The organism is Methylomonas albis (assembly GCF_014850955.1).
In the GTDB taxonomy this organism is placed as follows: domain Bacteria; phylum Pseudomonadota; class Gammaproteobacteria; order Methylococcales; family Methylomonadaceae; genus Methylomonas; species Methylomonas albis.
Genome location: NZ_JACXSS010000001.1, coordinates 3,915,168 through 3,972,838, shown reverse-complemented (window position 1 = coordinate 3,972,838; position 57,671 = coordinate 3,915,168). Strand labels below are relative to the sequence as shown.

General features: G+C 46.8%; 50 protein-coding genes and 1 pseudogene (2 of these 51 cut by a window edge). 30 read left to right on the top strand and 21 right to left on the bottom strand.

All coding sequences use genetic code 11. From position 1 onward, the window contains the following. The 14 genes from EBA_RS18260 to EBA_RS18195 form a co-directional block, all read left to right on the top strand. A protein-coding gene (locus EBA_RS18260) for a TIGR03087 family PEP-CTERM/XrtA system glycosyltransferase (protein ID WP_192376031.1) crosses the window boundary here: on the top strand, positions 1–958 show its 3' portion. Its footprint begins 248 nt before the window's first position; only the last 958 of its 1,206 coding nucleotides appear in the window; its start codon lies off the left edge, out of view; it ends in the stop codon at positions 956–958. Continuing rightward, entirely contained in the window at positions 959–2,095 is a 1,137-nt protein-coding gene (locus EBA_RS18255; RefSeq protein ID WP_192376030.1) for a TIGR03088 family PEP-CTERM/XrtA system glycosyltransferase, read from the top strand. It begins immediately after the preceding gene. Positions 2,096–2,115: 20 nt separating this feature from the next. Further along, entirely contained in the window at positions 2,116–4,005 is a 1,890-nt protein-coding gene (locus EBA_RS18250; RefSeq protein ID WP_192376029.1) for an XrtA/PEP-CTERM system amidotransferase, read from the top strand. Between the two features lie 100 nt (positions 4,006–4,105). Further along, positions 4,106–4,717, top strand: coding sequence for a hypothetical protein (locus EBA_RS18245; protein WP_192376028.1), 612 nt, complete (start codon positions 4,106–4,108; stop codon positions 4,715–4,717). Between the two features lie 20 nt (positions 4,718–4,737). Continuing rightward, positions 4,738–5,004, top strand: coding sequence for a hypothetical protein (locus EBA_RS18240; RefSeq protein ID WP_192376027.1), 267 nt, complete (start codon positions 4,738–4,740; stop codon positions 5,002–5,004). Between the two features lie 7 nt (positions 5,005–5,011). Further along, positions 5,012–5,926 (top strand): HprK-related kinase A, encoded by a 915-nt coding sequence (locus EBA_RS18235; protein ID WP_192376026.1) that lies wholly within the window; start codon positions 5,012–5,014, stop codon positions 5,924–5,926. Beyond that, positions 5,916–7,001 carry a nucleotidyltransferase domain-containing protein gene (locus EBA_RS18230; RefSeq protein ID WP_192376025.1) on the top strand — a complete coding sequence of 362 codons (1,086 nt, stop codon included), beginning with the start codon at positions 5,916–5,918 and terminating at the stop codon, positions 6,999–7,001. The genes EBA_RS18235 and EBA_RS18230 overlap by 11 nt, the downstream gene beginning before the upstream one ends. Before the next feature lie 64 nt (positions 7,002–7,065). Continuing rightward, a complete protein-coding gene (locus tag EBA_RS18225; protein ID WP_192376024.1) occupies positions 7,066–8,283 on the top strand; it encodes a TIGR04063 family PEP-CTERM/XrtA system glycosyltransferase in 1,218 nt (405 codons plus the stop codon). 79 nt (positions 8,284–8,362) lie between these two features. Then, positions 8,363–9,478: a glycosyltransferase gene (locus tag EBA_RS18220; RefSeq protein WP_225616364.1), complete on the top strand. Its 1,116-nt coding sequence runs from the start codon at positions 8,363–8,365 to the stop codon at positions 9,476–9,478. Next, complete coding sequence (locus EBA_RS18215; protein ID WP_192376022.1) at positions 9,475–10,824, top strand: phenylacetate--CoA ligase family protein; 1,350 nt, start codon at positions 9,475–9,477, stop codon at positions 10,822–10,824. The genes EBA_RS18220 and EBA_RS18215 overlap by 4 nt, the downstream gene beginning before the upstream one ends. 10 nt (positions 10,825–10,834) lie before the next feature. Beyond that, on the top strand, positions 10,835–12,619 hold the full coding sequence (locus EBA_RS18210) for an asparagine synthetase B family protein (RefSeq protein WP_225616363.1): 1,785 nt from the start codon (positions 10,835–10,837) through the stop codon (positions 12,617–12,619). A 270-nt stretch (positions 12,620–12,889) separates the two neighbouring features. After that, a complete protein-coding gene (locus EBA_RS18205; protein WP_192376021.1) occupies positions 12,890–13,381 on the top strand; it encodes a pilin in 492 nt (163 codons plus the stop codon). Positions 13,382–13,461: 80 nt separating this feature from the next. After that, positions 13,462–15,504, top strand: a complete 2,043-nt coding sequence (locus EBA_RS18200; RefSeq protein WP_192376020.1) for a tetratricopeptide repeat protein — start codon at positions 13,462–13,464, stop codon at positions 15,502–15,504. A 130-nt stretch (positions 15,505–15,634) separates the two neighbouring features. Beyond that, complete coding sequence (locus EBA_RS18195) at positions 15,635–19,072, top strand: AAA family ATPase (RefSeq protein WP_192376019.1); 3,438 nt, start codon at positions 15,635–15,637, stop codon at positions 19,070–19,072. 44 nt (positions 19,073–19,116) lie between these two features. On the opposite strand, the gene EBA_RS18190 is transcribed toward EBA_RS18195, so the two are convergent. From EBA_RS18190 to EBA_RS18175, 4 genes are all read right to left on the bottom strand, one after another. Continuing rightward, the gene (locus tag EBA_RS18190; RefSeq protein WP_192376018.1) at positions 19,117–19,494 is read right to left on the bottom strand and encodes an exosortase system-associated protein, TIGR04073 family; all 378 of its coding nucleotides are present in this window, start codon (positions 19,492–19,494) and stop codon (positions 19,117–19,119) included. A 103-nt stretch (positions 19,495–19,597) separates the two neighbouring features. Continuing rightward, on the bottom strand, positions 19,598–21,874 hold the full coding sequence (locus tag EBA_RS18185) for a Tex family protein (RefSeq protein ID WP_192376017.1): 2,277 nt from the start codon (positions 21,872–21,874) through the stop codon (positions 19,598–19,600). Positions 21,875–22,025: 151 nt separating this feature from the next. Then, entirely contained in the window at positions 22,026–22,223 is a 198-nt protein-coding gene (locus EBA_RS18180) for a hypothetical protein (protein ID WP_192376016.1), read from the bottom strand. Between the two features lie 122 nt (positions 22,224–22,345). Further along, the gene (locus EBA_RS18175; RefSeq protein WP_192376015.1) at positions 22,346–22,627 is read right to left on the bottom strand and encodes a hypothetical protein; all 282 of its coding nucleotides are present in this window, start codon (positions 22,625–22,627) and stop codon (positions 22,346–22,348) included. Between the two features lie 116 nt (positions 22,628–22,743). Here EBA_RS18175 and EBA_RS18170 point away from each other — a divergent pair, with 116 nt between their 5' ends. Together EBA_RS18170 and EBA_RS18165 are read left to right on the top strand one after the other, a co-directional pair. Then, a complete protein-coding gene (locus tag EBA_RS18170) occupies positions 22,744–23,106 on the top strand; it encodes a SirB2 family protein (protein WP_192376014.1) in 363 nt (120 codons plus the stop codon). Between the two features lie 189 nt (positions 23,107–23,295). Next, positions 23,296–23,700: a septal ring lytic transglycosylase RlpA family protein gene (locus EBA_RS18165; protein ID WP_192376013.1), complete on the top strand. Its 405-nt coding sequence runs from the start codon at positions 23,296–23,298 to the stop codon at positions 23,698–23,700. A gap of 75 nt (positions 23,701–23,775) precedes the next feature. On the opposite strand, the gene purD is transcribed toward EBA_RS18165, so the two are convergent. From purD to dusB, 4 genes are read right to left on the bottom strand one after another with little or no spacing between them, the layout of a single operon-like run. Beyond that, positions 23,776–25,062, bottom strand: coding sequence for a phosphoribosylamine--glycine ligase (gene purD, locus EBA_RS18160; RefSeq protein WP_192376012.1), 1,287 nt, complete (start codon positions 25,060–25,062; stop codon positions 23,776–23,778). Between the two features lie 16 nt (positions 25,063–25,078). After that, on the bottom strand, positions 25,079–26,659 hold the full coding sequence (purH, locus tag EBA_RS18155) for a bifunctional phosphoribosylaminoimidazolecarboxamide formyltransferase/IMP cyclohydrolase (RefSeq protein ID WP_192376011.1): 1,581 nt from the start codon (positions 26,657–26,659) through the stop codon (positions 25,079–25,081). Positions 26,660–26,696: 37 nt separating this feature from the next. After that, positions 26,697–26,960: a helix-turn-helix domain-containing protein gene (locus EBA_RS18150; protein ID WP_192376010.1), complete on the bottom strand. Its 264-nt coding sequence runs from the start codon at positions 26,958–26,960 to the stop codon at positions 26,697–26,699. Further along, positions 26,961–27,938 (bottom strand): tRNA dihydrouridine synthase DusB, encoded by a 978-nt coding sequence (dusB, locus tag EBA_RS18145; RefSeq protein ID WP_192376009.1) that lies wholly within the window; start codon positions 27,936–27,938, stop codon positions 26,961–26,963. Between the two features lie 240 nt (positions 27,939–28,178). Here dusB and cysC point away from each other — a divergent pair, with 240 nt between their 5' ends. From cysC to EBA_RS18110, 7 genes are all read left to right on the top strand, one after another. Then, positions 28,179–28,802: an adenylyl-sulfate kinase gene (gene cysC / locus EBA_RS18140; RefSeq protein ID WP_192376008.1), complete on the top strand. Its 624-nt coding sequence runs from the start codon at positions 28,179–28,181 to the stop codon at positions 28,800–28,802. 1 nt (position 28,803) lies between these two features. Beyond that, positions 28,804–29,757: a DHH family phosphoesterase gene (locus tag EBA_RS18135; protein WP_192376007.1), complete on the top strand. Its 954-nt coding sequence runs from the start codon at positions 28,804–28,806 to the stop codon at positions 29,755–29,757. 16 nt (positions 29,758–29,773) lie between these two features. After that, complete coding sequence (locus tag EBA_RS18130; protein WP_192376006.1) at positions 29,774–31,753, top strand: VanZ family protein; 1,980 nt, start codon at positions 29,774–29,776, stop codon at positions 31,751–31,753. Further along, complete coding sequence (locus EBA_RS18125; protein ID WP_192376005.1) at positions 31,753–32,139, top strand: hypothetical protein; 387 nt, start codon at positions 31,753–31,755, stop codon at positions 32,137–32,139. Before EBA_RS18130 ends, EBA_RS18125 begins: the two co-directional genes overlap by 1 nt. A gap of 170 nt (positions 32,140–32,309) precedes the next feature. Then, positions 32,310–33,158: a hypothetical protein gene (locus EBA_RS18120; protein ID WP_192376004.1), complete on the top strand. Its 849-nt coding sequence runs from the start codon at positions 32,310–32,312 to the stop codon at positions 33,156–33,158. Between the two features lie 461 nt (positions 33,159–33,619). Then, on the top strand, positions 33,620–34,369 hold the full coding sequence (gene istB, locus EBA_RS18115; RefSeq protein WP_192376003.1) for an IS21-like element helper ATPase IstB: 750 nt from the start codon (positions 33,620–33,622) through the stop codon (positions 34,367–34,369). Positions 34,370–34,896: 527 nt separating this feature from the next. After that, positions 34,897–35,634, top strand: coding sequence for a PEP-CTERM/exosortase system-associated acyltransferase (locus EBA_RS18110; RefSeq protein ID WP_192376002.1), 738 nt, complete (start codon positions 34,897–34,899; stop codon positions 35,632–35,634). 126 nt (positions 35,635–35,760) lie between these two features. On the opposite strand, the gene EBA_RS18105 is transcribed toward EBA_RS18110, so the two are convergent. The 3 genes and pseudogenes from EBA_RS18105 to EBA_RS18095 form a co-directional block, all read right to left on the bottom strand. Continuing rightward, a complete protein-coding gene (locus EBA_RS18105) occupies positions 35,761–36,495 on the bottom strand; it encodes a PEP-CTERM/exosortase system-associated acyltransferase (RefSeq protein WP_192376001.1) in 735 nt (244 codons plus the stop codon). 171 nt (positions 36,496–36,666) lie between these two features. Next, a pseudogene (locus EBA_RS18100) lies at positions 36,667–36,954 on the bottom strand (transposase); the annotation flags it as partial. 24 nt (positions 36,955–36,978) lie between these two features. Next, positions 36,979–38,007 (bottom strand): hypothetical protein, encoded by a 1,029-nt coding sequence (locus EBA_RS18095; RefSeq protein ID WP_192376000.1) that lies wholly within the window; start codon positions 38,005–38,007, stop codon positions 36,979–36,981. 83 nt (positions 38,008–38,090) lie between these two features. Here EBA_RS18095 and EBA_RS18090 point away from each other — a divergent pair, with 83 nt between their 5' ends. After that, positions 38,091–39,137, top strand: coding sequence for a methyltransferase (locus EBA_RS18090; protein WP_192375999.1), 1,047 nt, complete (start codon positions 38,091–38,093; stop codon positions 39,135–39,137). A gap of 30 nt (positions 39,138–39,167) precedes the next feature. Next, positions 39,168–40,019 carry a ThiF family adenylyltransferase gene (locus tag EBA_RS18085; RefSeq protein WP_192375998.1) on the top strand — a complete coding sequence of 284 codons (852 nt, stop codon included), beginning with the start codon at positions 39,168–39,170 and terminating at the stop codon, positions 40,017–40,019. An 83-nt stretch (positions 40,020–40,102) separates the two neighbouring features. On the opposite strand, the gene EBA_RS18080 is transcribed toward EBA_RS18085, so the two are convergent. The 8 genes from EBA_RS18080 to EBA_RS18045 all read right to left on the bottom strand — a co-directional run bounded on the left by EBA_RS18080 (position 40,103) and on the right by EBA_RS18045 (position 49,391). Beyond that, on the bottom strand, positions 40,103–40,948 hold the full coding sequence (locus EBA_RS18080) for a PEP-CTERM sorting domain-containing protein (RefSeq protein ID WP_192375997.1): 846 nt from the start codon (positions 40,946–40,948) through the stop codon (positions 40,103–40,105). Between the two features lie 366 nt (positions 40,949–41,314). Then, on the bottom strand, positions 41,315–42,436 hold the full coding sequence (locus tag EBA_RS18075) for an SDR family oxidoreductase (RefSeq protein WP_192375996.1): 1,122 nt from the start codon (positions 42,434–42,436) through the stop codon (positions 41,315–41,317). 33 nt (positions 42,437–42,469) lie between these two features. Then, complete coding sequence (locus tag EBA_RS18070) at positions 42,470–44,257, bottom strand: AMP-dependent synthetase/ligase (RefSeq protein WP_192375995.1); 1,788 nt, start codon at positions 44,255–44,257, stop codon at positions 42,470–42,472. Positions 44,258–44,273: 16 nt separating this feature from the next. After that, positions 44,274–45,341, bottom strand: a complete 1,068-nt coding sequence (locus EBA_RS18065) for an adenine nucleotide alpha hydrolase family protein (protein ID WP_192375994.1) — start codon at positions 45,339–45,341, stop codon at positions 44,274–44,276. Positions 45,342–45,513: 172 nt separating this feature from the next. Then, complete coding sequence (locus EBA_RS18060) at positions 45,514–46,902, bottom strand: TIGR03013 family XrtA/PEP-CTERM system glycosyltransferase (RefSeq protein ID WP_192375993.1); 1,389 nt, start codon at positions 46,900–46,902, stop codon at positions 45,514–45,516. A gap of 31 nt (positions 46,903–46,933) precedes the next feature. Then, positions 46,934–47,710, bottom strand: coding sequence for a S1 family peptidase (locus tag EBA_RS18055; RefSeq protein ID WP_192375992.1), 777 nt, complete (start codon positions 47,708–47,710; stop codon positions 46,934–46,936). Between the two features lie 325 nt (positions 47,711–48,035). Further along, on the bottom strand, positions 48,036–48,761 hold the full coding sequence (locus tag EBA_RS18050; RefSeq protein ID WP_192375991.1) for a UDP-2,3-diacylglucosamine diphosphatase: 726 nt from the start codon (positions 48,759–48,761) through the stop codon (positions 48,036–48,038). 48 nt (positions 48,762–48,809) lie between these two features. Continuing rightward, entirely contained in the window at positions 48,810–49,391 is a 582-nt protein-coding gene (locus tag EBA_RS18045) for a peptidylprolyl isomerase (protein WP_192375990.1), read from the bottom strand. A gap of 114 nt (positions 49,392–49,505) precedes the next feature. Between EBA_RS18045 and cysS the strand changes: the two genes are divergently transcribed. Continuing rightward, a complete protein-coding gene (gene cysS / locus EBA_RS18040) occupies positions 49,506–50,879 on the top strand; it encodes a cysteine--tRNA ligase (RefSeq protein WP_192375989.1) in 1,374 nt (457 codons plus the stop codon). 10 nt (positions 50,880–50,889) lie between these two features. Continuing rightward, positions 50,890–51,519 carry a methenyltetrahydrofolate cyclohydrolase gene (gene fchA / locus EBA_RS18035; protein WP_192375988.1) on the top strand — a complete coding sequence of 210 codons (630 nt, stop codon included), beginning with the start codon at positions 50,890–50,892 and terminating at the stop codon, positions 51,517–51,519. Positions 51,520–51,610: 91 nt separating this feature from the next. Here fchA and nifA read toward each other — a convergent pair whose 3' ends face one another. Then, positions 51,611–53,137 (bottom strand): nif-specific transcriptional activator NifA, encoded by a 1,527-nt coding sequence (gene nifA, locus EBA_RS18030; RefSeq protein ID WP_192375987.1) that lies wholly within the window; start codon positions 53,135–53,137, stop codon positions 51,611–51,613. Beyond that, on the bottom strand, positions 53,130–54,767 hold the full coding sequence (gene nifL / locus EBA_RS18025) for a nitrogen fixation negative regulator NifL (RefSeq protein WP_192375986.1): 1,638 nt from the start codon (positions 54,765–54,767) through the stop codon (positions 53,130–53,132). Before nifL ends, nifA begins: the two co-directional genes overlap by 8 nt. Positions 54,768–55,042: 275 nt before the next feature. On the opposite strand from nifL, the gene rsxA reads away from it, so the two are divergent. The 3 genes in view from rsxA to rsxC are tightly spaced (at most 13 nt apart) and all read left to right on the top strand, a layout consistent with a single transcriptional unit that may run on beyond the window. Next, complete coding sequence (gene rsxA, locus EBA_RS18020; protein ID WP_026147191.1) at positions 55,043–55,624, top strand: electron transport complex subunit RsxA; 582 nt, start codon at positions 55,043–55,045, stop codon at positions 55,622–55,624. 10 nt (positions 55,625–55,634) lie between these two features. Continuing rightward, on the top strand, positions 55,635–56,168 hold the full coding sequence (gene rsxB, locus EBA_RS18015; RefSeq protein ID WP_192375985.1) for an electron transport complex subunit RsxB: 534 nt from the start codon (positions 55,635–55,637) through the stop codon (positions 56,166–56,168). 13 nt (positions 56,169–56,181) lie between these two features. Continuing rightward, a protein-coding gene (gene rsxC / locus EBA_RS18010; RefSeq protein WP_192375984.1) for an electron transport complex subunit RsxC crosses the window boundary here: on the top strand, positions 56,182–57,671 show its 5' portion. Its footprint extends 13 nt past the window's final position; only the first 1,490 of its 1,503 coding nucleotides appear in the window; the start codon lies at positions 56,182–56,184; its stop codon lies beyond the right edge, outside the window.

Genomic DNA, 57,671 nt, shown 5'->3' with positions numbered 1-57,671 from the left:
CGGTGAAGCGTTGAGTTTGCCTTATTATCGCAATCAGCAGCTACAAGAATGGGTAGATAAAACCATTCGCGAGCAGAGTATAGAGCGGGTAATGATTTTTTCATCACCCATGGCGCAATATGTTGACAAATATACCAATTTGCATCGGTTGGCCGACTTTGTCGATGTCGATTCCGACAAATGGCGGCAATATGCGCTCAGTAAGCATTGGCCCGCAAGCTGGATTTATCGGCGAGAAGCCGAAAAACTGTTGGCCTACGAGCAACGCATCGCCGCATTGGCCGATGCGACGATATTTGTCTCCGAACAGGAGGCTGGGTTGTTTAAAGCGTTGGCGCCGGAATCCGCCGCAAAAATTAGTTTTGTAAACAACGGAGTGGATACCGATAGGTTCGATCCGGAATTACTATGGGAGACGCCGTTTCCGGCGGTGCGGCAGGCTATTGTGTTCACCGGTGCGATGGATTATTGGGCTAATGTTGATGCGGTTAAATGGTTTGCCGAGCAGGTATTTCCGATTATTAGAAGCGCTCTACCGGACGTGCATTTTTACATAGTTGGTTCCAAGCCTGCCAGAGAGGTGCTGCAACTGGCGGAAAACGATCCTGGTGTTATGGTTACAGGGCGAGTTGAGGATGTCAGGCCGTATGTTGCTCATGCCGACGTTGTCGTTGCACCCTTGCGGATTGCCAGAGGTATTCAAAACAAGGTGTTGGAAGCGATGGCGATGGCGAAGCCAATAGTGGCTACCACAGCGGCTATGGAAGGCATACCGGGTGGAGCGGATTTACAAGTGGCGATAGCCGACTCAGCCGAAGACTTTGCCAGCCTGGTTTTAAGGTTTTTGGAGCAGCGGATCGAATTGGTTGGGGCCAATCGCCGCTATGTGGAAAGCGATTTCAGTTGGGAGCAAAACGGCCAGCACTTGTGCCGATTGTTGGCGGGTGAGTCTGCATAAATGTCCAGTTCTTTGTCGCCGTTAATCGTGCATATCATTTATCGGCTGGGCGTTGGCGGCCTGGAGAACGGTCTGGTTAATATCATTAATAATTTACCGGAAGACAGCTATCGGCACGCCATTATCTGTTTGGCAGATAGTACGGATTTCAGCCAACGTATTAAACGGCAAGATGTGATTGTCCATCAGTTACATAAGCCGCCAGGTCAGGATTGGGCGTCGTTCTATAGCGTCTATCGGTTGTTGAAACAATGGCAGCCGGCTATTGTACATACCCGTAATTTAGCGGCTATCGAATATCAGATTTGCGCGTTGTTAGCTGGTGTGCCTTACCGGGTACATAGCGAACATGGTTGGGATGTCTTCGATCCGGACGGTAGTAATATTAAGTACCAATGGCTACGGCGAATTTTGGGATTAATCATTCACCGCGTTATCCCACTGTCGCAGCATTTGCAGGATTATTTGCTGACGCGCGTCGGTATTCCCGCAAAAAAAATTACCCGGATTTGTAACGGTGTTGACACCAAAATCTTTTATCCTCGCATGGGGAAACGGCGGGTGCCGGAAGCCTGCTTGCTGGATTTAGATCAAAAGCTGGTGATCGGCACGGTAGGGAGGATGCACGGTGTTAAAGATCAGCTGACGCTGGTGCTGGCGTTTATTGATGCTTGCGAAAAGTCGCCGGAATTTGCCAAAATTGCCCGCTTGTTTTTGATAGGTGATGGGCCTTTGCGCGCTGAAGCGATTGAATTGTTGAATACCGCCAGCCTGATCGATAAAGTCTGGTTACCCGGCGAACGTAACGACATCCCTGAAATTCTACGTAGCCTGGATATTTTCGTATTGCCGTCAAAGGCGGAAGGTATTTCCAATACTATATTGGAAGCGATGGCTAGCGGTTTACCGGTTATTGCTACCCGCGTCGGCGGCAACCCCGAGTTGGTGCTGGATGCTCAGACAGGTTGTTTGGTAGAAAAAGAGGACGTCGAAGGACTGTCATGTGCCATGCAGGATTTGGTGGTGGATGACGACAAGCGGAGGCGATTAGGCGAAGCTTCAGTTCGACGGATTCAGACGGAATTTTCAATCGATAGCATGGTGGATCGCTATCGGCAAGTTTATGACAAGCAGTAAATGATCCAGAGAGAACTCATATGTGCGGCATAGTCGGTATTTTCGATATTACAGGTGCTAGTGAAATAGACCGCAATTTGTTGTCGCGGATGAACGAGTCCCAGTTTCACCGGGGGCCTGATGAAGGTGGTTTGCATACCGAGCCTGGTTTGGGCTTTGGCCATCGCCGTCTATCTATTATCGACTTGTCCAGCGGCCAGCAACCGATGCATAGCCAAGATGGCAATGTAGTGTTGACTTATAACGGCGAGGTTTATAATTTTCCGGAATTGCGTGCAGAGTTGGAAGCATTGGGATATAGCTTCAGGACCCATTGCGATACCGAAGTGATTCTTTATGCTTGGCAGGCTTGGGGTGAGTCTAGCGTCGAACGTTTGCGTGGCATGTTTGCGTTTGCAATTTGGGATAGATCCAGTCAGACCTTGTTTTTGGCGCGTGACCGTTTAGGTGTGAAGCCGTTGTTTTATGCCGAGCTCAGCAATGGTCAATTCATTTTCGGTTCCGAACTGAAAGCCTTGAAACAGCATCCACTGTTGCCTAAAGAGGTTGATCCCACCGCGATAGAAGACTATTTCGGTTTTGGATATATTCCTGATCCTAAGACTATTTACCGTGGTGTTTATAAGCTCGAGCCTGGATATTGTCTGACGATCAAACGTGGGCAGAACGGTTTTCGTCCTAAACAATATTGGGATGTTAAATTTCAGACCGCTTCTGCGGGCCATGCGGCCGAAGCCGGCGAGGAGCTAATCGAACGTTTACGCGAGGCGGTGAAAATTCGGATGGTCGCTGATGTGCCCTTGGGGGCATTTCTGTCTGGCGGCGTTGATTCCAGTGGTGTAGTGGCATTGATGGCGGGTTTGTCTAAAGAGCCCGTCAATACTTGTTCGATTTCGTTCGGCGACCCGAAATTTAACGAAGCGCAATTCGCTGCTCAGGTTGCCGAGCGCTACCATACTGCACACCGCGTCGAGCAAGTCGATCCGGACGACTTTAGTCTGATTGATCAATTGTCCGGTTTGTATGACGAGCCTTATGCAGACAGTTCTGCATTACCGACTTATCGGGTTTGCGAGCTGGCTAAGAAGCAGGTGACCGTGGTGTTATCCGGCGACGGTGGCGACGAGAACCTGGCCGGTTACCGGCGCTACCGCTGGCATACTTACGAAGAGCGGATGAGGGCTTTATTACCCGATGCTTTACGGGTACCTTTGTTCTCGACCTTTGGCAGGGTCTATCCCAAGTTGGATTGGGCTCCCAAGGCATTAAGAGCGAAAACGACGCTTGAGTCTATTGGCCGGGATTCGATGGAGGGTTATTTTCACAGCGTATCGGTACTTTCCAACGGTATGCGCAGCCAATTATTTAGTGATAGTTTAAAAAGCGAGTTGCAAGGGTATCAGGCTATCGAAGTGTTCCGTCGGTATAGTCAGCAAGCGCCGGATCATCCATTATCGATGGTGCAATATCTGGATTTGAAAACTTATCTGGCTGGCGATATCTTGACTAAAGTCGACCGGGCCAGCATGGCGCATGCCTTAGAAGTGCGGGTGCCGTTGCTGGATCATAAGCTAGTGGAATGGATGGCAACTTTGCCGCCCGATTTGAAACTACATGGCCGGGAAGGCAAATATCTCTTTAAGAAAGCATTGGAACCTTATTTGCCCAATGATATTCTTTACCGACCCAAAATGGGTTTTGCAGTGCCGTTGAGCAGTTGGTTCCGTGGGCCGTTAAAGCAGCGGGTGCAGCAGGCTTTATTGGGGGATACATTACGAAGCACCGGCTGGTTCGATGGAATCTATTTGCAGCATATAGTTAGCCAGCATCAAGCAGGTTTGCGTGATTACAGTGCGCCGATTTGGTCCTTACTCATGTTTGAAGCATTTATCAGAAATAATCTTGAATAATGCTCCGTTTTGCTGGCTAGCCTGTACGTTTGTGCGATAGACAGAAACAAGGTGTTTTGCTAAAGTGTGATCCAATTCAAATAAATCAGTGGTGTGTCCGATGGAATATAAAAATAATGAACAAAATTCAGCGTCTGAAAGCCATAAAGCACCTGAACAGGTAAATAGTTCTCGTAGATCGTTTGCTAAGGTTGGGGCTGTCGTGGCGCCGATTATAATGACTTTGACCAATCGGTCGGCGTGGGCTACAGATACCTGTTCACAATCGGGTTTCACTTCATTCTCTAATGCCAATCATGCCGTCTCAAATGTGGCTAATGTTAAGAATACTAACTGGAAAACACCGGCAGCTTGGGCTTTAGCTGCAACATGGCCGGCTGGTTGTGGTAAGGCCACTTATAGTCCTACTAATCTAAAGTTTACCTCCACTCTTTGGTCTAATAACAAAGACCTCGCTGCCGTTAAAACTTGGGAGGCCGCTAATGCCAAAGTTTTGGCAAGTTCTGTGATTAGCGGGGTGTCAAGTACATCCACTGCGACGTTGTTGGCCGCTTTGACTGATCCTTCTAATCAATTGTTGGCATATCAGATAGCGACAGTGCTTAACAATGCTGTTGTGGTTGGCGGAGTACAGCAGACCGTACCAAGCTATTTCCTAAGTGGTCAGGCAACCTTGGCTGAATTTACAACCTTCTATTCTAATTGCGTGTAATCTGAACCCCGTTTGCTATTGTGGTTTACCAGTGGCAAGCTCTAGTTTCTGTGGCCGATTGGGGTGATGAATTGGTGCTTTACGACCGACAGTCGGGCGAAACTCATTTGTTTAGCGGAGCATCAAAAGATATTTTGACTTTTAGCTTATCCCAGCGGCGTTTTAACATTCCCAACCTCATTGATAACGTAAAGGAACGTTTCGAAGACTTACAGGGAACAGAAACTTTTGTTGTTTCGACATTGGAAAGCTTGATACATAAAAAATTAATTAGTATAGAAAAGTGATCGCCTTGTGACTGATGCGAATTTTGCTAAGCAGTTGGCGTGTTCAGGCTTAATTGTTGAATCCGGCCCATTCAAGTTTTTGATTCGGAGTGCGATTCCGGCTATAGCTCAAAATCTAGCTTGCTTATATGCTGGGCAGTCTGAATTTGCATCTAAAGACGTGCCCTCGGTTTTTTTTGATTTTGTTGTTTCTATTGATCTTCCTAACGGAATTAGGAGTCTGTTTCACAAACAAGCTCAGTTTTATCTTGACGATAGGGTGATTTTTAATCCTTTTCCGCTACATCATGCCACTGCGATGTTGGAATGGGGGATGAATTGGTGTATTTCAACGCAAATTCACACCTATCTGATCATTCATGCGGCTGTCATCGAGAGAGATGGCTTTGCTGCGGTCTTGCCTGCACCGCCGGGATCGGGGAAAAGTACGCTTTGTGCGGCTTTGGTTCAGGAAGGATGGCGACTGCTATCTGACGAATTGACCTTGATCGATTTAAGCAATGGCTATGCCGTGCCCATGCCGCGACCAATCGGGCTTAAAAATCAGTCCATTCAAATTCTCGCTAATCGATATCCTCAAGCTGTTTTCGGCGCGCTGTCTTCTGATACATTGAAAGGTAGTGTTTGTCATCTCAAACCACCGATTGAAAGTATCGCCATGCAAAAAGTGGTTTGTCCAATTGCTTGGATCGTTTTTCCGCAATATCTTGCTGATGCGGAGACCGATTTGTGTGATAAACCCAAAGGCGAGTCCTTTATGGCCTTAGCTGACAATGCGTTCAATTACAGTCATCTGGGCACCGTGGCGTTTGATATTTTAAAGCAGGTTGTTGATCGTGCAGCTTGTCATGGCTTTACTTATAGTCAGCTAGATGAGGCAATAGCGGTTTTTAATCGTTTGGAAGCCAGAGATGCGATCTAGTTGGCCGTTGTTGGTTTTAGTGCTAAGAAAAGAGCGGACGTTAGCGGCATTAAATCAAGCCGAGTGGGATTTATTGATTCGGCAGGCCAAGCGCTCGCAATTAGCGGCTAAAATTTACTATAGGGCTGAGAGTGAAAACCTGCTTACATCCTTGTCTCATGGTGTTCTAAGGCATTTGCAATCGGCTAAAGTGCAAGCCGACAAGCAATATCGCGATTTCTTGTGGGAAATAGATTGTCTAAAAAAAGCCTTTAGCCAAGCAGTTAGCGGCGCTATTTTATTGAAGGGCGCCGCTTATGCTGCTGGAGAGTTTCCTCCCTATAAAGGCCGACTGTTCTCGGACATCGATATTTTAGTGCCTTTTGAGTTTATACCAGCCATTGAACAGCAATTACTAATACATGGTTGGGTCAGCGCGAAGCAAGATGCGTATGATCAAAAATATTATCGGCAGTGGATGCATGAAATTCCGCCGCTCACACATATTAAGCGTGGCAGCGTTATCGACCTGCATCATAACATTTTGCCCAGAACCGCAACGGCATGCCCGGATGCGGATTTATTGATTAAGTCTGCGGTACCGCTGACCGGCGTAAATAGCAATTTGCAAGTATTGTCGCCCTTAGATAGAGTAATCCATAGCGCTACTCATCTGTTTTATGAAGGTGAGTTGGAGCACGGCTTGCGTGACCTGGTTGATCTGGATGCTTTGATTAGTGCTTTCGATGAACAAGAGCGGTTACAGTTGGTTGACCGCGCTTTTATGCTGGGATTACAAAAACCGGTTTATTATGGGATGCGCTATCTGCAGCTTATTTTAAACGCGCAAGGTTTGACCGAAGCCCTGGGTAAAATGACAAATGCAGGGCCGGTTATCAGCGGAGTATGGTTGATGGATGCTTTGTTTTTACGAGCATTAATGCCGGATCATCTGAGCTGCGAAGATAAATGGACGCCCATGGCGCGCTGGATGTTGTATATTCGGTCGCATTATCTAAGGATGCCGCTACACTTGCTGTTCCCACATTTGTTGCGAAAAGTCTGGATGCGATTGCTGGGGAAGGATCGACATTAACCTGGAATAGTGATACCTAAAAGGACAAACTACCGGGCCGTAAAGCAACTAAATTTGTTTTGACATGAAGATACTGCACATTCTCGATCACTCTATACCACTTCATAGCGGTTATACCTTCCGCACCCGTGCCATTCTCGAACAACAACGCAAACTGGGCTGGGAGACGTTTCATGTCACATCGGCTAAACATCAAGTCGGGGAAGCTCCCATCGAAACCGTCGACGGGCTGACCTTTTATCGATCTGCCATCCCACAAGGTTTGGCGGCAAAACTACCTGTTTTAAATCAATGGGCCATTGTGAAGTCTTTGGCGGAACGGTTGGATGAAATCATTCCGCAGATCAAGCCCGATATCCTGCATGCTCATTCCCCCGCATTGAATGGGTTGGCCGCATTAAAAATGGCAAAAAAATACGGGTTGCCTTTGGTTTACGAATGTCGGGCATTTTGGGAGGACGCTGCGGTCGATCACGGCACTACCCAAGAAGGCAGTTTACGTTACCGATTGACCAAGGCTCTGGAAACATATGTGTTTAAGCATGCCGACGCCGTCACGACGATTTGCGAAGGTCTGCGCCGGGATATTATCGGGCGTGGAGTCGCTGCGGAAAAAATTACCGTGATTCCCAACGCCGTCGATATCGATAAGTTTACCTATGGTGAGGCCGCCGAGCCCGTTTTGCAGGCAGAATTAGGTCTGAGCGGCAAAATTGTACTTGGTTTTATCGGGTCTTTTTATGCATATGAGGGGTTGTTGCTATTGCTGGATGCATTACCGGCGATTATCCAGCAACAGCCTGATGTGCGCTTGTTGTTAGTGGGCGGGGGGCCGCAACAGCAACATATCGTGCAGAAAATTGAGGCGCTGGGCTTGCGGGATTGGGTCATTCTTCCCGGACGCGTCGCTCACGAGCAAGTGCAGCGCTATTACAATCTAGTCGATATCTTTGTTTATCCGCGCTTGGCGATGCGCTTAACCGAACTGGTGACGCCTTTGAAACCTCTTGAAGCCATGGCCCAAGGTCGATTGTTGGTGGCATCCGATGTTGGTGGGCATCACGAATTGATTCGCGACCGGGAAACCGGCTATCTGTTCAAAGCCGGAGATAAGACCGAGTTGGCGCAAACGGTGTTAGCAGCCCTGGTTCAGCAAGATCAATGGGAACAAATTCGGCGAGCCGGCAGGCGCTATGTCGAAGATGAGCGCAATTGGGAACGAAGCGTTAGTCATTATCAAGCTGTTTACAGCAGGATAATGGCAGGTAAAGATGGCAGATAACTCGCCGAGGCTGATTGTTTTCAGTTCTTTGTATCCTAGTCGGGTCAGGCCTAACGCTGGCGTTTTTATTCGCGAGCGTATGTCTAAAGTGGCTCGCCATTGCCCTTTGGTCGTCATTTCGCCGGTTCCCTGGTTTCCACTACAAAGCCTGATTCAATGGTTTAAACCCGATTACCGGCTGCAACCGGACAATTACGAAGATCAAGACGGTATCTCAGTGTATTTCCCGCGCTTTTTATCGATACCTGGCGTGGGGCGGTCGTGGGACGGCTTTTTTATGGCGCTTGGCAGCTTGGCAATATGCTATCGATTAAAAAAGCACTTTGTATTTCATTTGATCGATTCCCACTTTGCTTATCCAGACGGCTATGCGGCCACCTTGCTCGGTAAATGGTTTAAGGTGCCGGTCACCATCACTTTGCGTGGTACGGAAGTGCCGTTGTCTAATATTCCCAGTCGGCGCCAACGAATATTGAAAGCCCTCAACGATGCCGCTCAAGTATTTTCGGTATCGGACTCCTTAAAGCGGCATGTGGTTAATTTGGGGGCCGACGCCGAAAAAATCCGGGTGGTGGGCAACGGTATCGATACTGCCAAGTTTTTTCCTATGGACAAGAAACAAGCTCGGAAACATTGGCAAATTCCCGAAGACGCCCAGGTATTGATTTCGGTCGGTGGATTGGTCGATAGAAAAGGCTTCCATCGGGTGCTCGAGATTCTACCGGCATTAATCGAAAAATATCCACGATTGCTATATTTGATTGTCGGCGGCGCTAGCCCAGAAGGCAATATTCTCAGACGTCTGGAACAGCAAGTTGAAACGCTGAATATTGGCCAACATATTCGTTTTCTTGGGGCTCTGCCTACCGAGCAATTACATGGTCCATTATCGGCTGCGGATCTATTCGTCCTGGCTACTGCTAACGAAGGTTGGGCCAATGTGTTTTTGGAGGCCATGGCTTGCGGCTTGCCGGTGATTAGCACCGACGTTGGCGGCAATCGTGAGGTGGTTGCTGATGAAATGCTGGGCAGTATCGTGCCGTTTGGGAATGCGGATGCCTTATTGCTAGCGCTTGAGAATGCTTTGCAGCGACAGTGGGACCAGCAAGCTATCATTAACTATGCGGCTGATAACTCTTGGGATAAGCGGGTGGATATTTTGTTGGCTGAATTCAAAAAATTGGTGGGGTCATGAGCTTTTATACGACTTTTTGTGCAACGGTGATTTTTCCACTTCATGAGGCGTTAAAAAAGCATACGACTGTTAAGGTTATGCGCGGCATGGAGCGAAGCCAATGGCTCAAGCCCGATGAAATCAGGCAATTGCAGTTGCAAAATTTGCGCGCCTTCTTGATTGACGTTCAAACGCATGTGCCCTACTACCGGCAGTTGTTTACGAACTTGAGCTTTGATCCTGCAAGTATCGATAGCTTGCAAGGATTAGCAAGATTGCCTTTGTTGAGTAAGCCGGAAATCAGGCAACATCTTGATGAAATAAAGGCAAACGATGCCGTAAAGTTAGCGCGTTTCAATACTGGCGGTTCAAGTGGTGAGCCACTGATTTTTTACATTGGTAGCCGTCGGGTCAGTCACGATGTCGCGGCAAAATGGCGAGCAACCCGTTGGTGGGGTGTCGATATAGGCGATCCGGAAGCAGTGATCTGGGGGTCGCCGATTGAACTGGGGGCGCAAGATAGAGTTCGCTTGCTGCGCGATAAATTACTGCGCACACATCTAATTCCGGCATTCGAAATGTCGTCGGAAAAGCTGGACGGCTTTATTCGGCAAATTCAGCAGATTCGTCCGAAAATGCTATTTGGCTATCCTTCAGCATTGGCTCATATTGCCAGTCATGCCGCGAAGAGGGGTGTGGCATTGAATAATTTGGGTATTAAGGTTGCATTCGTCACGTCGGAGCGGCTTTACGATCACCAGAGGGCGAAAATAGAAAGTGTGTTTGCTTGCCCGGTTGCGAACGGCTACGGTGGGCGGGACGCTGGTTTTATCGCTCATCAATGTCCGGAAGGCAGCATGCATATTACTGCTGAAGACATTATCGTCGAGATTGTGGACAAGCACGGCCAAACCTTACCTAACGGAGAACTCGGCGAAATTGTGGTAACCCATCTGGCAACGCGCGATTTTCCATTTATTCGGTATCGTACCGGTGACATGGGGGTTTTGTCGGATAAAGTCTGCGCTTGTGGACGTGGGCTGCCCGTGCTGGAGGAAATTCAAGGGCGGACCACCGATTTTGTTGTTGCTCAGGATGGAACGGTATTGCATGGATTGGCATTGATTTATGTGCTGCGCGATTTAGAAGGCGTTGATGCATTTAAAATTACGCAGGATAGTTTGGATAAAACGACCGTGCAAATTGTTAAAACCCTCAAATATCAAGTTGCTTACGAACAAAAAATCGTTGACGAGTTTAAAAAACGTTTAGGGCAAGCAGTTACTATCAATATCGAATATACCGATTACATTCCCAAGGAGCGCTCAGGAAAGTTCCGTTATGTGATCAGTCACGTCAAGGCCTAATGAAATCACTATGACAAAATTTGCGGGATGGATGGGGAGTGATCTCCAAAAAGATGAATCTAGTGCCGTGCTGGGGCAAATGACGACAGCTGATTCGACATTCAGTTTTCGGCAGGGTCGCGGCTACGCTTTTTCAACTTGCGCCACTGATATTGCGCAGCGCGCTGGGGTGTGCTTGCTTACCCCTCAGTCCGGTTCGCGAACAGCTCGTTCGCAGCATTTGTTGGATGCCTATTTAACTCGTGGCATCGATTTTTTAGTAGGCCTGCCAGAGGCCGATACATTGATGCTTATCGATGCCGATCAGCAACGACTGGTACTGGGTACCGATCCAATTGGCCTTAGTAATATCTATTATGCAGAAATTGCCGACGGCCTAGTATTTGGCTCCAGCGCTGATTTTGTTGTGCGTCATCCTCAAGTCCATAATGCCATTGCGCCGCAGGCGGTGTTCGATTACATCTATCACACCCATTGTCCTAGTCCTAGTACGATTTATCGGCAAGTTAAAAAGTTGGAGGGCGGGCAGTGTTTGGTGTATCAAAATGGACGAGTCAGCTTAAAACACTACTGGTTGCCGATGTTTCAGGAGCAATCGTGCGATTTGCAGCAAGCTGGTCGTGAATTGCAGCAGGAATTGATCGATGCCGTTAAAAGCATGGCCGATAATGAAGATAATACCGGTGCGTTTCTGAGTGGTGGGTTGGATAGCTCCAGCGTTGCGGGGGCGCTATCCAAGGTATTTCCAGGTAAGGCGAAAACTTTTTCGATGGGTTTTGACGCCGATGGCTATGATGAAATTGAGTATGCCAATATTGCCGTCCAGCGTTTCAATACGCGGCAACATCAGTATTACGTCACGCCAGAAGATACCGTTAATGCTGTACCTGCAATTGCGGCTTATTATGATGAACCTTTTGGGAATGCCTCGGCATTGGCAGCCTATTATTGTGCCAAGTTGGCTAAGGATCACGGCGTAAACCGTTTGCTTGCCGGCGATGGTGGCGACGAGATTTTTGCCGGTAACGAGCGTTACGCCAAGCAAATGCTGTTTGAGAATTATCACCGCTTACCAAAATTTCTTAGCGGCGGCCTCGAAGCGACATTAAATGCCTTGCCTGATGTAATAGCTAAACAGAAGCTGCCGTTTAAAGCAAAACGCTATATCGATCAAGCGAATGCAGCGATGCCTGATCGTTTGCAGGACTACAATTTTCTGCATCGGCATGCTGCGGCGGATATTTTTCAGGCCGATTTCTTAGCGCAAATAGATACCACTGCACCCTTGCGTCAGTTAAGGGAAGATTATTGGCGACCGGAGTCTGCTAGTACCTTGAACCGCATGTTGTATTTGGATTGGAAAAATACGCTCCACGACAACGATTTGGTCAAGGTTAATAGAATGTGCGAGATGGCTGGGGTTGAGGTGTGCTATCCCTTGCTAGGCCGGCGTATTCTCGACCTGTCTTGCCGAATTCCATCAAACGACAAATTACGCGGACAAAAACTACGCTGGTTTTACAAACAAGCGATGGCAGATTTCCTGCCGGAGCGGATTATCAACAAACCCAAGCATGGGTTTGGGTTGCCGTTCGGCGTTTGGTTAAAAGATCATCAGCCTCTTAAACAGCTGGCTTATGGCGCTATCAATGATTTGAAGCTGCGTGAATTTTTTAAGCCTGATTTTTTGGATCATGCTATTGAAATGCATCAGAGCGTGCATGCTGCCTATTACGGTGATTTAGTATGGATGTTGATGATGCTGGAGCTTTGGTTTGCCGGTAAGAGTTTGTAGTCAACCAAGCCCCGAGTTATTTAGCGATTTATAGGGAGTGACAAAAAACGTCAGTTATGAACAAAAACTATTTTTTTGACAAGGTTGTGGCTGCAGGAATATTTCCATAGTGCTATCTTTTATTTGAAAAGGTGTTGTGTAAGGCTTTGAAATGTATGTGGAATAGGCTTAATTTTATAGTTCTATTCTGTTTGAAATATAATTGGCATGCTAATTGTTAGAAAGTCGGAGAGTTTTTAAGTTCCGTTCATCATAAAAAAGAAGGTGGTTATGAATATGCAAATGCAAAAAGTACAACAAGGTTTTACCTTGATTGAGTTAATGATTGTGGTCGCTATTATCGGTATCTTGGCTGCCATCGCTATCCCGGCCTATCAAGATTACACTGTCAAATCAAAAGTATCTGAAGGTCCAAGTCTGGCCTCTCCAGCATTGACCGCGGGTGGTGTGGCTTGTAGTGAGCAGTCTTTAGGCTTTGGTGGTGCTAACGGAGCTGCACAAGCTCAAACGAATGGCTCGTTTGGTTTGCCGACTTCAACCGCAATTTCTGGAAAATATGTGAAGTCTGTTTCTCTTACCACTACATCTAACGTTGCTACAGGAGCAACGGTAACGATTATGTACAACACCATTGGCGCGTCTGTGGTCTCTACAAATAATAAGTTAGTCTACACAGGTGCTTGTACTGTCGGCAGTGGTATGTCGTGGTCAGTTAATACAGGTGCAAGCACGCTTCCGGCAAAATACCAGCCTAAATCGTAATTAGGTAAGTTCTAAAGCAGTTGCAAAAGGGGCTTTTAGCCCCTTTTGTTTTTACAGCGTTATTTTATGGCATCCATTTAATGAATTTAGATAGTGAATTCACAAGGAAGTTAACGCAGTCAAATTGGATAATATTTTTATTGGTATGGGGTTTGATACTTGTCGTTTATTATCCGGGCAAAGCTGGCCCGTTCATCGGTGATGATTTCCCAAACATTCTTGATAACTCCGGTATTCAATTCAAACAGTTTTGCTGGGAAGATTTGTCTTCAGCTTGGAGTGCGAATACAAGTGGTCCTTTCAAACGACCTCTTGCCAGTCTAAGTTTTGCGCTAAATTATTTTTACGCTGGACAGCAATTTGATCCAGTCCCATTCAAACTGACCAATATTGGCATCCACGTCATAAATAGCTTTCTGGTGTTCTTGCTAAGTTGCCAATTGTTTAAGACTACCTCGCCTGATTCTCCTGTTCGAAAACTAGCTTTCCTTTCCGCTCTAATTTGGGCGGTACATCCGCTGCAACTTACTTCAGTGCTATATGTCGTGCAGCGCATGAATAGCATGGCCTGTATGTTTATGCTGAGCGGATTTTTAGTATTTTTAAAAGGCAGGTTACAGCTAGAAAAGCCTGCTGCCGTTCTATTTATGGTGCTGGGCTGCGTGCTTGGTACGGGATTAGGTGTTTTATTCAAGGAAAATGCGTTGCTGTTACCGCTATTGATTTTTGTCAGTGAAGTAACCTTATTACCGCCGATCCCAATAGCGTCCCGCTTTAAAGTGTACAGCTATTATCTAGTCACCGTCATATTGCCGGTATTGTTTGGCTTTGCGTACTTACTGACTCATCCGGAATATGTGCTGGGCGGTTATTTGACGCGCGAGTTTACGCTGGCAGAGCGTTTAATGTCCGAAGCCAGAATACTGTTTTACTATCTGGGATTGCTGTTCTATCCGGATAATACTCAGCTCAGTTTGGCGCACGATGATTTTGTTTTGAGTAAAGGCTTGTTTCAGCCTATTGGTACTGTGCTGTCGATTGTCGGTATCGCAGTGTTGATAGTGGTGGCGATTTATAATACGTGTCAAAAAAAAACTCGTTTTTTGAATTTTGCGATTCTTTGGTTTTTTGTCGGACATGCCATGGAGTCCACTATATTTCCCTTGGAATTGATATACGAACATCGTAATTATCTGCCCAGTATCGGAATTGTTTTAGCGCTAGTGGCTTTGTTGTACAAGCTACTAACGAAGCAAATTAGCAGTGGGCTACTCAATGGATTGTATGCCTGTATCATTGGCAGTCTGGCTTTGGCTACGCATACCCGTGCCGCAATCTGGTCAAATCTCGATAGTTTTAGCTACTTTGAGGTGCGTAATCATCCCGGCTCCGTGCGGGCCAATAGCGCTTATGCCAATAATCTCGAACTCAAACGCGGTCCCAACGCAGAAACCTATCAGTATTATCTAACTGCTTCCAAACTGAACGTTTTTGAAGTGTCAACCTTGATTGAGATGTTCATGGAACTCAACAGATTAATAGGTTTTCAAGGTGTCGCTAAAGATCAAAAATACTCGGTTTTACCTATGCGATACGATGAACCCTTGGTGCTTGATGTTAAGTATATGGAAACGTTGAGAGATTTGGTGCACAAGGAAGTTTTGCATAGAATATCGGATAAGTCTCATCCGTTGCGTACCATGGATTCGATACGGACTGCTGCTACCTGTTTGATCAATGGCGATTATGAATGCAAAACGATTGCAGCAAATGTTTTGGAATGGTCAGACGCTGCGTTGATACAGCCAAACTTCACCGATAAACCGATGATGCAACTTATCAAAGCAAAGGTCTATTTCACTCAGGGGCAAACCGAAAGCACATTTGAGGAAATGGATAAAGCTATTGCGCTGGATCCAAACAGAATGTACTTCCGCGCCGAAAAAGCCTACTTGTTTATCGAGTTAAACGAATACACCAAGGCAGAGGATGTAATCCGTGAAGCTGAACTGCTGGGCGTGGCAAATGGTTTTGATGCTAAGGAATTTCAAAAACTCAGAGATGCGATTGTTTATAAAAAAGCTATTGCCCAGACTCCAAAAGCCATAATTTCTCCTCCTTGATATTATTCAGCATCCCTAGATCAAATTCACTAAAATACCTGCATAGATTTTCAATCTGATTTGCTGGGATTAGCTTAATGCTATTCGAGTTTGAGCAAATTGCCACCAACAGCCCTGAAAGCCTGGGATTATGCGGATACTCAATATAGTCTTTAAAAACATCAATTCACTGGAAGGCGAAGGCCGGGTCGATTTCGACCAAGGGCCAATTGCCGATAGTGGTGTGTTTGCCATTACCGGGCCCAATGGTTCCGGCAAAACCAGTATTCTCGATGTCATCACTCTGGGTTTATACGGTGAAACGTTTCGTTTCGATAAGCCTGCCGAGCATGTCATTACCAAGCTGACTAACGATAGTTTTGCTCAGGTTGAATTTGCTTTGGATGGTGAGAAATTTCGTTCTACTTGGCATGTCAAACGGCCTGCAGATGCAAATAAAGACCAGGTTTTACAGCCGGAAATGAGCTTGATTCGGCTAAACGATGAGCAGGAGTTGCTAGCTAGGACACCTAATACGGTAAGAACTCGCATAGCCGAGCTGACGGGCATGGACTTTCATAAATTCAGCAAATCCATGGTCTTACCGCAAGGCGACTTTGCGGCTTTTTTGAATGCGCTTGACAGCGAGCGCATGGACATTCTGGAAAAGATCAGTGGGACCAGTATCTATGCCGAGTATCGGCAACAGGCCGAAGATAACTTTCAGAAATCGCTCACTCGTTTGACACAACTGGGGAAGGATATCGAGTTGCTTCCCTTACTCAGTCCGGAAGCTGTCCAAGCTGCTGAGCATGACTTGCAGGATTTCAAAGATCAAGTTGTCGACTTGAAAAATCAACAAAATCAGTTGCAACAGCAACTGCTGACGACAGAAAACATTAATGCGATAGAGGGGCGTCAAAAACAGCTTCTCGAACAGGCGAGAAAGGTTGAAGCACAAGTTGAACTGTTACAAAAAGATCTGCAGACAATTGCTGATACTCAGCAAGCGACACAGTTTCGCGAAGAATTGATTTTATTAGATGGTAAGCAGGGGCAGATTGTCCAAAGTCAGGCGACGCTGGATGCTTATCGTCAGGAACTGAATGCGCTGCAACGCCAACTTGGCGAAGACATCAGTAATGCAGTGCCAAGCTTGGATGGCAAATCGCCAGATGAGCAAAAACAGGCTATTGATGCGCTTAAGTTGAAAGTGAGTGATCTTAAGCTGGAATTGCCGCGTGAAGCCGAACTGGTACAGACCCTGCAGCTGCAATTGGCTGAAAGAAAGTTAAGTCTAGCGGAAATAGACAGCTGGTTGCAAGATCATCAGGCCGATGCTGGCTTGCTGTCTGACTTCCCTGATGTCGTGCAGTTACGCAATCTCAGGACAGAATTGGTGGAATTGGCGGGTAAGCAGAAAACACAAGCCAATTGGACTAAAAGCACGTCAACTACGTTGAAAAAAAGCCAGACGGCGTTGCGCGACACAAAATCAGCGGTCGCTGAGTTGAGTGAGCGTATTGAAGTTGCGCAGAAAACCCTGCTTGAGCTGGCGCAAGGTAAAAGTTTCGAGGAATTGAAGGAGTTGCTAGTCGAGCAGCAAGCTCGAGTTAGTGACTTTCAGGAATTGCACTCATTGGCTGCGGTTAATGCCAAGTTCACCAAAAAAAGTTTTTTTAGTTGGTTCTCTCGCAATAAAGCCCCAGAGTTGCCCGATGAAACTCGCTTGCAAGCCAGATTGGATGTATTGCTGGAAGAACGGGATCGCGAGGAGAATATTGGCAAAGCCCTGGAGCAGGCAGTGCTCAATGAAGCGTTGTTGAAGAAATTTAGCGGTGATCGCGGCAAATTGGTCGATGGTAAGCCGTGTTACCTATGTGGCTCCTTGCAACATCCTTACACAGTCAAGCCGCCGATCGAAACGAACTCCAAAAAAGCTTTAGTAGATCAACGCGGGAAGATGCAGGCTTTAAAGGTGGCGATAGATGGTGTCTCCAGTCAGTTGGCAGTAGCAAAAAAACAAGGCTCTCAATTGTCCGCCAGGCAGCAAAGATTGCAGCAGATGCGTTCGCAATGGTTGGTTTTGAGTAACCGTTTAAATGCAGTTAGTGCAGAATTGGACATAGACAATTTATCTTTGCAAAAACGGTTGTTGGATACAGAACGCCAGGAACTGGAGAAAATCAAAAACCTGGTCAACGATCACGCGCAGTTGCAGCGTAACGTGGCTAAGTGGACGGCTGAGGTAGAGGCTAAACAAGTCTTGGTGGAAAAGCTAACGGCGTCTGTCGAGCAGCTTGATGCAGCATGGCGCAATCGGCCGCCTGAATATATTGAATCCGAACAACAGTTTGCTAGCCGGACGGCGGAAGAAAAGGCGCTTGTTGATAAGCTGGAAAAGCAGTTGGCTTTGTTGGGAGAGAAGCTGCCTGGAAAAGGCAAAGAAAATATAGTGTTCGACAAGCTTAATAGTCGGCGGCAGGACTACCAAATCAGGGAGTTACGTCAAAAAGGCTTGCTGGACGAGATTGTCAGTTTGCAAGATAGGTTGCAGGCTAGTCAGGCAAAAATCGTCAGTTATCAGGAGCAGATGGCAGTCGGTTTGAACCGCTTGCAAGGCGAAGAGTCGTTGGGTTTGCATTTGGCTATTTTGGAGAAACAAAAATTAATTGTCGAACTTGAGCGGCAATTAGCCACCCAGCAACTCGAATTGGATGCGATGCGGCGGGTATTGACTAACAAAATCGCCGGCGGAGTGTTTGCAGATGTCGATAGTTTGCGATCGGCCTTAAGTTTACTTGATAGGCGCTCAGAGATTGATCAGACCCTAGAGCAGCAAAAACAACAATCGGCGGCAATCGGCGCAGACTTGGCGAAAGTGTCAATCGATTTAGAAAATGAGCTGGCGTTTGCACCAACCAAGCTAAGTCAGGCAGATATTTTAACTATGCAACGCCAGCTATCGCAGAAAGTCGATATTGCTGAGCAAGAAGTGGCTACTTTGGATACCAAGCTGGATAAGCAGTTAGCGTATCGTGAAAAATATCAGAGTCTGCAAGCGCTATTGGTTGAGCAATCAACAATACATGTTCAAGCCGAAGCGGATATTAAGTTGATCAATGACGAACAGGGCGGTTTTCGGCGGCGGATTCAGCAGTTATTGGTGGATAACTTGTTGTCCCAGGCCAATCAGATTTTGGAAAAGCTGAGCGGACGTTACTATATCCGTAGCTTAGCCAGCGATAACGGTTTGGCGCTGGAGATTGAAGACACTAAGCAAAAAAATCTGCGGCGATTACCCAAAACCTTGTCTGGTGGAGAGAGCTTTGTGGTGAGTTTGGCTTTGGCTTTATCTGAGATTGCCAACAACGGTAAGGCTATCGATTCGCTGTTTCTGGATGAGGGCTTTGGTAATTTAGATGCGGAAGCCCTGTATCTGGCAATGAGTGCGTTAGAAGGTTTGAAGACTCAGGGTAAAACAGTCGGCATAATTTCGCATGTCGAAGCGGTGAAAAAGCGCATTAAAACCCAGGTCGAATTGGTCAAAAAAGCCAACGGCATGAGCGAGCTGAAAATGGTTGCTTGATGTAATGGTGGAGTCGGTTAATGCTCCACCACTAAATTGCGTGATTAATTATTGGGACGGAAAGCTTTGCCGTAGGTGGTTTCGGCGTTGAAATTATCCCAAACGTATAACGGATGGACGATGGGTTGCGTCGGGATTGGCGCGGAAACCAAATCCAGCACACCGACACCGATTCTCCCTCCCATGTTCAGTAATCCTTTAAAAGTGCCGCCGATAAAGCCGTAAATAACGTTGCTTTGATTGTTGATTAGAATAATGTTTTTTGGGATTTCCAGAGAAGATGTCGTAATGTTGGCCAAGCCGGTAGCTAATTTTCGTCCGAAGGTTTCTCCATAAGTTTCTTCTTCTGCCCGGGTTGGGAGGCTGGTCAATAAGAAAGCTGCCAAAAAGACAGTGGCCAGGGTGCGAGTATGTCGTTTCATGACTTATCCTGTATATGAGAACGGATGTTAGCATCTGTTGGCCGAGGCGGATTAACCGGCCCGGCCAACATTCGGTCAAAAGTATAGCAGAGCCCTGAACTGTTTACTTTTTCAATGCCTTGGCAAATGCATTGCTCATGCTGTTCTGTAGTGCGGGTTGCGGTTTAGGTTTATGGGCGGTTTTTTGAGGTTTTTCTTTTGGAACGATATCGCCAGTATCGACGTTTTTCCGCATGCTTAGTGAAATACGTTGACGCGCCACATCGACTTCCAATACGCGTACTTTCACCATATCGCCGGTTTTTACCACGCTACGCGGGTCCTTAACAAAATCGTCCGCCAAATGCGAGATATGCACCAAGCCGTCCTGATGAACGCCAATATCGACAAAAGCACCGAAATTGGCGACGTTTGTCACTACGCCATCTAACATCATGCCAGGTTCGAGATCGGTAATTTTCTCTACACCATCCTTAAATTGTACGCTTTTAAACTCCGGGCGCGGATCGCGGCCGGGTTTTTCCAGTTCTTGCAATATGTCGGAGATGGTGGGTACGCCGAAATTGGTGTTGGCATAATTTGCCGGATTTAGACTCCGTAAAAACTGGCTTTGACCTATTAGGTCGCGGATGGATTTGCCGGTGTCGTCGAGGATAGCATTGACCACTGGGTAGGCTTCCGGATGCACGGACGAGGCGTCTAGCGGATTGTCACCGGTCATGATTCTTAGAAACCCTGCGGCTTGTTCGAAAGCCTTATCGCCCAATCGCGGCACTTTTTTCAGTTGGTTGCGGTTCGAGAACGGGCCATTGGCATCGCGAAACGCAACAATGTTTTCGCTGATGCTGCTGCTCAGACCGGATACCTGTTTCAGCAAGGCAACCGAGGCTGTATTCACATCTACTCCGACCGCATTCACGCAGTCTTCCACCACGGTATCCAGCATACGCGCCAATTGCACTTGGTTGACGTCGTGTTGATATTGGCCCACGCCTATTGATTTGGGGTCGATTTTTACCAGCTCTGCCAGCGGGTCTTGTAGTCTGCGGGCTATCGATACCGCGCCGCGTAACGATACGTCGAGATCAGGAAACTCCTTAGCGGCCAGTTCCGATGCCGAATATACCGACGCGCCGGCCTCGGAAACTGTGATTTTTTGAAAATACAGCTCTTTGTGTTGCTTCATTAAGTCCGCAACCAGTTGGTCCGTCTCACGAGAAGCGGTGCCATTGCCTATGCTAACCAACTGTACCTGGTATTGCTGAATCAATTTAGCCAGAACCGCAATCGAGTGATCCCACTGGTTCTTTGGTTGATGCGGGTAAATGGTTTCTGTGGCCAATAACTTGCCGGTTGCGTCAACCACTGCAACTTTGACGCCTGTGCGAATGCCGGGATCCAGGCCCATGGTCGCTTTGGGACCGGCTGGCGCAGCCAACATCAAGTCGCGCAAATTGCTGGCAAACACTCGAATGGCTTCCAGCTCGGCGGCTTCGCGTAGCCTCAGCTTTAGATCCATGTCGATACGAGTAAACAGCTTGATCTTCCAGGCGAAGCGGGCAGTTTCGGCTAGCCAGGCGTCGGCAGGTTTGGCGGTGTCTTTAACCTGCAGATGTTGGCTGACGAATTGGGCGCATAACTGATGTTCTTCCTGATCCAATTCTGCCGGTTTCAGGCTTAGGGACAGTAAATCTTCGTTACGGCCGCGGAATAATGCCAAGGCGCGATGCGATGGGATTTTGTTGATCGCTTCGCTGTAGTCGAAATAATCCTTGAATTTCACCGCCTCCGTCTCTTTGCCAGTCGCTACGCTAGAGTGCAGGATGCCTTTATTCCAAACACGCTCACGCAGTTCAGTTAGTAGTTCGGCATCTTCGGAAATGCGCTCCATGATGATTTGTCGGGCGCCATCCAGAGCGGCCGCGACATCCACCACACCTTTTTCAGCATCAATATAGGTAACTGCGATTTGTTCGGGGATTAGGTCGGGGTTATCGAGGATGGCGTCGGCTAGCGGCTCCAGGCCGGCTTCACGAGCAATTTGCGCTTTGGTGCGGCGTTTTGGTTTATACGGCAGATATAAATCTTCCAGCAGCGTTTTGGTATCGGCGTCAAGTATCGCTAGTTCTAGCTCAGGTGAGAGCTTTCCTTGCGAACGAATGGTGTCGAGAATTGAATCGCGACGGTTATTAAGCTCTCGCAGATAAATCAATCTTTCCTCGAGGTTTCGCAATTGCGTGTCGTCTAAGCCGCCAGTTACTTCTTTGCGATAACGGGCAATAAACGGTACCGTGGCACCGTCGTCAAGTAGGGCAGCTGCAGCTGCGACTTGTTGGGGCTTAACTGAAAGTTCTTCGGCAATACGTTGGATAACGTCCATCTGTGTGTAAATTAGAATTGGTAAAAGCGTCAATTCTACAGCAGGGCGTGGTGTTGAAAAAGCGAACTATCAGCAGTGTAGTGAGAAACTTGCAGGCACAAAAAAGGCGCCAACCGAAATATCGGAAGGCGCCTAAGTTGCTAAGCAAAAATTATTTTGCTTGGCTTAATACGTCGTTATTAAAATCTTTGTGTTTCGCCAAAACTTGAGCTTCAGCTTTAGAAGAAGTTTCGCCGCCGTATTGAAGATGTTTGGTTTCGTCTGCTTTCAGCATAACGACGCCGGCAATAGCAATTGCAGTAACGATAGCAACTACAGTAAAGGTATTGTCTTTTTCTTGTTCAGCCATTTTTATAATCCTCATCTTGTTGTTGTAATATTTAGCCCTAAAAGGGGCAACTCGAGTTGTATGTCGAAGTTAGTATTATTGTTGGTCGACGGTGCATTTTTTACACTTAAAACTGTTTTGTGTCAAAACAATATTTTTGAGGCTATGCTCGTTGGCGAGTGCTCGTTTTTTAATTTTAACAAATTCAATTGGTTATGATAATGTTTTAGGCTGAAATTCACCTGTCCATGCTTGATGTGGGTGGCTGGTATGTGTTTCTGTGTGGTCTGTAAGGCATAAATATCAGCAAGCCATGCGTCGATGAAACGGGCGTAAATCGAGGTATGTTGCGAAATATCCGAATAGTTTTTTGGGATGTTAGGCAGAGAGAGGTGAGGAAGCTGTTCATTGTTAACTTCGATCATCGCCTAGGTTGCATGATAGGATTGGGTTTTAATTCTGACAGCGTGTTTGGTCTAGCGGAGAATTCGGTTCTAGCTGGTGGGGTGTAAAAAAACAATCGTTAATAAATGGGGTATTCATGCTTAAACATATGCATCTTCTTTTCGTGGCAGTTTTGGTTATTAGTTTTATCGGTCGAGTAGTGCTCGCCGAATTAAAGCCAGCCCTATTGGAGCAGAAATGGCTAAAAATTAGTCCGCACATAATTGCGAGCTTGGTCTTATTGACCGGGTTTGCCTTGGTTTTTCAGGGTCACTGGTTATCAAACGAATTTGCTTGGATTATTGCCAAACTATTGGTGTTGGTGGTTTACATAGGCTTGGGGATTTTGGCAATTCGCGAATCGGGGCGTGCGCGATGGTTGGCTTTTGGTGGCGCATTGTTCTGCCTGTATTACATATCCAAGGTTGCTGTTAGTAAACAAGTTTTTTTCTTTTTTTAAGTGTGTTATCGGTAAATTGAAATTGACGCCGCAGGCCCCGTTTTTCGCCGTTTTCAGATGGTTTTGGTCGGTGTAAAAATAATTATTGACAGGCTTAAAAACCTGTGGACTAACGAAAAAGGCTTGTCAAAGCGTTTTTATTCGGATAACCTCAAGCCTCCTGTCAATACTCAACGTAAGGAGGGTAGGATGCGAAAAACGAAATTGACGGCAATTTTATTGCTTTCAGGGAGTCTAGCGTCTTTTAGCTCTGTAGGTTTAGCGAAAACAGAAAGGAACGGTTTTCTTTCCCTTGAACAAAGCGGAGTCGCGTCTTACTACAGCGACAGATTGCATGGTCAGCGGACAGCAAACGGTGAATTTTATGATAAAAACGCGCTGACTGCGGCTCATGCGAGCTTGCCGTTTGGTTCTTTAGTGCGTGTCGTTAATCTTAGTAATAATCGTAGTGTCGAGTTGCGGATAAATAGCCGCGCTCACAAAGCCAACAAGCGCTTGCTTGATGTGTCCAAAAGGGCGGCCAGCGAACTTGGTTTTATACAAGCCGGCTTAGCCACGGTCAAACTTGAAGTCCTGCGTGTAGGCGACGCCTAAGAGTGGGATTTAACTATGTATCCGGTCTAATGATCGGATACATAGGCCCCTCTTTCCTATACGCCTCAAACTTAGCTAAACAGCTTGGGATTTGATCGCTTTGAAACCAATGTCGGTTCGAAAGTAAACATCTTGCCAGGCAATTTGTTGGCTTAGCTCGTAGGCTTTTTCTTGGGCTTGAGCGATGCTGTCGCCCAATGCACAAGCGCATAGTACTCGGCCTCCTGCAGTTACTACTTGATTGCCAACTTGTTTGGTGCCGGCGTGAAATACTTTGTAATCGCCACTTATATCGCTTGGTAAGCCGCTGATCGGATGGCCTTTGGCGTAATCGTCCGGGTAGCCGCCTGCGGCCAGCACTACACCCAATGCGGGGCGTTCGTCCCATTCTGTAACAGTCTGATCAAGATTTTTGTTTATAGCGGCCAGGCAAAGTTCAACTAGATCGCTTTTTAAGCGCATCATGATCGGCTGTGTTTCCGGGTCACCAAAACGGCAGTTATATTCCAATACTTTGATGTTGCCATTCTTGCTTATCATCAGGCCTGCATACAGAAAGCCGGTATATTCGTTACCGTCTTCACGCATGCCTTGCAGGGTGGGGAGGATTACCTCGTCCATGACGCGCTGGTGGATCTCCGGTGTGACGATAGGTGCTGGAGAATACGCCCCCATGCCTCCGGTGTTGGGGCCTTGATCGCCGTTGTCGCGAGCTTTGTGATCCTGAGAGGTTGCCATGGCCAACGCATGCAAGCCGTCGGCGATGACAATGAAGCTGGCTTCCTCGCCGTCTAAAAATTCTTCGATTACCACCCGATGTCCTGCAGTACCGAAACTATTCCCGGATAACATGTCTTCTACCGCGTCGATGGCTTGCTGTTCGGTGTGGGCGACAACCACGCCTTTGCCAGCTGCCAGGCCATCGGCCTTAACAACAATGGGCGCGCCATTTTCACGAATATAGGCTATTGCCGGTTCGACTTCAGTGAAGCTTTTATATGCAGCGGTAGAAATGCTGTGGCGGATCATGAAATCCTTGCAGAACGATTTGGAACCCTCCAACTGTGCGGCTTGAGCCGTTGGGCCGAAGCACTTCAAACCGGCGGCGGAAAATCGGTCAACGATGCCCCTAACTAAAGGCACCTCCGGTCCGATAATGGTTAGTTCTATATCTCGGGCTTGGGCGAAACTTAGTAAACCTTCGATGTCGTCGGCTTGGATGTCGACATTGTTTATCTTGGGTTCCAATGCAGTGCCGGCGTTGCCGGGGGCGACGTAGACATTGTTAGCTTTTGCGGATTGCCTGACTTTCCAGGCCAAGGCGTGTTCTCGGCCGCCATTACCCACGATCAATATATTCATTTTCCGTAATCCTGTATCAATGTCTGAAATGGCGCATACCTGTCAACACCATCGCGATATTATGCTCGTCGGCGGCATCGATGACTTCCTGGTCGCGCATCGAGCCGCCAGGATGTATTACCGCGGTGATGCCCGCCGCCGCCGCCGCGTCGATGCCGTCGCGGAACGGGAAGAAGGCGTCGGAAGCCATCGCTGAACCGGATACTACCAAACCTTCGTCGGCGGCCTTGATGCCGGCAATCTTGGCCGAATACACCCGGCTCATCTGGCCGGCGCCTATGCCTATGGTCCGGCCGTTCTTGCCGTAGACGATGGCGTTGGATTTGACGAATTTCGCCACTTTCCAGACGAATAGCAGATCGGCCAGTTCTTGCTCGGTCGGGACGCGCTTAGTGACCACCTTCAAATCGGCGGCCGTGATACTGCCGGTATCTTTGTCCTGCACCAACAAGCCGCCGCCGACGCGTTTGAACTCCAGTGCCGCCGCTTTGTTATCCGCCCAAGAACCTGTTTCCAGTACGCGAACATTTTGTTTTTTCGCGAACACCGCTTTGGCGCCATCGGAAACTTTCGGTGCAATAATGACTTCGACGAACTGGCGGCCGGCGATTTCGGCGGCGGTTGCTTCGTCCAGTTCGCGGTTGAAGGCGATGATGCCGCCGAAGGCCGAGGTCGGATCGGTAGCGTAAGCCAGATTGTAGGCGTCCAGGATGCTGTCGCTAATCGCAACGCCGCAGGGATTGGCATGCTTGACGATCACGCAGGCTGGCTGTTCGTTGAAGGTTTTGACGCACTCCAGCGCCGCGTCTGCGTCGGCGATGTTGTTGTAGGACAGTTCCTTGCCTTGCAGTTGCTTGGCGGCGGCGATGCTGCCGGCCGGCGGATTTTTCTCGCCGTAAAACGCCGCATTTTGATGCGGGTTTTCGCCGTAGCGCATGCTTTGCAGGCGGTGGAATTGCAAGTTTAAGGTTTCCGGGAAGCTGCCGGAGTCGACGACCTTGCTCAGGTACGCGGCGATCATGGTGTCGTAGCGGGCGGTGTGTTCGAAACTCTTCAGTGCCAATTTGAAGCGGGTGTCGTGGCTCAATGTTACTGTATTGGCTTGTAGTTCGGCCAACATCGCCGGGTAGTCGGCTGGGTCGACTACGATGGCAACGTCGTTATGATTCTTGGCCGCGGCACGGATCATGGTCGGGCCGCCGATGTCGATGTTTTCGATTGCGGTTTCCAGATCGCAATCCGGCTTGGCGACGGTTTGTTCGAAGGGATACAGGTTGACCACCACCATGTCGATAGGCTTGATGCCGCTTTCGGCCATCACTGTATCGTCGATGCCGCGTCGGCCCAAAATGCCGCCGTGAACTTTTGGATGTAGGGTTTTCACCCGGCCGTCCATCATTTCCGGAAAGCCGGTGTAATCGGAGACTTCGGTAACGGCAATATTGTTTTCGGCTAGCAGTTTAGCCGTGCCGCCTGTGGATAGGAGTTCGACGCCTAACTGGCTCAGTTCGCGACAAAACGCCAGAATACCGGTTTTGTCGGAGACGCTGATCAGCGCGCGGGTCACTTTTTTATTTATGCCCAAAGGGGTATTCATGCAAACCTCAAGAAAGGGTAAAGAGAATGGTTGGAAATTAACCTATGCCGTAATTTTCCAGTTTTTTGCGTAGGGTACTGCGGCTGAGGCCCAGGATAATCGCGGCTTTGCTTTGATTGTAATCGCAGTGTTTCAGAGTTGTTTCCAATAAGGGTCTTTCCACTTCCGCTAATACCAAATGATATAAGCCGCTGGAATCGTGACCGTTTAGGTGGGAAAAATAGTCTTCGACGCAATGACGAACATGGTCAGACAGCGTTTGTTCGCTGTCGGTGACTTTATGTGTGAGGTGTGTTCCCATCTAGGCGGCTCGTGGTGGCATCAAATTGAAAGAGGCATTGACTAGCGCGAGTTGCCGCGCAGCGTGTAGGGCTTGGTTAATGGCAGTCTTTTGTTCGGCAGGCAGTGTGCCGAGATGATCGAAATACCAGCCGATGTGCTTTCGGGCGATTCTAACACCACTGTCGTTTCCATAAAAACTGTATAAATTTTCCAGATGCTGGTTAATGACGGCTTTGATCTCGGTCAAGGAAAGCGGTGAGAATGTGCCGTTATTAAGATTAGCGTTTAGCTCGTAAAATATCCAGGGTTTGCCTTGTGCAGCTCTACCTATCATTACGGCATCCGCACCGGTATATTCCAGGACTTGCCTGGCTTTTGCGGCGCTATCGATATCGCCGTTTGCGATAATCGGAATGCTGACGCTTTGTTTGACTTGTTTAATGGTGTCGTACTCGGCAGTTCCGGTAAATTTGCAGGCTCGGCTGCGACCGTGGATGGTGAGCGCTTGAATACCGCAGCTCTCGGCGATCTTTGCAATGGTCGGCGCGTTTCGATTGGCTAAGTCCCAGCCAGTGCGGATTTTTAGCGTTACCGGGATTTCCACGGCATTGATTACCGCATCTAAAATTCTAGCGACCAAAGACTCGTCTTTTAGCAGTGCGGAGCCAGCGGCCACCGAGCAAACTTTTTTTGCTGGACAGCCCATATTGATGTCGATAATTTGTGCGCCACGATCTTGATTTAGTTTGGCGGCCTCAGCCATTTGCCGTGGGTCCGTGCCCAAAATCTGTACCGAGCGCAGGCTGCTGTTGCCACTGTAATCCAATTTTTTCAGGGTGCGTGGGTGATACTGCAAGCTGCGATTTGAAATCACCATTTCCGATACGGTAAGGCCGGCTCCAAATTCGCTACAGATCTGCCGAAACGGCGCGTCTGTAATGCCGGCCATCGGCGCCAGCAATAAGTTGTTGAGAAGGTGGTAAGGGCCAATTCGCATGAAAGCCAAGCTTGTCGAAAAAGGCCGCAAATCATACCCGAAAATGCCTCAATTAACGATGCTTAGAAAAAGGTAATCGAAAATAGTTGATGGTGTTGGGCTGGGAAAATCCTTGATGACAGTTGTCGCGTATATGTTAAAAACAGCTATAGGCGTTGTTTTGCACGTTTTTCGAAGAGAATTGCATCGTTTACCTTTGATGAAGTAGTCTTGACTGGACAATGATGGGATATATTCAAAATGGAAAAACAAAGCACAAATACGGTTTGGCATCACGCCACAGTAAGTCGCGCTCGTCGAGAGGCTTTAAACGGCCATAAAGCCACAATTTTGTGGTTTACCGGCTTGTCCGGGGCGGGTAAGTCGACACTGGCTCACGCAGTTGAAGAGCGATTGCATCAGTTGCAGTGTCGAACGTTTGTTTTGGATGGCGATAACGTTCGCCAAGGTTTGTGCGGCGATTTGGGGTTTAGCGATCAAGATCGGCAGGAGAACATCCGTAGAATTGCCGAAGTCGCCAAGTTGATGCTCGAGGCCGGCACCATAACCTTAACCGCCTTTATTTCGCCATTTCGAGCCGAGCGGCAGTATGCGCGAAATTTAGTGCCGCATGGCGATTTTATCGAGATTTACTGCAACTGTAATTTGTCGGTGTGCGAGCAACGGGACGTAAAAGGCTTATACAAAAAAGCGCGGCAAGGTGAGATTAAATTATTTACCGGCATATCTTCTCCGTATGAAGAGCCGGAAAAGCCTGAGTTAAACATAGATACCGGAATTTATGAGTTGGATGCCTGTATCGATCAGGTGATGAGTATGCTTGAACTACGAGGTGTTATCACCGCTTCCCAAAGAGAGCTATAAAGTGAATATTGACGTATTTAATGGTGACGCAGATGGCATTTGTGCGTTGTTGCAGTTGCGTTTGGCATTTCCTCAAGAATCTACACTCATTACGGGTGTGAAACGCGATATCGGTTTGTTAAGTCGAGTTTCCGCGGGTACGGGCGATCAAGTGGTTGTGCTCGATGTCTCGCTGGACAAAAATCGATTGGCGCTAACAGAGCTTTTAAAAGACGGTGTCAGTATTCTTTACATGGATCATCATTATTCCGGTGAAATCCCTGTTCATCCGGGATTAACTCCTTGGATAAACACCGATGCGAATGTGTGCACTAGTTTGTTGATGAACACATATTTAAAGCAACGCTTTACTGCATGGGCTGTGACGGGGGCTTTTGGTGACAATTTGGACGCCGCTGCGCAGACAGTGGCTAAATCCATCAATTTAACGGCCCAAGAATTGCTTAAGCTGAAGCAGCTAGGAATCTGTATCAATTACAACGCTTATGGCACATGTATCGATGATCTGTATTTTGCGCCTGATGCACTATATAGGCAGTTGGAAGGCTATGTCTCGCCGTTTGACTTCATCAGAGATAACACGGAAATTTGTCAGCAATTATTCAACGGATATGGTGAGGATATGAATCTAGCTAGACAAATTAAGGCTGAATATAAGACAAACACCACTGCAGTATTCATTTTGCCTGATGAAAAGTGGGCAAGGCGGGTAGCAGGGGTTTGGGGGAACGAATTGGTCAATCAATATCCGGATAGGGCGCATGCAATCGTTAGCAACAATCGACGAGGTTGTTATCAGATTAGTGTCAGAGCCCCGTTGAACAATAAAGCCGGTGCGGATGAGTTGTGTGCCTTATTTTCCGGCGGCGGACGCAAGGCGGCTGCAGGTATTGATGATATTCAATATGAGCAATTAACTAATTTTGTAGCAGCTTTTCAAAATAAATATCAATGAGCCAAGTTTTTATTTTGTGAAAAATAAGTTATTAATTTCTTGTGTTATTTATACCGTTTTTGTTGTTTACGGTAGCTTGGTGCCGTGGCAATTTAACAGTTTGTCTCTGAGTGACGCTTGGTATCGTTTTCAAAATATTCAATATTACAACCAAGGTATTTCATCAAAATCTGATTGGGCAACTAATATTCTGCTATTTATACCGCTAGCTTTTCTTTGGCTAAGTGCTATTTCTTTTGAACAACAGTTGGTTGGAAGATGTTTGTCGTCAATTTTAGTGTTAATAGCCAGTTTTTTGCTCTGCTCCACTATCGAGTTTACCCAATTATTTTTCCCCCCAAGAACCGCATCGCTAAACGACATAGTTGCTGAAAGTATAGGGGCCGTTATAGGTGTTCTTGCTTGGTGGATTTTTGGTAGGAAATTTATCATTTGGCTGGAAGCTTGGCAAATAAATAAAACCAGGTCAATTTCGTATTTGCAAATCTATTTAGGTGGCATGTTCTTTTACAATGTGATGCCGCTGGATTTAAGCTTAAGCCCTATTGAGTTTTATCATAAATGGCACGAAGGACGCGTTATTCTGTGGCCTTTTTCCGGCCTGAAGGGCGATATTTTCAGAGATGTTTATGACTGCTTGTCGGATATTGTGTTGTGGCTTCCAGTTCCATGGTTGTGGCATAAATTCAAGATATTGAGTAATAGAGAGTTATTGTTAAGGGTTTTTCTATCCGCAGGAGTAATTGAGTTTTTTCAATTATTTGTGTATAGCAGAGTTACTGATGTTACCGATATATTTTTGGCGTTTGTTGGCGGTCTAATTGGTGTGCGACTTATGGCTATAAGTTCTAGTGGATTTGCTGTGGGTGGTAAAAATAGTAATTTGAAAGGCTATCAAAGCTCCAATATTTTATATCCATATATAATTTTTTTATTTTGGGCTGTAGTTGTCTATTGCGTTTTTTTATATCCTTATGATTTTGAATGGAGTTATTCAAGACTTTCAGTATGGAGAGATAAATTTTTTATAGTGCCATTTTATGCATATTATTTTGGTACCGAATATAGGGCTATTACTGAAATTTTTCACAAGGTGTTATTCTTTATCCCTTTTGGAGTGATATGTGGCTATGTTCTCTGGTCTGGCAGTAAAAATAGCCCCAAAACCGTTATTGCTCTCGCTCCAATAGTCATCACAGCGATAGGTGTTGAGTTTGGGCAATTATTTTTGCCGAACAAAAATGTTGATGTTACAGACGTAATTTTGGAGGTTTTAGGTGGCTACCTTGGTTATGCTGTAACGAGGCATCTAAACATTGCTAGATCTTCGTTCAATGAGTCAAATTATAATGCGAAAAACGATGCTGTTGTTGTAGGTTCAAGACTTAAGGCTATTTCTCCCAAAGATTCAGGTCCAAAGTTTCTTTTGCAGAGCGACACTAATTGGAGTGTCAGGTTTTTGCCAACGGTAGGGGCTGTATTTTTGATTTTTGGATCGTTTTTGTTTATCAGTAGCTCTGAATCCGTGCCTTACAATGTAAGAGAATTATTTGCGAAAGAATACCCTGCGATCAGTGCGTTGGGTTTGACTGTATTGATTTATTGGGTCTTTGCATACCCGCTGCTCGCATTGTTTAATATGCTGAAAAAAGAAAAATTTGACGTTTTTTGTTGTGTTCAGTTTTTGGCAATGCACTCGTTGGTTGCCTGGATATTGTTAAGAGCTATTGTTCCGCTAGAAAGCATACATGATATTTTAGGCTCACCAATATTGAGTATTCCTGCTGAACTAGAGTTGGTGTTACGGTTTCTGGCTTTATTTGGTATTTACTCATTAATTATGCTGGCTGCTACTCATACTGCACTTATTTTTGTGGTTTCGTCTCGGATATTGGTTAGGCTGTTTGTTATGCATGTTTTTTGGTCGTCCTTGTTATTACCTCTTGGTTATTGGGGGTGGTGGTCGAAGCTGCGACCGATAATCTTACTGAGTTAATGGTAAATAACGGTTATTCGCTCTCGGTAGTTTGCTTGGGCATTTACTTTTTTTTGGTTGGCTGGCTTGGGTCGTCAATTTCTCTTTTAACGACTTTAAAAGACGTTCGTCGAGTAATTGTCGTCGCTTTTTTGTTCATGATTTCTTTTCCATTGGGTTATCTATTATGCGACTGGGGCTCTGAACAGTTTATTGTTAAATATGACGCAGTGTTTTCTGCTATGCAGTTTTTGTTAAGTGCTGATAGAAGTCATTTAATTTCTGGCGATGATTTAAGAATGCGTTTTTTCATAATGCATTTCGGGTTGTTGTTGTTGATTTTTATGACTCAAGCTCCTGTTTATATGGCATTCAGTAGCTCAGTTAATCAAAAAACCCCTAACTAGAGCTTATTTGAAAATTTACTATAAAGTATATATTCTCGAATATGCAGGTTTATTTTTTCGATAACTTTGATGCAAATTTTTAGTTTTTTATAACGGTTATAAATCAGTACGTATTTAGCGAATGGGCGGTTTGTGTGATAGTTAGAAATTTACGATTCGCAGTGATAAGCATGTTTTTTCTCGGTATTTTGGCGGATGAATCCTTCGCAGCAGAGATTCAGTCTGTGCCGATTTATGACAATAGCGAGCAGAAAGATGAAAAAAAGAAGCATCAATTAACCAAGGATATCGCCAAAGATTCTTTAGATGCTGTTGCAATTAAAAAAGATATAAATAAAATCCTCGGGCAAGAGTTGAATTCAGAAAACTCGATGGTTAATGTCGCTCCGCACGAGTCAATCGTCGAAATTCCTTCTATTTCGCACGCTATATTGCGCGAGCGGGAATATATGAATAGGCCTGCTCAGATCTCTATGGGCGCTCAAGAGTTCTTTTACGCCATTCCCGGGGTGAATACAGAAAAATACGATTATTCTGAAGATGTGTTCTCGTATAAAAACTTACTCGACGAAGTTCTAAATGGATTGAGCGACGAGGCCTATAGTAAGTTAGTTTGGACATACTATGATCTTAAAGACTTTGACGATAGCATCTATGCCAATATGGTTAGCTATGATTTACGAGGCACAGATATATTGGGAAGGTTGCAACGATTTATTGGAGTCGATGAGCAGGTTAGTGCCATGATGGTTTTTGGAAATAGTATTGGAGCAATGGAAGGGACAAACGGAGTAGTGAGCGGCCACGGTAGAGATTCGAATAAAAGTGCTAACTCTAAAGTGGTCCTAGATTTTTCTCAACGTAGTTTTGCTAAAAAAGAAGAAATTGATATCAGTCGGTTTGAGTATATTCTTAAGCATTTAACTATTAAAAATATTATCTATAGCCTCTTGAGTCTCATGGGAGCTGGTATGGTTTGGCGTATGTTTAGATTTTTCATTAGGCAAGATCTTAGTTGATTAGTTTTGTTACATGAATCGGTGCTTAGTCTGACTGGGTAGGCATAGCAAATTACTCCTCATAATGAAGGTATTGACACTTACAAGGAAATCGACATTCTGGATGTCTGAAGAAAGATTTAACAACATCCGGGAGCTTCTGTAACCGATGCCTGGTGGATTGAACGAATTTCTTTAATTTGATTTTATTTTCCGGCGCTGAAAATCTTGGAAACGGAGCGATAGCGAAGTGAAGATTTTTAGTCCCCGATAGCCGTAGCGCTGGGCGGGTTTTCGCAGCGAAGCGGAGAAAACCTGCAAGGCATCGCGACACGGCGTCAAGTCATGCGAGAGCCGATGTTTCGACCCCCTGTTGGGTCGAAACGAGGTGACGCGGACGAATCGGGGCCGCCGAAGGCATAAACTGCCAGCAAATTTTTCGCGCTGAAATCGGATGGGACCCATTTCAGCTTTACCGAAAAATGCTGGCGCTCTTGGCATCTGTTCGGGATGGCTGTTGCCTGGAGCGAATACCCACAGGGCACAAGTGGCAAGCCGAATATGGGCTTCAGCAAAAAACCGTCATGCCGGAAGTCTGGTTGGATCGCTTGATTGCCACGGAGCAAGCGGATCGCCAGGTACGCAGCTTGAATTATCAATTCAAAGCGGCGCGCTTTCCCATTCATCGTGACTTGATGAATTTTGATTGGGTAGAAACACCGTTACCCAAAGCCAGAATCGAACAGCTGGCGACGGCTGGCTTCATGGATCAAGCCTACAACCTCATATTAGTCGGCGGTACTGGCACCGGCAAAACCCATCTGGCGCCAGCCTTGGGCGTGGCGGCCATTCACCAAGACAAGCGAATACGCTTCTATAACGCTGTCGATCTTGTCAATCAATTGGATAAAGAAAAACAGCAGGGCAAAGCCGGTAATCTCGCCAAGCAACTGACCACTATGGATGCCGTCATTCTGGATGAATTAGGTTATCTACCACCCTTTCCAGCATCCGGTGGGGCCTTGCTATTCCACCTGATCAGCCAGCTCTATGAAAAAACATCCTTGATCATCACCACCAATCTCAATTTCGGCGAATGCGTTCAGGTATTCGGCGATGCCAAGATGACCGCCGCACTGTTAGATCGTATTACCCACCACTGCGATATTTTGGAAACCGGCAATGATTGCTATCGATTTAAAAAACGGAGAAAGGCGGTAGAAAACCCATAACCCGTCGCTGTAACTGGAAACTTTTCGACGATCTTTCCCGAATGGTTTTGGAAAGTTTTCTAAGTCTTTTGACGTTTTGGCCGCCTCTTACAAAGTTCTCAACCTATTGGAGTGCCCATTCCTATTAGACACGCTGCGTGTGTGCCTACTGCTGAGAATTCTTTGCGTTGATAGGTGGGTGAGAAAAAATTAATCTAATCCTCATCTGATCTTAATCAAAATAGCCGGCTGTCTTTAATTTTGTATTTGTAAACTCGGTACGGTCTTTCGTGGCTTATTAATACAGTCTGGCGAATTGATGTGTTTATAAAAGACGTCCGCCTTTTTACATGTGTAGATGCAACGCTGAGTTGACGCGAAATGTGTGCTGTCCAAATTGAAAATGAACGATCAGGCCTGTTTCCGGGCTTTGCCGAGAAACAGGCCAGCAGTGTTGGGAGGCTAGGCCAAGCTTGTTTAGCGCCCAGGAATTCGTGCGCGAACTGGATTTGTGCGTGATTTGATTCATTAAATTACGGAGTTTTATCTTGATTTCTGACAAGCAAACCTTTGATAGTTGTTTTGAGGTTTTTTTGGCTGACACGCCTGAAAGCAAACAACTTCACTACAATCTCAGATACCAGGTCTATTGCGAAGAGCGGGGTTTTGAAGACAAAGACAAGTTTCCGCAGCAAATGGAATTAGATAAATGGGATGATAATTCCGTCCATTTTTTAGTTAGACACATCAAATCCGGGTATTGGTTGGGTGGTCTGAGGCTTGTCTTTCCAATAAATTCTTTACTTCCTTTTGAAGAATGGAGCGAGCCGTATCAAAAAATTTGCCCGAAAGATCGGAATGTTTCGGTTGAAATGTCCAGATTATGCATAATCAAAGAAGCTAAAAGGTTTGCCTCCATGCGTTTTGCGCCACCTAATTTGCAAGGCGCAGAAAATGGAAATGTGAGAAGCCTTTATGATTTCAAAAACCAGAATCGAAGTCTTATGTGGGGGCTTATTCGTGCAGCTTGTCTGTATTCAGCCGAGCGTAATATTGTAGATTGGTATTTTGTGGTAGCGCCTGCGTTAGCGTCGATTCTCGGCAAAGGAGGGCTTGATCTGGCGCGAATTGGTGATTCGTGTGAACATCGGGGGCTTCGAATCCCTTATCGATTGACTGTCGATAATGTTCTCGGCAATCCGTTGTGGGCAATGGATTATAAAAGGGGGTTTCGACGGTATTCAGACTTGATAGAGGTGCCAGCCAGCAGGCTTCAACGAGCTTGACTTAGCAGGTCTGAATTAGTTCGTAGATTCCCGGATAGCATTTTCAAAATGCTATCCGGGAATCTACGAACTTGGTTTTGTATCTATTAGCGCAAAAAACTCTATTACTATGGGGTCTTTTGAATATCAATTGAATGATTGCAAATACTGACCGCGAAACGTCAGCATTTCTAACAGCTCTGGATTTTTTTTTGCTACTCCTTCGAGGAGATCGCTCACTTTGATGATGCCGGGTTGACGTTTGCCATGGTAGTCGGTTAGTGGGCCAATGTGGATAAAATGAATGCCGAGTGTCGACAAAAAGCGCAGTAACGCTGGCTCCATTACTGCATACCAATAATCAATGCCATGCTCGGCACTAATTTTCACTAAACAAGCAATTAATGCAATAGTGATGTGCGGAAATGTTCTGCGTTCGTCTTCGCTATAATAAGCATCAGTGTCCGGACTTATACCGGTTAAAGTGCCTGATTCTTTTTTCCTTCGTTTAAAATCTTTGGAAACACAAAATCTTGAAACTTCGCCTAGGGCCATCCGGGGGATGCCTTTAAAGGCTTCAGGAATTTGGATTTGACTGTGCAGTTCAATCGGAAACAAGCGCTCGGGATTTTTTTTGTTTGGTAGAATTAGGCGTGTTGTTGCCGCGTAAGTATCGAATCGTTTATGGCGAATCAGATAGTGGATGGAGCTATCATCGAAATCATCGTACTCGGCTTCATCTTGATGATTTGCAGGATCTTCAAATCCGGTTTCTATGCAATAGACTTGATAGCGTAACTTATAAACTTCCTTCTTTAAGTCATCTGAAATTGCCGGTAACATTTCAAAATATTCATCGAAAGCATCAATAATGGTGGGCATAGGCAACCTCGGTTAAGATAACTTAATTAGAGTATAAATGAAATAATTGGTGGGAAAGAGTCAGATATACTGTTCTCTTGGAAGTTGAATATCTCCAGGCGTAAATTTTGATCCAAATTGTCACATTATTTCCCAATTATTTTTCGAAGGAGCCTAGGGGCTGTTGCCGTTTTACATGGGTAACCAAATGAAAGCGCAGGCCAAAGCGACGACACTTTCAAAATTGCGTTTCAATTTGTCATATCGCGTCGCGATGGCTCTGAAATGTTTCAGTCGCGCAAATACATTTTCAACGAGGTGGCGATACTTGTAGAGGCACCAGTCCGTTTCGTCATTCCCAATGGTTGAGTTCTGTTTTCTAGGAATGATAGGCACACTCCCTTTGTCTCGAATTTGAATACGTAAAGACTCACTGTCATAGCCTTTATCAGCAATCATGTGGGCAGCCAAAGGGAGTTTATCAGCCCAAAACGGCAACAGCCTCTAGTTAAAGCTAATTTTTTTGCGCAAAGACATTTTTGGCTGTTGTTTGCAATATCCAACTCTCAATAAAATGTATAGAAAACTATCCTTAAGTAATGGTTGTAAATTAGCTTCTAAATTCGCAATTTTACCGGTCAAATTATGTGGTATTTTTTGTCGCTTAAAGCGGTATAACTGGTCTGATATAACAAAATAAGGCTGAACGCTTAATCCCCCAGCATTCAGGGTAATCCAGATTCTCTCCATAAGTCGGCCTGAAGAAATAATTGTGTCTATGTCCAGTGTGCCAGTAATACCTATCAATGCTGCTGAGTCTTTAATTTTGGCACTCTCAAGTTTTGCAATTAGTTTATGCATGCCAATTTTATTTAAAATATTCATTCGTTCCCAGGTTTGTGTAGCTTTTAAAAATATTTTTCCAATTAATGGAAGTCCAAGCGTCGCAACATCAAGTCCTTCGTTTGAGGATACTTCGTTGTTGGTAAATTTAAGGCTTTGACCAAACCATTCATGTATGTCAGGAGTCTGAAACCGAACTTCCGATGCTGTCTTTATCCATTCCGCCCATTGTTTAAATGATTCGGCATCCTCAATAATCAGAATTTGATCTTTCGAATTTGAAATATTTTTGATTTTAGTCAATATATCCTTTGATATCGGCCTTTTTTCGAAAGGCAACCGATTCGTATGCCTCTTAAATAGCGGATGTTCATTGGCATTGTCAGGAAGCGCTAAATGGTGTTGCGCAACATGAAAAGTGGCGCACAACCCTGTTTTTAGGTCTACATAGTTATCATAAGTTATCTCGATCCCAATCCAATTGGCGGCCTCTAACACGTTTTCAATTACTGCGCCAATTGCTAACAATATAGCTGGGTGCTCGACGTCGAAGCAGCTTGGCTTAATTTTGCCTAAATCGATAAATAATTTGAGGCTTCGATCGTGTCGTGCAAAAATCCAGGGCTGGGAATTGTCAGCTGAGGGTGCTCTCTGTCCAGCATTTGCTAAATATTCGAAGACTTCTAACATGCTATACCGCCCGGATGACAAATTAAAGATCCATAGTCTACAATTAAAAACGAAACTTATCACGCTTGAAAGGGGGCTTCCCAATGACAAAAACAGAATGTTCAAATGAACTTGACCTTGATTCGCTATTATTAATCGCCGCAGGACATACGGCCTTTCAATTATTGTGGGCAGGCATCGAGTTGGGTCTATATGATTATTTATCACAAAATCCGGGAAGCAGCTTCGATGGCATTGCAAAGGTGCTTGAGCTACAACCGCAACCCACAAGAGTGTTGTTAACGGGGTTAACCGCATTGCGCATCATAAAAAAACAGGGAAATCAATACAGCAATTCAAGCATTGCAGAGCAAAAACTTGTCAGTGATAGCTCGGATTCGTTTGCTTTAGTCATGGGTTGGCAGCGTTATATCGTCTACGAAGGATTGCTTGATTTTGTTGAGTCACTTAGAAAAAACGACAATGTCGGTCTGAGGCGCTTTCCTGGTCAAGGTGATAGGCTTTACCAGCGACTCGTTAACGATCCTTTCAAGGAGAGGGTTTTTCAGGATGCGATGAGTTCTTTGTCGAGTCAAGCTAATGTGTCGTTGTTAAATCTGGTGGAGCTCGAAAATATCCATCATTTAGTCGATGCCGGTGGCGGAGACGGTACGAATGGAATTTTGTTGTGTAAAAATTACCCGAATATGAGAGTCAGTGTTTTTGATTCTGAGTCGGTATGTCAAATTGCTCGGCAACATATTGAAGAGCAAGGGCTAGCTGCAAGAATAAACACATGGCCGGGTAATTTTCTGAGTGACCCATTTCCGACGGGTATCGATGCAATTTTGTACTCGCACATTTTAACTATTTGGTCCCCAGAAACTAATATTGCATTATTGAAGCGTACCTACGCTGCTCTCCCTGAGGGTGGTATTGTGGTCATTTTTAATATGATGGGTAATGATAACGATGATGGTCCGATCAGTACGGCTCTGGGCTCTCCCTATTTTCAAGCTATTGCCACGGGTGATGGAATGCTCTATTCGTGGTCCGATTACGAAGCTTGGCTTAAAGAAGTCGGTTTCTCGAGCACAAAAAGACTTGAAGGCCTGCCGCTCGATCATGGTATTTTGATTGGAAAGAAATAGATTACTGTAGTAAACGAATGGACAAAGCCGATGACAAACTTTGATTATGATACAGCCTTCCTTCGAAATAAGGGGTTTATTAGTCTTGATGAGCAAAAAAAACTTAAAGCGTCTCGAGTAGCTATTGCGGGGCTCGGGGGGACTGGAAGTGCTCAGGTGGCAGCGCTTAGTCGGCTTGGAATAGGCAGTTTTAATCTTGCTGATATTGATGAGTATGAGTTGAAAAACTTTAACCGCCAATATGGTGCGACTATGGAGACTATTGGCAAAAAGAAAACACTAGTCGCTCAGCAAATAGTCCACAATATTAACCCTGATGCCGATGTAAAAATTTTCAACACTGGAGTTCAGCAGGATACGATTGAACAGTTTCTTGAAGACGTTGATATCGTGGTTGACTCCCTGGATTTTTATTGTTTTAAAGAACGTTTCCTGCTTTATGCGGCCGCGCGAAGCAAAGGTTTGTGGGTTTTGACCGCGCCACCATTGGGTTTTGGTTTTACGTTGCTGTGTTTCAATCCCCGTGGAATGCGTTTTGAAGACTATTTCAATTTTCGCCCTACCGACAGCGAGTTTGATCTGTCGGTGTCGTTAATTGCTGGAATTGCCCCGAAGGCTTACATGTTCAAATATCTTAATCGTTCCGGTCTTGATATCGACAATCATCAATTACCTTCTGTCGCGCCTGCGCCGTTCATGATTGCCGGCGTCATTGCGACAAATGTTTGCAATATTCTTTTGGGTAAGACTGTACAGCTTGCTGTGCCAACGGTGGTGCAGTACGATGCTTTGCTTCAAGTGTATAAGAAGCACCGTTTTCCATTTGGCATGAAAGGCCCTTTTCAGCGAATCAAAAAAATGATTTTGCGATCAAGATTATAGTTGTTTATGGCAAAAAAGCCATTCAGCTTAAAAACTGAATGGCTCATTAGTTATATTGGAATTTAAATATGGCGCGTGGTATTTTAAGCTTTAAGCTTACGACCGTTTAAGCCAAAAGCTAATATTCCCATGCCTAACAATGCTATTGAAGTCGGTTCGGGAACAGTAACCGTGCCTCTAAGGTCCATACTGCCGCTTGCAAAAAAAGAGCCGGTGCTGCTTTGGCTATTGAAGCTGGATCCAAGAGCGATATCTTGACCACTTGGCTGGGTGTTGGTATCGAATAATGAGTTAGCTAGTGCAGATCCAAAAATATCTAAAAAGCCATTACCAACGCCGCTGCCAATATTAAATAAGTCTCCTGCAAGGATGGTTGATTGTAGTGTGATTGCAGTACCTAGGCCACCGGCGCAGTTGTCAGCAGCTACGCAAAGTTTTGATGTGGCCCCGACTGTGCTCAGCCAAAGGTTTCCTGCTGTAGCTGATGCCACCGCATTCGGGTCAGCTGGGAATAGACTTGGATTAAAAGTTCCTGCTGCTTGCGAGTAGAAATTTGCCCAGCCGCCGCTGAACAAGATATTGATAGCGGAACCAATAGTGTTTATTGCTTCTACTTTAAATCCACCAAATTGCATGCTCAATTCCATTGAATTCTGGCCATTCGACCAAACTGTTTGTCCTCCTGATGTTTTTAGTGCGTCAACAATGCCAATACCCCCGAGTTCCTGACCAACAGCTGAGATAGCAGTCGTATAATTTGTGCCGGGCACACCAGTGACCTGGCCTTCATAAAGAGTACCAATGTCTAAATAACCACCGACTGCAGTAGTAATGCCATCAATTGTAGTGACTGAAGCGGCAGAGGCTGCTCCCGAAATTGCAAGCGCCCCTGTTAATATTCCTGCTAATTGTGTTTTAGTAAGTTTCATGACGTATCTCTCAAAAAAAGTAGTGAAATAAATTATTGCATGGTCAGGATAAGAGTGTTTATCATCACTCAAGCTAACACAAATTATTGAAGGCAAAAAAAATGCCATTTATGTATTTTTCATGCTAATCAGTTGGTTGTATATGTTGCGTTGTGTTTCATAACTTTATTGAACTATTGAGTGTAAAAAAAGCTGACAAGCATTGGGCGGCATTTTTTTTGTTTTACGCATCACTGAATCGCCCCAGATTTCTTGGAGGTTCTCACTTTTGAGAGAACGGAGCAATGAAAGAGAAAACTACTCAGCATTATTCCGCCGTCTGTTACGAGAATATTCTACTTTTAGGCAATGCTGTTTTTAGGGGGATTACCTTTGAATCCGTCGATATTCAGTTAACACAGTAGCGAGATAGTCAAGAGGGCTAGGTGGGTGACAACTATACGTCTGATTCGTTAGCGAATTATCGAAACCGTTTTCGTCAGCTAAATAATCGAGAAAAAATGGAAAGGCCCGCACTGCGCGCTGCAGTTTGTCGGAGAACCAGGGTGCGACGAAATTCAACACAGCGTTAAATAAACTGATTGGCAGGTGAATGACCACAGGTACTTTGAATCCCTGTGATCTAAACATATGTCGGACAATTGTTTGTAATTCGGCCAACTGGATAGATTGAGTCGGCCCGGAGCAAAGGTGGAAAATTTCCCCCGCGGTATCTTGTTGCAGCGAACTCCACTGTATTACGCTCGCGACGTAATCTACCGGTATCGTATCTAATTTAGCGTTGCCAAGATTAGGCAACAGACCGTAAGTTCGACGTCCTGCCAAAAATTCACAGATATGATAAAAAATCTGATGATGAATAATTTTGCCTGTTTTTGAATCGCCTACCACCATGCTCGGCCTATGCACGGTAATCGGTAAATGGTGCTGCTCAATTTGGTCTCGCAGATAGATTTCGGCTTCGGCCTTGGATTGTTCGTAAGTGTTATGAAATTCCCTGGGTTTAGTAATCCACGTTTCCGGCAAAATACCCGGCATTTTTCCACCGACGCCAACTGTGCTGACGTATTCGATTTTTTGCAAGTTGCCAGATTGCTTACAAGCTAACGCAAGTTCGACAATGTTTTTGGCGGCACCGAGCGCGTGTTGTCTCGCTATCTCCAGCGGCAAATTCATTTTTACTACGCCGGCGCAATGAATAATATGCGTGCATTGTTGCGCGATCTTGGCATACGGCTCGTTAGCTAGAGCGAATTGGTTTTGATCGGTATCGCCAAGTAAGGGGAAGATTCGTTTGCGCGCATCCAATGCCAGGGGCTCAGCCATTTCCCAAAAGTCGAATAGCTCTTCTAGCCGTTTCATTAAATGCTCGGAAGACTTTCCGCGTATTAATAGCCAAATTTGACTGTCAGGTTCTTCGAGTAAGAGTGGAATCAGTGCGCTGCCGATTGCACCGGTGGCTCCAGTGACGAAATATCTTTTTGCCATTAAAACACCCTATGTAAGTGTAGTGATCGTGCTCTAACCTTGCGGACATTGAAGCTTGATTAACACAATGTCCGGGCTAATCATTAGAGGTTGGCTGTGAATCGCGGATTGAGGGTCTGCTAATGCTTCGTAGAGACTATTTATCCACTGCTCATAATTCTGTTGGATTTTTTTACGCCTTAGTTTTAGGTTGCCTGTCAGCTCCAGGTGCTCAATAGAGAACGCCTTGAAACTCAAAATTGCACCTGCCGGCCTTTTGTATTCAGGTAAATCCCGCAAATATTTTGGCAAATCCATAGCCAATCCCTGAGAATAGCTTACGGCGTCGGAATCATCGGCAGGCCGAGAGTTTACGATGGTAGTTAGGGCAACTAAAAATTTTCGGCTTTCTCCAAAAATTACGGCCTGCTCTATCCTAGGGTCGTTCTGAAGGAGGCTCTCGATTTCAACGGGCGCTATTTTTCTACCAGTTGATGTTTTAAAAACCTCGGATTTGCGTCCGGTTAGGCTTATAAACCCTTTCGCATCGATTTTCGCGTAGTCTCCAGTCTGAAGGTGTTTTGATATATCGAGACTTCGTTCGGTTTGCTGGTCGCCAAGGTAGCCTTCAAAAGCGCCGGGTCCTTTCACCAATAATTCCCCATCTTCCGCCAGTGTTACAATATTGCTCGGTAAAGCTTTGCCGACTGTGCCGAATCGATACTCTGAAAATCGATTGGCGGCTATCGGCACTACGTTTTCACTTAGGCCATAAGCCTCTAAAATCAAGAGTCCCATGGCTTGGTAACGCTTTAACAGCCATAGGGGTATGGCTGCAGAGCCACTCACCATGTAACGTAGATTTTTGCCAAAAAGGGCGGTAAATGATTTAAAAATTTGGCGATTGGCTGTCCTGAAGAACGAGCCGACAATCGTTTGACTTTCCCCCCTTTTTAGGCAATAGCGAAGACATTGAGCAATGAACCGAGGTTGTTGGTTTAATTTAGCTTCAAATCCTTGATAAAGCTTTTCGTAAAAACGTGGTACAGCTACAAAAATATGCGGATTGATTATTGGCAGGTATTCGATGATTTTTTGTGGCTGTTCCACGAAGTACACTTCGGCTTGGCCAGCTAATGCGCATAAGTTCACAATGCGTTGAAAAAGATTGGAAAGAGGCAGCCAACAAACTAAATGACACGGCTGATGACTTACTTCTGGATACGTCAACAACAGCGCATTTATAGCGGCAATAATTTGATCGTGCCGATAGGCGATACCTTTTGGTATCCCCGTGGTGCCTGAAGTGAAGATAATGGTAGCAACATCCGAAGGCTGAAGAATATCTGGTTGCGGAGTGTCGTTGAGTGTGCCGTTTGTTGTGTTGGGAGTGCTTATAAATTTGAGTGTATTTGCCTGATTCTCAGTTGGAGCACAATTAAACGCAATAATAGTTTCGAATTGGCTTAGGTTGTTAAACTTATGCCAATATTCAACGCGGTCTATCACCAGGATTTTAATATTTGCAATTTTTACTATAGTGCTTAATTGCTCTGGATTGTCGTTAGGATCGATGCCGACCACAATCCCGCCTAATGATAAAATGGCATGATGTATCGATTCCCAATAGTGCGAGGTGGTGGCCATAATCGCTACGGCTTGGTTTTTTTCTACGCCAAGAGCTTTCAATTTCCAGGATAAATCCAGCACTTCCCGATAAAACTCTAAATTACTTACCGGGCGCCAGGTGCCCTCAGTATCGTGAAACCAATGCGCCAGGTCATCCGGATTTTCGTGCGCTTTGAGTTTTAATAAACCGGGAAGCGTCTTATATCTACTCATACAGTTTCCTTTTCAGTCATACAGGCGGGTCGTAAACTCCTTTAGGCTGGGTGATAGCCAGTTCGTGCTCGGACATTTCCAACCAATTTAGACTACTTCTTGCATCCTTACCCAACAAGACCTTGTTTTTGATCATAAAGTCGACTAGCGGGATCAAAATTTTCCATTCTTTAATATTGGCTTTACCCTCGCGAATTAAAGCGGCGAACTCTGGTAAATACGGATTGTAGCCAAAGTGCTTCAAGTCGGAATACATTAGCAACCAATTGATTGGGTAGTTGCTGAAAATAGGGCTGGCGTGTTTATTTGACTTAACCAAGCCCAATTCGACGACTTTTCGCATCACCTCTTCTTGGTTATATTTCCAGGCATGATAAGGGGCTAAATAGCGTGGAAATTCGGTGCCTTTGGGATAATTATTAGGATTGAAGAAGCGCGACAATTCTTGTTCATCGAATTCGCCGCACGTTTTCAATGCCGGCGGTGTCCAGTCAACTTCGCAAATTAGTTTTCTGGAGAATTCGTAAAGCATTCTTTCCGGCTCAGGTTGCCCAGGCGAGTATCCTGCCAGAATTAACGGTATATTCTTTTGGAGGGCGAGTTTGATCGCATCGCCTTCAAATAAGGGGGCATAGACATACGATACTGTATAGACCGCGCCTCTCGGTTCTTGATTTTTTAAGAGGTAACGAAAAGCCTTTTGGTAGAACTTATCCGACGGGCGATATACCAAGTGGTCGATATCCAGTTTGCTGAGTGTGCGTCGGATATTATCCCAGGCAATGGCGGGAATATTAATATCCGTGGTAAATGCCAGGACTTTTAGGCCGTATTCGACTTTTAATTTGTAGACCAAATAAAGGCTATCCTTACCGCCGCTAACCGGCACTAGGCAGTCATATTCCGCTTGATTCCTGCACTCTCGCAGCGCCTTTTCCAGGTCAAGCTCTCGCTCTTTGCGGCTCTCTTCCTCTCGTATTTGGTCTTGAGGATTGAAATCACGACAAAGATTACAAACGCGATCTGCGTCCAACGTGATATCGGGTACCGCATCGGAAATTAAGCACTGCTTACAGTTGGCCACGTGCACCTCGCTAGATGTTAGTAAATTTGCCAGATCAGAGGTATTCAGCTGGCCTGGGGTCCAGTCAGTTTTTTGATATGTTTCTGTGTTGTCGACGTTTAAAACTGCGACCAGCTATGGAGTTTTAAGGTGTGATGCTCATAGCTGTTTCTGTGCTTGCTAAGGTGCTAAGTTATCTAGCTCCCTTGCCCCACAAAATTACTTCCACGGTGCTAAGCATTATCGTCAAGTCCAGAAACAAACTATAATTTTTGACGTAATACAAATCGAATTGTAGTTTTTGCCGGGTATCGTATTCGCTCGCGCCGTAGGGATAACAGAGCTGCGCCCATCCCGTGATGCCGGGTTTTACCCTATGTCGTTCTTTGTAGTACGGAATGTTCTCTTCGAAACCTTTAACGAATTCGGGTCTTTCCGGGCGCGGGCCGACAAAGCTCATATCGCCTTTTAATACATTTAGCAGTTGTGGTAACTCGTCTATCCGGTATTTACGAATCACTTTACCGACGCGAGTCACGCGATCATCCGTTTGGCTAGCCCACTGCGCGCCATTTTTTTCGGCATCGATACGCATACTGCGAAACTTGATGACATCAAAGGGTATGTCTCGATAGCCGACACGTTTTTGCCGATAAAAAACTGGTGCGCCGAAGCCGCTTTCGATATAGATTGCCAGCGTGGTGATAATCATCAGCCACCAACTTACGGAAAGCAGTAACAAGCTGGCAACAATATCAAAGCTGCGCTTTACGATGGGGCGTAGTCCGCCACTCACAAAGCCATCGGAAAACATCAGCCAGCTCGGGCTTAGTGCCTCCAGAAAAACCAGGCGCTGTTCTCTTTCATAGAAGGTTTGCAAATCCATAATTTGCACGCCGGACATTTTGATGTCCAGCAGTTCTTCCACAGGTAGTTTTTTTCTACGATCATCGACAGCAATAACTATTTCATCGACATTAGCGGCTTCTACAATGTCGGTAAGCCTAATTTTTTCGTTGAGTGCTATCGCATGCGGTACGCTAATCGGTTCATCTTCCAGCGTGATGTAGCCGACGATTTCAAAGCCTTTGTAAATATAGCTGGAGTTGACAACGCTGAGTTCGCCCGCTCTTTGACCACAACCAACCACTAATACTCTGCGTTTTAAATTATCCAGATTGACGAAGCGATAAAACAAATAGCGGGTTAATAGCAAGCCAACAAAAGAAAAGATAATCGCGGAAATCAAGACGCTACGTGCTAGCATCAAGTCTGGAATGATGTAATAGATGAAAGCCAGTATAAAAACCGCGAGGGCAAAGCTGAAACTAATACGTTGTAAAATATTGTATTCTTCTTTGTCCAATGTTTTTCTGTATAAGCCTAAGCCGGAGCAGCTGGCAATTAACGTAATAGAAAAAACCGCAGCAGAAGCTGCAAGCTCGGCTTGGGTATACCAGGATGCCGTATATAAAAACCTTAAGCCTGCTCCACAATACATCGCTAGATAAAACACTAGCGATTCCGCCATGAGCAGCCAAAGATAGGCAGTGGAAATGTAATGTCGAAAAATTCTTATCATATAAGGTTACCGCTTAACTCCTGAATAATAACTATTTGACGATATTCTGGTCTAGAAGCGTCTTGATATGTTCTGCGGGTATTGCGTAGGTGATACCGCTGGGATTGGATATTGCATTTTCTTTACTGCCCTGTACAAAGACCTTGTTAATGATACCTATAACTTTTCCGGAATTGGTGTCGTACAAGGGGCTGCCGCTGTTGCCGGGATAGGCGGTAGCGTCTAATTGGAACACATCGAAAGGGGTTTGTAGCCGTTTCAGCATGTTGACATTCAACTGTCGAGTAGCGATTGCCGGTATCGCGTTGGGTGAAATCGCCGCAATAATGCTGCGGTGAGTGACTGGATACAAGCCTAGCACCATGCCTATCGGATAGCCGGTAAATGCATATTGTTCGCCCTCCCGTACTCTCAATGAGTCACCGATTTCGAGTGCTGGTAATGCTCCCCCATCTACCCTTAACAGTGCTAGATCGTGGTCGTCGTCTGTCACGGCCAGTTCGGCAATTTGCATTTGCTCTTTGTGCTCATGCCTATAAAACACGGCATAACGCTCGAGGTGTTCATCGTCTAGTTTTTTTGCCGTCACGTGAGCGTTGGTGATCACTTTTCTGCCATCGGCAACAGCGAATCCAGTGCCCAAGAAAACCGCGCGCGGGTTCCGTGTCGGCATGTAGGTGCCGATGGCTACAATTCCGGGCTTGATGCGAGCAAGAATGTCGGGGAGGTTAACTTCATCGGCATGGCTTGTGGCGATGGTGGATAATCCGATCAATAGCGCCAAGAGATAAAGTGTTTGGTTTTTCATGGCTGGTGGGGTTATGGGGCCTTAATAGGCACAACTCGGAAAGTTTAGCCTAACTTAGCATGAATGCTGGGGGCATCGTAAATTAACGGTTGTCTATGCATTGGCAATTGCTCGGTATTTGCTTATCTAGGACATTTCGAATGGTAGTTAGTGAGCGAAATTATATACCGAGTGAACTAGTTGGTTTCTATTCTGTCTGCATCAGCGGAGATAGAGATACAATTTCCGGTAGTGTCTGATAGCGATGCGTGGCGTGGTTTGCAATCAAAAATCGCTGATTACCGGGCTCGGTTAAAATGCTACCGGTTTTTTTAGGGCTGTAAGACTAAACCGTTTCTGTTTTAAAGTTGTTGTTTTTCCAGCATAAAATTTCCGCCCCATCTTGTTTCCAATCCGCCAGTACGTAACGTTTTGCCGGCATGCCGTCTAGCGTGAACTCGTGTAGATTTGGCCGATGTGTGTGTCCATGAATCAATGTATGGCAGGTATATTTTCGTAGGGATTCGAACACCGTATCTTGATTGACATCCATAATGTCCAGGGTTTTGCCGCGTTTGTGATAATAACTGCGGAATCGGTACCAACGTGCCGCTATTAGCCGCAACCACAAGGGTTTTGACAGCACATTTCGTTGCCATGCCGTACTGTGCGATTTGATCCGGAATGCTTGATAGGCTAAGTCGTCGCTACACAACAAATCGCCGTGGGTCAGCAAGATCCGCTGTCCGTCCAATTCAATCGGCGCATATTCGTCCAGCAAGCGGATACCGGTTTCCTTACAGAAATCTTGGCCGAGCAGAAAATCGCGGTTGCCCTGCAGCAGAAAAATATCAGTACCGGAGTCGGCAAGTTGTTTGAGCGCTTTTTTGATGGCCGGAATAGGCCGAGTATTGTCGTCGTCGCCAATCCAGGCATCGAACAAATCGCCAAGGATGTAGAGCGATTTTGCTTTGATGGCGCGGTGCTGCAAAAAGCTTAAGAAACGCCGGGTGATCTCCGGTTTTTCCAGCGCCAGATGCAGGTCGGATATGAAGAGTACGTCTTGTTTCACGATTAGCAGCAGCGGTTTCCGCCGGCATGCGGCGGAAACCGCTAATCCTTATTCGATAACTTCGGCTTTCTCGATCACGATGTCGGTTTTAGGTACATCCTGATGCGGACCGCGGTTGGCGGTGGCCTGTTTGGCCATTGCATCTACTACGTCCATGCCTTCGACAACTTCACCGAATACCGCGTAACCCCAGCCGCTGGGGCTTGGGCTGGTGTGGTCCAGAAACGAGTTATCTTTGTAATTGATAAAAAATTGAGCGGTAGCCGAATTCGGATCGTTGGTGCGAGCCATGGCCAAAGTGCCGCGTTTGTTTTTTAGGCCATTGTCAGCTTCGTTCTTGATGGGTGCATTAGTTTCTTTCTGATTAAAAGAGCCATCGAAACCGCCGCCTTGGGCCATAAAGCCTGGGATTACCCGATGAAAAATGGTGCCGGAATAAAACCCCTGTTTCACATAAGCCAGAAAGTTGGCAGCGGAAACCGGCGATTTTTCGTCTTCCAGTTGAATGACGACGTCGCCCAGTGAAGTGGTTAATTTGACTTTGCTATGTGTGTTGGACATTTTATTTTCTGTTGCAAATGAAAGGGTTGAGAATAAAAACAGCATCAGGTAAACCAGTGTGGTGCGCATTAAAAGCTCCATAATCTCGCTGCAAGTGGCGAATTCTATGTGTTTTTATCTTGAAAGAGAAGCTGGAATCTTGATAGATTGCCAGCTGTTTCGCTGCATCCATCTATCATCGTCATGCTGAAAATCTACAACACGCTAACTCGAAGCAAGCAAGAGTTCATTCCTAAACAGCCCGGTAAAGTGGGTATGTATGTCTGTGGCATGACGGTTTACGACTACTGTCATATCGGCCATGCGCGGGTAATGGTGGTCTTCGATACGGTCGCCCGTTATTTGCGGTATGCCGGTTACCAGCTGACCTACGTCAGAAATATTACCGACATCGACGATAAAATCATCCAGCGTGCCAATGAGAACGGCGAGGCATTTGCCGCGTTGACCGAGCGTTTTATCGATGCCATGCACGAAGACGAGCGCGCTTTGGCGGTGTTGCCGCCGGATGTGGAGCCAAAGGCCACTCAATCCATCGCCGACATCATCACTATGATTTCGACCCTAATCGCGCGAGATTTTGCCTATGTCGGCGGTAATGGTGACGTGTTTTATGCGGTGAGCCGGTTTGCCGGCTACGGCAAACTGTCCGGTAAAAATATTGAAGACTTGCAGGCGGGTGAGCGGGTCGATGTCGATACCGCCAAACGCGATCCGCTGGATTTTGTGCTGTGGAAAATGGCCAAGCCCGGCGAGCCTTATTGGGATTCACCGTGGGGGCAGGGTAGGCCGGGTTGGCATATCGAATGTTCGGCGATGTCCACTTGCTGCCTGGGTACTCATTTTGACATTCACGGCGGCGGCATGGATTTACAGTTTCCGCATCACGAAAACGAAATTGCCCAATCGGAAGGCGCAACCGGTGAGCCCTTCGTCAATTACTGGATGCATAACGGCTTCGTGCGCGTCAACGAAGAAAAAATGTCCAAATCCTTGGGCAATTTCTTCACGGTCCGAGAGGTGTTAAAGCAATACCGGCCGGAAGTGATTCGATTCTTTATTTTGTCCAGCCACTATCGCAGTCCGCTCAATTATTCTGACGAGCAACTCGACGATGCCGGCGCGGCGCTGACTCGTCTATACACCGCTCTGCGATGTGTCGAGATTGTCGATTCTATGATTGACGCCGAATATCGGCAGCGATTTGAACAGGCGATGGACGATGATTTCAATACGCCGGTGGCATTGGCAGTGTTGTTCGATCTGGCGCGTGAGTTAAACAAGGCCGATGATAAAACCCTGCTTGCCGCGACATTGAAGCAGTTGGCAGCGATTTTGGGTCTGTTGCAAGAGTCTCCCGATAGTTTTCTGCAGGGCAGAGTGGGGGCTGACGGTCTTAACGAAACGCAAATAGAGCAATTGATTTACGACCGAAAAGCCGCGAAAGCGAACAAAGACTGGGCGCAAGCCGATACTATTCGCGATCAATTAAAAGCGCAAGGTGTCGTGCTGGAAGATGTTGCTGGCGGTAACACTATTTGGCGTCGCGAAAATTAAGGGGCTGACAATGAGCGAAATCAAAGATAAATCGGTAGAGACATTTCTGGACGAATTGGCAAGCAAGCAAGCCACCCCAGGCGGCGGCAGTGCGGCGGCGGTGATGGGCGCGCAAGCGGCAGCCCTGATCAGCATGGTCTGTAATCTGACCATAGGCAAACCCAAATACGCGGCTGTGGAAGCGAAAATGCATGCGTTGCTAACCGAATCCGAAGCCTTGCGCCACGCCTTGATCGGTATGATCAAAGCCGATGTCGATGTGTTTGACAAATTGATGGCTTGTTATGGCCTACCTAAAAGCAGTGACGTAGAGAAAACCTTGCGTGCCGAGCAAATCCAAACCGTACTGAGAGAGGCTACCTTAGTACCACTGGAATGCGCGAAAGCCTGCGTCAAGGCTATCGAATTGAGTCGGGTGGCTGCCGAACACGGCAATCTAGGTGTGATCAGCGATGCCGGCGTAGCGGTGATGGCGGGCTATGCCGGCTTAAAAAGCGCGGCCCTAAATGTGCAAATCAACGCCGCGAGTTTGAAGGACCGGCCGTTTGCCGAAGCCCAGCTCGGCGAGTTGGATGCTTTATTGCAAGCTGGCGAACAGGTTGCTGAGCAGATTTACCGGATAGTCAGGGATAAGCTGTAAAGCGTCCTTGGTAAAACTAAGGCCGCATTGTGAGTGGGCACGTTAAGTCGCCCACACTAAACCCTCTGCAATTAACCTGAACGGCGCTTTTCTATATCTGCTTAACGTTGATATTAAGCGTCTGAATCCGATAAGCAATCTGCCTAGGCGTCATGTCCAGCAAACGGGCGGCTTTGGCTTGCACCCAACCGCTTTGCTCCAAAGCGGCGATCACACGCTCCCGTTCGTCCATGTTCTCGTCGTGCAGATCGATGTGTTTGATCGATTGCGGGGTTCGGCTGATGCCTATTTCGTTTTCCAGACCGGTACTGGCAATCACGTCGCGGTCGATAATGCCTTCCTGGCTCATAATTGCGGCGCGTTCCAGGCGGTTTTCCAGTTCGCGGACGTTGCCTGGCCAGTCGTGTTTCATCAAAATCCGAATCGCGCTTTCCTTGAGTTCCAAAGGCCGGCCACCCTGTTGGCGGGAAATTCGGTTAAGTAGAAAGCTGGCCAGTTCCGGAATGTCTTCGATACGTTCCCGTAGTGGCGGCATATTGATGGGCATCACATTCAAGCGGTAATACAAATCCTCGCGAAAATTGCCTTCGGCTACTTCCTGTTCCAGATTGCGGTTGGTGGCGGCGATGATGCGGACGTTCACTTTTAAGGTGCGGACACCGCCGACGCGCTCGAATTCGCCTTCTTGCAGCACGCGCAACAATTTGGCCTGAAAAGACGCGGAAATCTCGCCGATTTCGTCGAGAAACAGCGTGCCGTTGTCCGCCAGTTCGAAACGGCCCTTGCGCTGACCGATCGCGCCGCTGAATGCGCCCTTCTCATGGCCGAACAATTCCGATTCCAATAAGGTGTCGGGCAATGCGGCGCAGTTTAGTTTAAGAAACGGGCCGTTGGCGCAAGCCGAATTAAAGTGTATCGAGCTGGCGACCACTTCCTTACCGGTGCCGGATTCGCCGCGAATCAACACCGTAGTATGCCATTTGGCTACCTGGCGGATGATGTCGAATACTTTTAGCATCGGCTCGGAATGACCGATGATATTTTCGAAGCGGTAGTTTTTGACCAGTGTTTGTTTTAAATAGTCACGTTCGCTGACCAACTCGTTTTGTTTGCGTTCCATCACCCGCAGCATGTTCACGCTTTGGGCAATCAGGTTGGCGACCATTTCCATGAAACGGGCGCGTTCGCCCAAAAATGTCGAAGTAGAGGGTTGCGCGGCCAAAATGCCGACTACTTCACCTTGCTCGATGGCTAGCGGGGAGCCGATAAACGGCAAATCCGGGTTATATACCCCTAAACGGCTGAGGAAGCGCGGTTCATCGGCGATGCGCTCCACGACGATGGTGCTACCTTCGTCAAGGATGGCGCCAACCAGGCCTTCGCCCGGTTGGTAGCGCACCGAGCGGTCTATACCGTCACCGTAGATCTCGCAAATGCTCATACTGTCGTCATCGACGTCGCGGAGAGTGATCATGCCGAAATGCAGGCCGTTACGCTTGTGCAAAATCTCCAGGATGCCCTTGAGTTTGGTACGTAAGTCATGTGTGCTATTCAGTAATTGACTGACCAGAAACAGGGTATCCAGCTCGGATTCAACCAGTAATAAACGATCACTCATGGATGTTCACCATGGCTAGGTTTTTTTGGCAGGGAAAGCGGATTTTAAAGCTGCAGCCGTTTTTATATTGCGGGTCGATTTCTATCATGCCGTTATGCTGATTGACGATTTCCTTACTCATGACCAGTCCCATGCCGGCCTGAACACCAGCCGTGCTTTGATTAGTGGTAAAAAACGGTTCGAACACCTTACTCCGTTGATTGGCGGCAATTCCTGGGCCGGAATCCGCTACGGACACGCAAACCCAGTCATGCTCGATAGTCGTGCTGATTTTGATGACGCGTTCCTGGCTGCTGGCTCTGTTCATCGCATTCACGGCATTGTCGATCAATTGCTTGAACAACATGCGTAGCTTGTTCTCGGAGCCCAGAATATTCGGCAGCACCGGGTTTGGCAGCCAATCCACCACGATGCCGTTGGCCAGAAATTTGGTGCTATAGAGCAGCATGACTTCGTGCAGCAGCTGATTCAAATTCACTGGCACCACCGCCGACTCCGGGATTTCCGGCACGCAGCGTTGCAAAGTCGCAAGTGTTTCTTCACCCATTTTTTGCACTTGGCCCAATAAGTCGCGTATCGGACTATTGCTGGCATCGTTGCGTTGAGTCATGATCTGGATCGCCGCGTGGATTTGGTTTAAGGGCTGGCGAATCTGATGCATCGCGCCCAGCAATGTTTCGCGGATACTGCGGATATGTTCTTCTTCGGCCAGCATCGTCCGCAAGGTCTGAGTCTGCAGTTTTTCCTGTTGCCGGCGCAGTGGGCTAATGTCGTTAATGGTCAACAACAAATAATCCTTGGTTTGTCTGGCGAAGAAGCTGTCGGCGCAGACGTCGTTTTCGATGAACCAGTTGCCGGAGCAGGAAAACCAGCGTGTGCCTTTAAGCCCCGCGCTTTCAATCCGTACCTCGCGATTGGTAAAACCTCGTTGCCGGTCAATGTTTTCACCCCACAAGTCGCCCATGTCTTGTTCCAGAGCCTCAAGGAAGAATATGGCGGGTTCCTTTTTGTCCAACTCGCTGATCAGCATCTTGTACATCTGATTGTCGAGCACGACTCGTTTGTCGGAGTCCAGGACGACCATAGCCACCGGTGAAGCGTTTAGTACTGATTCAATCAATTGTTTTTGGTTGTTAACCTGTTGTTCCGCGTAATGCGCCTGGGTGACATCGCGGTGCATACCTATGTAATGACTGATGGCGCCGCGGTCGTCGAACATTGGCGCGATGGTTAGATCGGCTAAGTAACGTTGGCCCATTTTTTGTCGATTGACCAGTTGGCCGTGCCAAACCTGTTTGCGGGAAATGGTGTGCCACAAATCGTAATAGATTTGTCTAGGCGTGGACTTATCGGATAGTGCAGATTCGTTCTGACCTAGAATTTCAGCGGCAGTGTAGCCGGTCACATCAGTGAAGGCTTGGTTGATATAGAGGATATTGGCTTTTTTATCAGTAATAGAAATGGCCACCGGCGCCTGTTCCACGGCCTTAACAAACAAAGAGAATGATAGCGTTTTAGAGGTTTTGCCGCTTTTTGGCAATTGCCCGTTAACGTTGAGGGCTGGCGATAGTATATCGGCCGTTTCAATCTCAATCTGGCCTTGCAGGTAGTCAGGGGTGGATTTGGTCATGGCAAATGGTTCTCGCGTGTTTTTCTGGGCTTAAGTTGGAAAAAATACATGCAATTAAAGAGCCAAATGCGTTTCGGCCAAGCTGCTGTCGGTAAATCCAGGTAATTTGTATGGTTTACGACAAATTTTAGCGGACTTGTTCCGGCTCTGTGTTTTTTAGGACAGAGATGTGGGGGGTGAATCATTTGGATTTGCACTGAAATGGGGAGTTGCAGGGTTTTTACAACATTGGCATAAATGATGCTGACTTGTTACAAAACACCGGGTCTAAAACGATGAGCGAATACTTACTTCTGATATTGGGTACGGCCTTGGTCAACAATGTCGTGTTGGTCAAGTTCTTAGGCTTATGCCCGTTCATGGGGGTCTCCAACAAGCTGGATACTGCACTGGGGATGGGGCTGGCGACAACGTTCGTATTAACCCTGGCTTCTGCGGCCAGCTGGGTGCTGGAGCATCGCTTATTGATACCGTTTGATATAGGGTTTTTGCGAGTGCTGGGATTCATTCTTGTGATCGCCGCAGTAGTGCAGTTTACCGAGATGGTGATACACAAAACCAGTCCGGTCATGTACCAAGTTTTGGGGATTTTTTTACCGCTGATTACGACTAATTGCGCGGTTTTGGGTGTGGCGCTGCTAAACATCCAAGAGAAATACAATTTCGTGCAAAGCCTGCTGTTTGGCTTTGGTTCGGCAATGGGTTTTACCCTGGTGATGGTGCTCTTCGCCGGTCTACGTGAACGCTTAGCGCTCATGGCAGTGCCGGCGCTTTTTTCCGGCACCCCCATCGCTTTTATTACTGCTGGCATTCTGTCGCTGGCGTTTATGGGATTCGCGGGGCTTTACAGCAAATAAGAGGCACATCATGTACGTTTTATCTGCCATCGTTATTTTGACATCGCTAGGATTATTGCTTGGCGTGGCGTTAGGGATTGCTGCCAAGTATCTCAAGGTGGAGTCCGATCCGTTGATAGAAACGGTCGAGGCCTTGATGCCCGGTTCGCAATGCGGGCAATGCGGTTTTCCCGGTTGCCGTCCGGCTGCCGAAGCGGTGGTATCCGGTGCTGCCCCGGTGACATTATGTCCGCCAGGCGGCACGTCTCTGGTGGAACAGCTTGCCAAATTATTGGGCGTTGATGTCGATTTAAGCCAAACTCAGGATCAAGAAGCGCTAGTCGCCCGAGTTAGCGAAGAAACTTGTACCGGCTGCACCCGTTGCTTCAAAGTATGTCCTACCGACGCTATCGTCGGCGCACCCAAACAGATCCACGCGGTAGTGGCGGATGCTTGCATCGGTTGCAAAAAATGTGTGGAAGTATGTCCCACCGAATGTCTACAAATGCACCCTGTTGAAGTGACCTTGCGCAACTGGCGCTGGCCCAAACCGCTGGCCGCCTGAGACGGAGACACCTATGTTTGCCTTGTTCGAGAACCCCCGTTTGCGCGGCGGTATCCATGCCGAAGAGCATAAATCCGAAACCTCTCCGCTCAGCATTGTCACAGATTTTCCCTTGCCCAAGAAGTTGTACATTCCGGTGCAGCAACATGTTGGCAAGCCTGCCGAGCCGGTGGTGAAGGTCGGCGAGAAAGTTTTGAAAGGACAATTGCTGGCTTATAGTCAAGGCACCATTTCGGCGCCTGTGCATGCACCAACATCGGGCGTTATTGCCGATGTGAAGGATTTTCCAGCGCCGCATCCGTCAGCCTTGCCGATTCGTACGGTGGTGATTGAAAGCGATGGCAAAGAGCAATGGGCTGAGCTGATCGTTCCGGAAGACCCTTTTCAGCTGGAAGCGGAAGATATTTGCCAACGCGTCGGCGCCGCTGGCGTGGTGGGTCTTGGGGGGGCGGTATTTCCGTCGGCGGTCAAGCTTAGTCTTGGCCGTAAAAACAAGATTCATACCTTGCTGATCAACGCCGGCGAATGCGAGCCCTATCTGACTTGCGATGACCGCTTGATGCAGGAACGTGCCGCGCAAATCGTTGCAGGTATCCGGCTAATGTTGCGCGGTATGGATGCTCCCAAGGCCTTGGTGGGTATCGAAGATAATAAGCCCGAGGCTTTTGCGGCCATGCAGGCGGCCAGTGAGGGTTTTTCGAATATCGTCGTGGCTCAAGTGCCGACCCGCTACCCGATGGGGTGGGACAGGCAAATGCTACGTTATCTGACGGGCCAGGAGATTCCAGCCGATGGCCGCGCGACGGATATTGGCGTGGTAGTGCATAACGTCGCCACAGCCTATGCAGTCTATCAAGCAATTTGCCTAGGACAGCCCTTAATTAGTCGGGTGGTCACTGTCTCCGGCGCAGCAGTGGCCAAACCTAGAAACGTGGAAGTGCCTATCGGTACCTTAATGTCGGAAGTACTGGCGTTTTGCGGTTTGGAAAAGTCGAAAATGGCCCGCTTGGTGATGGGCGGACCAATGATGGGCGACGCATTACCCATTGCCGAGGTTCCGGTCGTCAAAGCCTGCAACGGAATTTTAGCCTTGTCCGCTGCGGATATTGACGAACCGCCGGTACAGCCCTGTATCCGTTGCTCCAGTTGCGTGACAGCTTGCCCGGTGGGTTTGTTACCGCTGGAAATGGCTAGTCGCATCAAAGCCAACCAATTGGACTCTGCGGTAGACTTAGGCCTGAAAGACTGTATCAGCTGCGGTAGTTGTTCTTATGTCTGTCCCTCGAATATTCCTCTGGTGCACTACTTCAAATTCGCCTCCGGCGAGCTGGTCAAGCGTCAGCAGGCCGAACACAAGTCCGAACAAACCAAGCGTTTAATCGAAGATCGTAATGAGCGTATGGAACGCGCGCAACGGGAAGCCGAAGCCGAAGCTTTGCGCGCCCAGGAAGCCAGAGCGGCTCGTCTGGCTGCCGCACAACAGGCGCAGCAAGCAAAAGCAGA

What these genes read in the sequence shown, in the direction of transcription:
- EBA_RS18255 (WP_192376030.1), top strand. Translation starts at nt 959, where the DNA reads ATGTCCAGTTCTTTGTCGCCGTTAATCGTGCATATCATTTATCGGCTG.
- EBA_RS18250 (WP_192376029.1), top strand. Translation starts at nt 2,116, where the DNA reads ATGTGCGGCATAGTCGGTATTTTCGATATTACAGGTGCTAGTGAAATA.
- EBA_RS18245 (WP_192376028.1), top strand. Translation starts at nt 4,106, where the DNA reads ATGGAATATAAAAATAATGAACAAAATTCAGCGTCTGAAAGCCATAAA.
- EBA_RS18230 (WP_192376025.1), top strand. Translation starts at nt 5,916, where the DNA reads ATGCGATCTAGTTGGCCGTTGTTGGTTTTAGTGCTAAGAAAAGAGCGG.
- EBA_RS18225 (WP_192376024.1), top strand. Translation starts at nt 7,066, where the DNA reads ATGAAGATACTGCACATTCTCGATCACTCTATACCACTTCATAGCGGT.
- EBA_RS18220 (WP_225616364.1), top strand. Translation starts at nt 8,363, where the DNA reads ATGTCTAAAGTGGCTCGCCATTGCCCTTTGGTCGTCATTTCGCCGGTT.
- EBA_RS18215 (WP_192376022.1), top strand. Translation starts at nt 9,475, where the DNA reads ATGAGCTTTTATACGACTTTTTGTGCAACGGTGATTTTTCCACTTCAT.
- EBA_RS18210 (WP_225616363.1), top strand. Translation starts at nt 10,835, where the DNA reads ATGACAAAATTTGCGGGATGGATGGGGAGTGATCTCCAAAAAGATGAA.
- EBA_RS18205 (WP_192376021.1), top strand. Translation starts at nt 12,890, where the DNA reads ATGAATATGCAAATGCAAAAAGTACAACAAGGTTTTACCTTGATTGAG.
- EBA_RS18200 (WP_192376020.1), top strand. Translation starts at nt 13,462, where the DNA reads ATGAATTTAGATAGTGAATTCACAAGGAAGTTAACGCAGTCAAATTGG.
- EBA_RS18195 (WP_192376019.1), top strand. Translation starts at nt 15,635, where the DNA reads ATGCGGATACTCAATATAGTCTTTAAAAACATCAATTCACTGGAAGGC.
- EBA_RS18190 (WP_192376018.1), bottom strand. Translation starts at nt 19,494, where the DNA reads ATGAAACGACATACTCGCACCCTGGCCACTGTCTTTTTGGCAGCTTTC.
- EBA_RS18185 (WP_192376017.1), bottom strand. Translation starts at nt 21,874, where the DNA reads ATGGACGTTATCCAACGTATTGCCGAAGAACTTTCAGTTAAGCCCCAA.
- EBA_RS18180 (WP_192376016.1), bottom strand. Translation starts at nt 22,223, where the DNA reads ATGGCTGAACAAGAAAAAGACAATACCTTTACTGTAGTTGCTATCGTT.
- EBA_RS18175 (WP_192376015.1), bottom strand. Translation starts at nt 22,627, where the DNA reads ATGATCGAAGTTAACAATGAACAGCTTCCTCACCTCTCTCTGCCTAAC.
- EBA_RS18170 (WP_192376014.1), top strand. Translation starts at nt 22,744, where the DNA reads ATGCTTAAACATATGCATCTTCTTTTCGTGGCAGTTTTGGTTATTAGT.
- EBA_RS18165 (WP_192376013.1), top strand. Translation starts at nt 23,296, where the DNA reads ATGCGAAAAACGAAATTGACGGCAATTTTATTGCTTTCAGGGAGTCTA.
- purD (WP_192376012.1), bottom strand. Translation starts at nt 25,062, where the DNA reads ATGAATATATTGATCGTGGGTAATGGCGGCCGAGAACACGCCTTGGCC.
- purH (WP_192376011.1), bottom strand. Translation starts at nt 26,659, where the DNA reads ATGAATACCCCTTTGGGCATAAATAAAAAAGTGACCCGCGCGCTGATC.
- EBA_RS18150 (WP_192376010.1), bottom strand. Translation starts at nt 26,960, where the DNA reads ATGGGAACACACCTCACACATAAAGTCACCGACAGCGAACAAACGCTG.
- dusB (WP_192376009.1), bottom strand. Translation starts at nt 27,938, where the DNA reads ATGCGAATTGGCCCTTACCACCTTCTCAACAACTTATTGCTGGCGCCG.
- cysC (WP_192376008.1), top strand. Translation starts at nt 28,179, where the DNA reads ATGGAAAAACAAAGCACAAATACGGTTTGGCATCACGCCACAGTAAGT.
- EBA_RS18125 (WP_192376005.1), top strand. Translation starts at nt 31,753, where the DNA reads ATGGTAAATAACGGTTATTCGCTCTCGGTAGTTTGCTTGGGCATTTAC.
- EBA_RS18120 (WP_192376004.1), top strand. Translation starts at nt 32,310, where the DNA reads ATGTTTTTTCTCGGTATTTTGGCGGATGAATCCTTCGCAGCAGAGATT.
- istB (WP_192376003.1), top strand. Translation starts at nt 33,620, where the DNA reads ATGCTGGCGCTCTTGGCATCTGTTCGGGATGGCTGTTGCCTGGAGCGA.
- EBA_RS18105 (WP_192376001.1), bottom strand. Translation starts at nt 36,495, where the DNA reads ATGCCCACCATTATTGATGCTTTCGATGAATATTTTGAAATGTTACCG.
- EBA_RS18095 (WP_192376000.1), bottom strand. Translation starts at nt 38,007, where the DNA reads ATGTTAGAAGTCTTCGAATATTTAGCAAATGCTGGACAGAGAGCACCC.
- EBA_RS18090 (WP_192375999.1), top strand. Translation starts at nt 38,091, where the DNA reads ATGACAAAAACAGAATGTTCAAATGAACTTGACCTTGATTCGCTATTA.
- EBA_RS18085 (WP_192375998.1), top strand. Translation starts at nt 39,168, where the DNA reads ATGACAAACTTTGATTATGATACAGCCTTCCTTCGAAATAAGGGGTTT.
- EBA_RS18080 (WP_192375997.1), bottom strand. Translation starts at nt 40,948, where the DNA reads ATGAAACTTACTAAAACACAATTAGCAGGAATATTAACAGGGGCGCTT.
- EBA_RS18075 (WP_192375996.1), bottom strand. Translation starts at nt 42,436, where the DNA reads ATGGCAAAAAGATATTTCGTCACTGGAGCCACCGGTGCAATCGGCAGC.
- EBA_RS18070 (WP_192375995.1), bottom strand. Translation starts at nt 44,257, where the DNA reads ATGAGTAGATATAAGACGCTTCCCGGTTTATTAAAACTCAAAGCGCAC.
- EBA_RS18060 (WP_192375993.1), bottom strand. Translation starts at nt 46,902, where the DNA reads ATGATAAGAATTTTTCGACATTACATTTCCACTGCCTATCTTTGGCTG.
- EBA_RS18055 (WP_192375992.1), bottom strand. Translation starts at nt 47,710, where the DNA reads ATGAAAAACCAAACACTTTATCTCTTGGCGCTATTGATCGGATTATCC.
- EBA_RS18045 (WP_192375990.1), bottom strand. Translation starts at nt 49,391, where the DNA reads ATGCGCACCACACTGGTTTACCTGATGCTGTTTTTATTCTCAACCCTT.
- cysS (WP_192375989.1), top strand. Translation starts at nt 49,506, where the DNA reads ATGCTGAAAATCTACAACACGCTAACTCGAAGCAAGCAAGAGTTCATT.
- fchA (WP_192375988.1), top strand. Translation starts at nt 50,890, where the DNA reads ATGAGCGAAATCAAAGATAAATCGGTAGAGACATTTCTGGACGAATTG.
- nifA (WP_192375987.1), bottom strand. Translation starts at nt 53,137, where the DNA reads ATGAGTGATCGTTTATTACTGGTTGAATCCGAGCTGGATACCCTGTTT.
- nifL (WP_192375986.1), bottom strand. Translation starts at nt 54,767, where the DNA reads ATGACCAAATCCACCCCTGACTACCTGCAAGGCCAGATTGAGATTGAA.
- rsxA (WP_026147191.1), top strand. Translation starts at nt 55,043, where the DNA reads ATGAGCGAATACTTACTTCTGATATTGGGTACGGCCTTGGTCAACAAT.
- rsxB (WP_192375985.1), top strand. Translation starts at nt 55,635, where the DNA reads ATGTACGTTTTATCTGCCATCGTTATTTTGACATCGCTAGGATTATTG.